The sequence below is a fragment of the Arenibacter arenosicollis genome (assembly GCF_014397245.1).
Taxonomy (GTDB): Bacteria; Bacteroidota; Bacteroidia; order Flavobacteriales; family Flavobacteriaceae; genus Arenibacter; species Arenibacter arenosicollis.
In genome coordinates, this window is record NZ_JACLHY010000005.1 from 115,344 (window position 1) to 173,014 (window position 57,671).

A 57,671-nucleotide genomic window follows, 5' to 3' on the forward strand; every position below is an offset into this window, starting at 1 on the left:
TTTCACTGCTGTCGTCCTCAGAACAGCCGATTATCATTAAGAAGAAGATGGAAAGTAGAATTAGTTTTGTTTTCATTATCCTGATATTGAGTTATTGTTTCAATTTTTTCAGGACAAAGGAAGTCAGGAACTTTAGTACCTACAATCGCATAAGTATGTGAATTTGAGGGCTAATTTGTGGGTTTGAATCAAGAATATGTTATAATAGCCTATCCTTAAAAGCCTTGGCCACTGCTTCACTTTTGCTGTTTACATGAAGTTTTTCATAGATTTTTTTAATGTGGGACCGTACGGTATCTATGGCGATGAAGAGCTCCGAAGAAATCATTTTATAGCTGTATCCATCTACCAAAAGTTGTAGTACCTGGGTCTCCCTTTCACTAAGGCAATAGTCCTGGTTCTTGGTTTGAGGAATTACCTGGAACATCTTTAGAACTTGTGTGGCAATGGAGGAGGTCATGGGAGCACCTCCCAAGGTGGCATCTTGTATATATTCCAACAGTTTGGCCGGTGGGGTCTTCTTCAACAAATAACCATTGGCCCCGTTTCTCAGGGCCTCAAAAACATTTTTATTGTCGTCAAAGACGGTTAGCATCAATACTTTAACTTCTGCATCTACTTCCCTTATTTTCTTAAGGCCTTCCAGTCCATCTGTCCCTGGCATATTGATATCCATCAAGACTACATCGGGTGACCATTTTTCTACTTCTTCGGCAACATTGTTGCAATTTTTGTACGATGCCAAAACGGAAAATCCATCACTACCATTGATCAACATGGTAAGTCCCTCACGAAATTGGGGATTATCCTCATATATTACTACACTTATCATAACTGTCGCTTTTTGTAAAGTTAGGCCCGAATTCCATAAGATAAAATCACATAAATATGTTAAAATGACCTTTACCGTACAGGAATTCCCAAACAGATTTCTGTTCCAAGATCTGTCTTACTGTCTATTTTCAATTTTCCTTTAAGATTTGATGCCCTTTTAACCATATTGTCCAGACCATTGCCACTATCTACCTTTTCTACTTCGAAGCCTATTCCGTTGTCCATGATTTGCAATTTTAACCACCTATCCTTGTAGGTAAAGAGCACCTTTGCCCGTTTGGCTTGGGAATATTTAGCTATGTTGTTGATGGCCTCCTTGAATGTAAGAAAGAGGTCGCGCCGGGCTTCCATATCCAGTTTTAAATCATTTATTTTATCATCTACCTCAAAGTTGAACTCAATGTTCCGGGCCTCCAAAATTCCAGTCGCATATTCCCTCATCCTTGCAATTACCCTGTGCATGTTGTCGTTGTCCGGTTTAATGCTCCAAACAATATCATCCATGGCCTCCATCATTCTTTGGCTGTTATCGGTAATCTTGGAAAGGTAGTTGCTGCTGGTTACGGTGTCATTGTTCATTTTGCTCTTGGCCATAGAACTGAGGATGTTTATAGTGCTCAGGGTAGAACCCATGTCATCATGTAGGTCCCTAGCCACCTTGTTCCTTAAATTTTCAACTGCCAATATTCGGTTTACCTTAAGGCGATAAATAAAATAGGTGATACCCAATACCGTTAATAGGATTAAGGAAATAAACCACCAAGTACGATAGAAGGGCGGAAGTATTCGGAAATCGATATTGGTAATTTCATCGGGTTCCAGGCCCTGTAGGTTCATACATTTTACTTGGAAGGTATATTTTCCTGAGGGCATTGTGGTGTAGGTTGCGGCCAAATCCTTTTCGGCCTTTACCCAATCTTTGTTAATTCCCGGAATACGATAGAAGTATTGTATTTTTTTTTGCTGCGAAAAGCTCAGTGCGGAAAAATAGAAAGTAAACGAATTTTGATAATGATTAAAAATAATTTCTTTTTGGGTCATTATCGAATCCACGGACAAGTATGTATTGAATAGCTTAAAATCGGTGATGCTTACTTTGGGAGGCTTTTGTTTAAAATTCAGTTTTTCGGGCGAAAACCCAAACACTACATCCTCACCACCAAACCATATCTCCCCATTTTGCATCATCCATTTGGCACTGTTGGTCTTTTCCGCATAGATTACCCCATGGAGGTTGTTATAGGAACTAATGATGTTCTTGTCATAGTTATAACTGCTTAGGCCATTGCTGGTAATCATCCAGGCGATACCTTCGCGGTCCATCATCAGCTGCAACACCTTTGATCCAAATAAGCCTTCATAGGAAGTAATTTTTCTAACCTTGGAAGTATTAATGTTGAGGATGTTCAATGCCTCGGTCCCCAATAAAAAAATACTGTCATTATATTGCTGGATGTCGAAAATAGTATTGTCCACAATCCCATAACTGTCGCTGAACTCCTTGTTAAAATGAAACAAGATTTCATTGGTGTTTACATCAATAACATATACACCTTGCTTGTGCGTTCCCACCCATAACCTACCTTGATCATCTACATAGAGTCGGTAAATAATGGTATTGAAATGATGCACTTCCTCAAAGTTTTCATCGGCAATGGGATCCGTCTTGTTCCATTTTACCAAACGCCCGCTTTGGGTGCCAAACCAAAGGTTTCCATTGCGGTCTTCTTTTAACTGACGAATGGTAGAATTACTAAAAACAGGTGGATGCAACCAATGAAGTCCCTTTTTCTTTTGAGGGTCAAATACGGCCAATCCGCCTCCTTGACAGCCAGACCAAACATAGCCGGATTCACTATGCTGTTGAAGATCCCAGATGGAAGAGTATTTAGCAATGGATTCCGTCCCCAGACCAACATAGGGATTGGCGTCCAATTTTATGAATTTATCATTATAAAATAGAATACCTTTGCCCCAAGTTCCAATCCAGTTTTCCTTGTCCTGGGTTTCCAGTATTGCATTTACAGGTGAGTCCAGCCCTAGGCCATCAATGACTACCAGACTGTAAACATCCTTCTGGTTGGGATTCATAACATAAAGTCCATTCTCTGTACTCAACCAGATATTGCCTTCCCTGTCCTCAAAGATATGTCTTGTCTGATTACATTTAATGTCGAACTCCAAAGGGTTTGACTTAAGATGTTGGTAAAAACCTTGAAGGTCATTGTCATAGCTCAACAATGAATTTTCGCCTCCTATCCATATCTGTCCTGAACTGGTCTCCAGAATTTGCCTTAGAACCGTATATTTTTTTGTAGGCCATTTGCTTCCCAATGTATCAGGTAGAATTTTGTTGGTATTTGGGTCGAAATGAAGAAGAACAGGGTGTTCCCTGTGTGGACTGTAGTCCCAATACGTAACCCACCAAGTACCATTTTTGTCTTTAATGAAATCCCCGGAGTTTGTAATTGCCTTGTCGTTCAACAGGGGTATGCCCTCCGGATTATTGTGCCTGTAAAATACTTCGCCGCTGGTACTACGGTATACGGCAAGACCCTGTTCACTACAGATCCAATATTCCCCAGTTTCCTTGTCCTCAAAAAGGGATCCAACACCCCATCCTCTGGGAATTTTTATAGGTAAATTGGATTCAACAAAAGACTTGGAATTATCATCGTACCATAAAAGACCATATTTGGAAGCGCATAAGAATACCTGATTCTTACTGTCGACATAGAGTGTGAATTCCGATCTAGGGGGGATGCTGCCAAAACTTCGTATTGGAACAGAGGTATAGTGAAAATCTACAGTATTGAATTTCCCGATCTGGCCTCCTTGTAAGAGCCATAAATCGCCATTGCCAGCATCTAAAATTTGATCTACACCGATGCTTGGTGGTAGCTGGTAATTTTCGGGACCAACATAGGATAAAAATTTTCTGCCATCAAAACGCTGTATGCCCACCTCGGTGCCTATCCAGAGAAAACCTTTTGGGTCTTGCCAAACACATTTCACCTTGTTGGTGGCTAAACCATCGGCGGTAGAAAATCTATTGAAAACATAAGAGTTCTGTCCAAAAATATAGGTTTGGAAACATAACAAGCAAAAAAGAATTCTTATGCTCATGCAACCACATGGTTTATATTAAAATTACGCAAAGATTTGACATCCAATCTATAAAAAATCTTAAATGATTTTTTATCTTGGAAGTCCTGTCATGTGGTGATAGATTCAAGTTTTGTTTAGAATAATATTGTAATCCACAGGTCCATTAATAATTTTATTAGAAGAAGAAAAAGTGCTAACATGATGGTCTTTTTTTTTTTTGATTGATGAATAAACCCTTTTCATTTAAATGAGCTTAAGTGTAAGGAATTTTTTCAATTTCCATAAACAACCAAGCTATCGAATTGGACAAATGTAGACCAAGTTGGCAATTCAGGAAATAGCATAAATATGTGAAAATAGACTTCCTCAATTCTGGAAATAGATTATGAAAAAAAATTATTCAGCGATTTTTCTCCCGGTCTTTTATGCTCCCTAATTAAATATCACATTCATATGTGATTGTGCGGTATCACCTATCTCTAGACCTTTGTATACTGAAATTGTAGTTTCCTCTACACTTGGGATGTCCAACAGATGGGCTTATGTGAAGGGGATATTTTTGAGCGTAATCTATATGAATATTAAAATTTATGAAAACAAAAGTAATATTACAGTGCGGTTTTATAATGGCCCACCTCTTTTGTGGCCTTAAGGTATCAGGACAAAGTGTATTGACGCTTCCCCAGCTAAAGGAAGATTTTCAATTCTTCAGGACAGCTATGGAGGAAGCACACCCCGGAATCTATAGATATGAAACCAAATCTGTTTTGGAAGACAGCTTTGATGTGGTTTCCAAAGCGTTGGTTGGACCAATGACCCAGCAGGAGTTTTACAAGAAATTGAATCCTATAGTGGCAAGAATTGGATGTGGACACACCAAGCTAATGCCTTCAGAGGATAAAGGGTTTATGTATTATTACAATACTGAAAACCTATTTCCCTTAAAATTATTTTTGGAAGGACACAAGGCGTATGTACTCTCCAGCTATGATAGTTCCATTAAAATTAAACCAGGAACGGAAATTATAGGTATCAATGGTATGGCGATAAAGGATATTATTAACGGGTTGTTGAACAATCTGTTTTCTGATGGGCATAACCAGACCTTCAAGTATTATGAGCTGAATAGGTACTTCAGCGCATTATTTTCTAATTTTTATTTGGAGGAAGGAATGGGTAACGACAAAATTAGCATTACATATAAGGACCACGGGCGGAAGGGTAGAATGGATCTACCGGTGGTTTCTTACCAATGGATAAAGGAAATTGATGAAGAAGAAGGGAATAAAATACCTTATCAATTGGAATTCAAGGAAGGCAATACCGCTCTCATGACCATCCGTACCTTTTGGCCAGACCAGGAGAAATATAATTTTGAAGAATTTTTAAAGCAATCTTTTGCCTCTATCAACGATAAAAACATTCAGAATTTAATATTGGATTTAAGAGGTAATGAAGGAGGGAAGGATGGCTTTGGAGCCTTGTTATTGTCCTATTTAATGGATGCCGAATTTAGGTATTACGATAAACTTTTGCTGGCAACCAACGAAAAATTTTCATTTGTGGAGCATGCCCAATTACCAGAGGGTTATGACCAGTTAAGGGCATTGATAACCCAGACTGAGGATGGGGAGTTCCGATGGGAACACAATGAAAACCTCAATATTCAAACCCCACAAGAGAATCGGTTTACCGGTGAGGTATTTGTACTTATAGATGGGGCTTGTTTCTCGGTAACCTCCGAGTTCAGTGCTGTAGCACATTCCTTGGGTAGAGCCACATTTGTAGGGGATGAAACCGGAGGTGGGTATTATGGGAATAATAGTGGAGCCTTTGCAATAGTCACTCTGCCAAATTCCAAAATAGAGCTTGGTATTCCCTTGATGGCCTATTATACAGCGGTGCAGGATTATGAATTTACAGATCGTGGAATTATGCCCCATTACCAGGTGCAACCTACGATTACAGGTGTTTTATCGGGTAGGGATGAGGTTATGGAACGGACAATGAAAATCATAAAAAAAAGATAGATGAAGTTCCTGCCCTGGAAATAATGTAAAAATCTAATGAAGAATGGCAGTTCAAATGGCAATCGAAACAGAGAATCTATGGTTGGTTCCATGTAATGCAGAAATGCTTAAAATAGCCATTAAGGGCAATAAGCAACTTTCTAAATTACTTGGAGCGGCTCTTGTGGACCAGTGGACCACATTTGGAGTTGATGCTTTACGGTATGCTATGGACCAACTTTCAGCTAGCTCATTAGAATTTGGGTGGTGGACCTATTTTCCAATTCATAAACTGGATAATATGCTGATTGGCTGTGGGGGATACAAGGGAAGTCCAACTAAAGAAGGTACAGTAGAATTGGGTTATGAAATTGCTTCAAGATATTGTAATAGAGGGCTTGCTACTGAAATGGCAAGAGGATTAATTTTGAATGCATTTGCGGATAGTCGGATAAAATCCATTTTGGCGCATACCTTGGGAGAATCAAATGCCTCCACAAGAGTTTTAGCAAAATGCGGCTTCGTAAAAAAGGAAGAAATTTATGACATGGAAGATGGTCTCATTTGGAAATGGGAGTTAATCAGGCCTTAACTAGGAAGAGGGTCCATTGTTTTTGCTAAGAGCCAATTTTCCAATGAAAAATATCTCCTTTATTTTTAAATTTACCTTATGGAAAAAAGAAATCTGGTCTTTATAGCAACAAGTTTGGATGGATATATCGCCGATAGGAATGGTGGATTGGATTGGCTTACCTCTGTTCCTAATCCCGAGCTATCGGATATGGGTTATAAAAATTTTGTGGCACAGGTGGATGCTTTGGTAATGGGGCGTAATACCTTTGAAACCGTTTGTGGCTTCGATGGTGATTGGCCTTACAACCAACCTGTATTTGTATTGAGTAGCACTTTGAAAACTATCCCTGAGAAATATAGAGACAAAGCAGAATTGGTTAAAGGAAGCTTAAATGAAATCCTGAAGCAAATACATGATAAGGGATACCATAATCTTTATATCGATGGAGGTGTAACCATACAGAATTTTTTAAAGGAAGATCTAATTGATGAAATGACAATTACAACCATCCCCATAGTTTTGGGAGGAGGGACTGCGTTGTTCTTGCAACTTTCCAAGGAATTGGAATTTAGTCTAGTGGAATCTAAAGTGCTTTTAAATCAGATAGTCCAGAATCATTACCTCAGGAAGGTATAAAAACCTTACTACCTACATGTGGGGAAAAAGACTAAATGTTAGTTAAGGGGTTGTTATTTGTTTATATTTTGAGTGACTTTAACAAGCCAATTCTATAAAAATTACTTCATATGAGAAACTTTTTGTTAGTTCTACTGATTGGGTACGCTGCCATGGCTAAAGCTCAGACCTTGGGCGACTGTAAAGATCTATTGCTGGAATACGCGGATTTTATGGAGACTGATAGCACACAATGGCATTTAAATTTAAAGGATAATACTAACAGTACTGCACTGTTGTACTTTGGGGCCATTCATTCCAAAGATGCCTCCCATCCACAATTTCAGGAAATATTGGTTGCATGGAATTCGGGAGAATATGATATTGCTCTTTTTGAAGGACCCAATAGAGGTATACTTTCGACCATGGAAGAGACTATTGTTAAATTGGGGGAATCTGGCTATGTTCGGTATTTGGCCAACGAAAAAGACATTTTGGTAGCTTCCCTTGAGCCTAGCCCGATAGCTGAAATTGAATATCTGTCCAAAGTATTTCCAATTGATCGGATTAAACTTTTCTTTTTATTGAGGGAAGCTCAACGGGTACGGGAAGCATTTGGAATGGATAAAGAGCAAGTGGTAGGACATATTGATAAATTATTATTAAAAGCCAATGCCATTTCCCTATTGGAGGATACCATAACTACCGTTCCCGAGTTGGAGAAAGCATATATACATTATTGGGGGAATGACCGGGAATGGTGGCAAGCTCCCAAAGAATGGTTTACACCTTCGGGTAATTCTTCCGAAACAGGCGGAATTTTTACCAATGAAATAAATAAATATTCAAGTAGTTTCCGTGACCTTCATATGATTGAACTAATCACTGGATTATTAAAAGAGGGGAAGAAAATATTCGCCGTGGTCGGGAGAAATCATATCCCCATTCAAGCAGATGTTTTGGAATGTGAATGGGAAAAATTGAAAAGTACATCACAAGGGCGTAATTGAACTCCTAATTTAAAGTGAAATGAACCTCATTTGCAAGTGAGTTTGGCTGAGTTGTTACTAAAATCTTTACATTAATTCCAATCTTCAATTGGACGATTACAAACTACATCATTTTTATTTATATGGTTTACAACGCATTTCCTATCTTAGAAGCTTAAATAAAGTTCATTCCAACTAGCCCTTTCTAAAAAACTGTAAATGCGTTTAAAATTATTTATTGCCCTGATGATTGGTACTTTATTCAGTGCCCAAATATGTAATTCTCAAGAGGAGATTCTTTATAAGAAAGTGGATACGACCCAATTGTTTTTGGAAGTACATTATCCCCCCAATATGGAATCTTCCAAAACTTATCCGGGCATGGTTTTCTTTTTTGGCGGCGGTTGGGTAGGGGGCAAAAGGTCCCAATTCCTGCATCAGGCACAATATTTTGCCAAAAGAGGGATAGTTTGTTTTTTGGCGGATTATCGTACTTCAAAAATAAATGGAACAACTCCATTCGAATCTCTAAAAGATGCTAAGTCGGCCATAAGGTTTATAAGAAATAATGCGGCCAAGTTTAACATAGACGGTAACAAGCTAATTGCTTCTGGTGGCTCTGCAGGCGGACACCTAGCGGCTGCAACGGCTTTAATTGAAGGGTACAATGACCCGGCAGATGATCTAACCATTGATTGTATCCCTAATGCCTTGGTCCTTTTTAACCCTGTGGTAGATAATGGTCCCGGAGGTTATGGTTATGAGAGGATAGGGGAGGCTTACAAGGACTTTTCCCCTCTCCACAATATTAAAAAAGCGGCTCCCCCAACCATCGTCTTCCAGGGAACCAAGGACCACTTGATTCCAGTGGTGACTGCCGAGTATTTTAAAATGGTAATGGAAAAAGTGGGAAGTAGGTGCGACCTTAAATTGTATGAAGGGGAGGGGCATGGATTTTTTAATTACGCCAATCTTAAAGCTTACAAAAGCACTGTTGCCGAGGCCGATCAATTTTTGGTGTCACTGGGGTATTTAAATGTGGAACCCAAAGTGGCCATAGAGTAATTAAGCTTGGGGTTAAGTAATGAACCGATAAACATTACCATAACAAACATCGAAGATTGAAAATATATGAATTGGTTTTTTTTAATCATAGCAGGCCTGTTTGAGGTGGCTTTTGCGGCCTGTCTTGGCAAGGCAAAAGAGGCTACTGGAGTGGAGGCAACCTATTGGTATATTGGGTTTTTGTTGTGCCTGGCCATAAGTATGTTCCTACTGGTTAAGGTCACACAAGAATTGCCCATAGGGACCGCTTATGCCGTTTGGACAGGAATTGGGGCTGTTGGGACCGTATTGGTGGGGATACTTGTATTTAAAGAGCCTGCCACCTTTTGGAGAATGTTCTTTATTACCACTTTAATTGGTTCCATTATTGGGCTGAAATTTGTGTCGAATTAAAGTAAGGTCAATTATTAACTTAATAGTTATGGTTGCATCTAATAATAGGTAGATATTAACTTCTTGTTTACGTGTAAAATGAATCCAGCGAATAGGCTTCTCATAATAAAATGGATACACTCCTTGATCTGGCTATTTTTTGTAGGCGTGATTTTCTATATTTTGTATTCCGGTATATCCAATAATATCAATTCCTATACTTGGATTGGCATTGGGTTGATCATAATGGAAGGCATTGTTCTTTTGATTTTCAAAATGTTTTGCCCTCTAACTATTTTGTCGCGGAAATATTCAGATTCTACCAAAGAAAATTTTGATATTTTTCTTCCCAACTGGTTGGCTAAATATAATAAGTTGATTTTTACAACCCTTTATATTATAGGATTGATAATAGTATTAATAAGGACTATATTTTGAGACCATTTTATTTGTAGCGCTAATAGTTAACTTGGCTAACTTAGGATTAAGACTTTGAATGAAAATAGGCCATTTTATAATAATACAGCCCAAAGTTAGGATTGATAAAAATAAAGAACCAATACTTAAACATACAAATCGAACACAAATGAGGAATACCAAAGTTTTAGGAATACTTCTCTTCTTCTTAATCGGGTCGCAGTTCCATGTCAAGGCCCAAAATACCTATCAAATACCACAGGATGTTAAGCGAATACTTTTTCTAGGGAACAGTATTACCTATTCTGGGCAGTATGTGTCTTATATAGACGCCTATTTTACCTTACAATATCCAGATCGGGAATTTGAAATTATCAATGTGGGTTTACCTAGCGAAACGGTATCCGGGCTTTCGGAACCTGGACATGCAGATGGTAAATTTCCACGTCCCGACCTTCATGAACGCTTGGACCGAATTCTTACAAAGGTAAAACCGGATTTGGTATTTGCCTGTTACGGTATGAACGATGGAATATATTTACCTTTTGATGAAAGCCGTTTTCAAAAATATAGGGACGGCATCCTTTGGTTAAATAACGAAGTTGAGGAATCCGGGGCTTCCATTGTACATATTACCCCTCCCATTTACGATGAACGCATGGGGGAAGCCTACGCCAATGTCTTGGATATATATGCAGATTGGCTTATCAGTAAACGGTATTCCGATCAATGGAAGGTAATAGACCTCCATTGGCCAATGAGAAAATATCTGGAGGATATGCGCCTTACCAATGATAATTATGTTTTGGCCAAAGACGGCGTTCATCCCAATGATACGGGGCATTGGATTATGGCCAAACAGCTGCTTTTGTATTTAGGGGAAGAGCAAGTATCCAAAGCAAATGGTATGGAAGAGGTGGTATCCCAATTTAGGAATGGTAAGGAAATATTAAAGTTGGTAGAGGAGGGGCAAAGGATAATGAAGGACGCTTGGCTTACTTCAATTGGCCATAATAGACCTGGAATGAATGTGGGACTGCCATTAAAGGAGGCGAAGGGTAAATCTGAAATGTTGGAAAAGGAGATACGTAATTTGTTGGAGTAGTACGAAAATTATATAAACATCTTAAATGAATATTCTATATATACATGGCCTCAATGGAAGTTTAAGTGAAGAAAAAAGGGCGATTCTTCAAACTTATGGTACTGTGGAATCTCCATCGATAAACTACGAATTGGACGATGATAGTATTGAGAATTTAAGAAATCAATTTCAGGATAATGATGTAGATGTGATTATAGGTAGCAGTATGGGTGGTTTTGTCGGATATTATCTGTCCATTGCTTTTGGAAGACCGGCCCTTTTGTTCAACCCTGCATTGGTTTCTCGTTCCGTATTTCAGTGTGTACCGGATTATAGCAATCCCAATCGATCCTTCAAACGATTGGTCTTGGGAGCGCAAGATGAAGTAGTGGACCCAAGCGGAACCCTTCACTTTGTAGCCAAAATAGTAAAGGATAATACGGATTATCACATTAGCCTTCGGCAAGATTTAGCGCATCGTATTCCTTTAGAAATATTTGAGGAAGAAGTACGGGCTTTTTTCAAAAGTTTGTGAAAGAATAAATGCTCATATGGTTTTTATCATTTTATTCAATAGAGGGGAAGGTAGTCCCGCCGATTTTAAGGGTAGTAGTACCTAAAAAGTTAAATCTGCCAAAAGCCATTTCATTGCCCTGATTATTCGTTAATTTTCTCTCCCAAAATAAATATGCTTAGTGTACGCCATAGTTGAAACAGAAACCACAGGATTGAGGGGAGAGGATAATAAGATTACTGAAATCTGTATCCTTATCCACGATGGCGAAAAGGTAGTAAAGGAATTTTCCTCACAAGTAAACCCCGAAATGTCCATAAAATATAGGGTATCGCGTCAAAGCGGAATTAATGACGGGATGGTGTATAATGCACCAAAATTCTATGAAATAGCCAAGGAGGTTGTAGAGTTGACCAATGACTGTATTTTTGTTTCTCACCATGTGAATTTTAATTTCAACGGGATAAAAAATGAACTGGCATCCCTTGGTGGTGTTTTTAAACGAAAGAAAATTTCAACCTTAAGATTATCCCGAAAAGTTATTCCCGGCCAACAAAGTTATAGTCTTGGCGCCATGTGCAACTATTTGGGCATCAATATAAGCCAAGGACAAAATGCCAAGGATAAGGCGGAGGCTACGGTTGGCTTATTGGAGAAACTTTGGGCAATGGACACGGACGGTATTTTCAATTTCATGTTGGGACCTAAACCGGGGCAATCAGCTATACCTCCTCTATGGCCTACGTTAACGGTGGCCACCCTTCCCAACGTTACTGGAGTGTATTATTTTAAAAATGCCAAAGGAAAGATAATCTATGTGGGTAAGGCCAAGGACATTAAACAACGTGTTTTGAGCCATGTCTACAGTAAATCGCATAAGGAAATGCGACTTTGTTTTGAAACGGCCCATATTGAATATACACACACTGGTAGCGAGCTTGTGGCGTTGCTGTTGGAATCCGACGAAATAAAAAAACACCTCCCAAAATTCAATCGAGCGCAAAAACGAATCGGATATCGCTATGGGGTAGGTGCACATATGGACAAAAACGGTATTGCCAACTTATTCTATGATCGCTTGAGCAAGATAAGATCTCCATTGGCTTGTTTCTATAACCAAGGGGAATGCAGGTCATTCCTGGAGGAATTATGCAGGACCTATGACCTTTGTCCACGGTTTTGCAATCTGCAGCAGATTTCCGGAGCTTGTTTTCATTTTCATATTAAAAAGTGCCGCGGTGTCTGTAGGGAACTGGAAACCGTGGAATCCTATAACAAACGAGTTGATCAAGCTTTAATGCCAATTGAAGATGATAAAAATACCTTCATCATAAAAGCCGAGGGAAGAAACAAGAATGAAAAGTCGGTCATTGTGGTTGAAAATGGGGTATATAAGGGATTTGGTTATATGTCCAAAAGAAAAAGAATAAAGGCCTTTATAGATTATGGTAAACTGATTACTCCTTTGGCGGATAACAATGACGTCCAAAAAATCCTAAGACGATATTTAAGGAGAAGTGATGGGGAAGATATATTTATAGAATATGGGCAGGAAGTACCTTACTCTCGATGAATGCGCAAAATTTATAGATCGTCTGAAAGAAATGTAACTTATAGGAGTCCTTTTCATCAAATTATAATAACAATTATAATTAAGAAGATGGGCTTTACATTTCCTTATCGGGTGAAAATTTTAGAAAAAAATTATCTCAATCACAATGTAATCCAGTTTTTGATTCAGAAACCCTACGGATATAGTCATAGAGCGGGACAGGCAATTGAATTGAGTATTGATAAACCTGGATTTGAACTTGCCATTGCACCCTTTACTATAACCAATTTAAATAATGATCCCTATCTGGAATTAATAGTTAAGATCAATGTAGAAAAAGGCAGTCTCACTCACGGTTTGTCTACTATGGCAATAGGAGAAACATTACAGATTACGGAAGCCTGGAATTCCTATCAATACAAGGGTCGAGGAATTTTCATAGCTGCGGGCACGGGGATAACACCTTTTTTACCGATCCTAAAGGAATTGAAGGCAGAAGGGGAAGATATTCCTAAGGAACATACCTTGCTTTATGCGAATAAGACATCAGCGGATATTTTATTCAATGCCCATTTAAAAAAAGTTTTTGGCAATAATTGTATTTACATACTTAGTAGGTCAAAATCACGAAATTCTATTTTTGGTAGAATAAATATTGATATTTTAAAACGGTATGTCCATGATTTTAACCAGTTTTTTTATATCTGTGGTCCTAGGCACTTCGAAACCGATATAACCAAGCAGTTGGTAAGCATGGGCGTTCAGAGGGCGCGGATCCAGACTGGATATAAATTTTAAATTCCCTTGTGTTATTAGGATACCCGGTTTATTAAATGGTCCAATCCAAAGGGCTATTCAAAATGTAACAATGAGGCACGTATAAGGGAATAGTTGGCAATGACGAATGCCTTTTAGGTAAAATCATTAGCACTCCTGGACATCCTCGCCCAAAAAAAATCCCATCAAACCCTTAGTCCATAAAAATACCATAGGTACTTCTCCTGGCACTTTTGTTGGAATGGGGAATCCGTTCAATCCGGTTTGAGTATGTTAAAACAAAAAAAATACCCAATAACATATAGGTTTTAGCCTAATGCCATGGGTATTTTCAACATGAACCAATAAGTAAAAAAGAACAACTGAAATTATATTGATTTTAAATATTCCTCAATATCTGTTTTATCTTGAGCTGATAATTCCAACTTAAAATGGGTGTCATAATGGTTAATAACATCGGTGAGGGTGGCAAATCGACCGTCGTGATAGAATCCTCCTTTCATTCTGGCAAATAGGCCTCTTAAAGGGGTTGTTCTATACATTCCCGTAGGAGATCTTTTTGCCTCAAAGTCGTCTATGCCAATTTCTTCGGCACTATGTAGGTTGTACCCTGCATCAGTAAATATGGGTGCAATATGGCAGCTGGCACATTGTGCCTCTCCATTGAACAATACCTTGCCCCGTGCAGCCGCTGTGGCATCGTAGCTTCCTTCGGGAGGAGTGGGGGCAGTTAGGGAGAGCTGATAGGCTTGCAAGCCTGGAAGCTTGGAAGTGATTAAATCTGGGTCATTCACAATATTCCCAAAATTGTTTTCCGCAGCTATAGGGAATTGGCTGGCATTATCAAGTCTAGCATCGGTAAAACTACCTTGGCCGTGCATTTCCAAATTGGCTACAAAGGCATTCCAATAGACCATATCTCCCCATCCTGTATAGGTCGCTAGATTTACCCCTTGTAGTCCGTAGGCGGCAGGTAGTAGATTGGCGGCAATACTCCCATCCGGACGTAGTGCCTTGCCGTCCACAAAGAGACCGGCATTAAATTTTCCAGGTCCCCACCCTGTAAGTACGGTTTCCACCGCAGGCTCGTCTACGTGAAGAAGATCCGCCAAGAAATTCTTGTTGTTGGTCAAATTAACAATTGCTCCCACGTTGAGGTCCCTATTGGGATATCCGTCCAGCCTTCTACCTATTCCATTGGCAAAAGAGTTGTCTACCGTAGAGTGGCATAGCGCACAATTTATCCCCACAGCGGTCATGGCACCATCTTCATCGAAGGTTCCTTTAACTCCCACAACAGCGTTCAATTGTAATAGTGCAATTGTGGTTGCCGGATCATTTAAGTCCACTTGGCCTGCCTGAATCGCGGCGACCACCTCTGCAGGCAAGGCCTCTGAATCTACCTTTAATCCTACACCCAAAGCGGTAGCCGGACTAACCCCAACCCCGTAACCGCCATTGGCTTCTCCCAATATGGCCTCGTCTATATGCAAAATATCGCTCCAAAAGGCTTCGTCACCGAAGGTGTCATACCTAAATATCTGTTTTCCTTCCGCAACAAGGGCAGGGTCTAGATGCAAGGTCAAAGTGTCCGTCCTCGTTTCAATAATGGTGTCATTCACTATTTCCGTTATTGTTTCGGTAATGGTTTCTGTCTTGGTACAGCTGATAGTCATGTTTAAAATCAGTAGTAGGCTAAGTAGTTTGAATAAATTAGGTGCTTTCATTTGTCGTTATTTAATTGTTTTAACCTTTGGATGTAGAAAGCGTAACTAGGTTACAAAAAAATCAAACTTTAGGAGGTGATGGAATTAAGAAATTGACGTTGGACCTTGCTTTTACGAAATTTTCCTGAAAAATAGCTGGTCTCGGTAACACTATTGGTATCGCTTATGCCCCTAGATGCAACACATAAATGATGCGCTTCTACGGCTATTGCAATGTCATCTATATCCAATAAATTTTTTAATACCGTGCCCAGTTCCACTGTTAGTTTTTCCTGTACTTGTGGTTTACTGGCAATAAAGTGCACGATCCTATTAAATTTGGAAAGACCAATTACACGATTCTGTGGAAAATAGGCAATGCTAACTTTGCCAAAGAATGGCACAAAATGATGCTCGCAATAAGAGAAAAGGGTAATGTCCCTTATTAAGATCATTTCATCATATTTGTAATGGTTTCCAAAATAGGATATTTTAGGGAAATTGGATTTATCTAGTCCCATAAAGGTTTCATTAACATACATTTTAGCAACTCGTTCCGGAGTATCCCGCAAACTGGGGTCTTCTAGATTGAGTTCCAATGTTTCCATTATTTTTTTGAAATGAAAGGCTATGGCCTGTATTTTTTTTAATTTACCGGCCGCTGTAGTTATAGGCTCCTGATTTTTGATTTTTTCGGTCTTAATTTGTGTTCCGTTCGCTTTCATAGTTAGTAGCCAGTTTGAATGTTATCTTCCTTTGCCCCACCTCTAATCAGATCTTTTTTTACGCTTTCCATAAACGCATCCGGGCCACAGACATAGAAATATTGATCGAATACTCTAATTTTCGATACTAGGTAGTCATAATCAATTCTGCCGTAATCGTAGGTAGCGGATTGTTCCTCACTTAAAATATTGTAATAATGTTCCTTGAATAGGAGGTTGAGTTCGTCTTTTAAAATAATATCCTTGACCATTCTGTTGGCGTAAATCAACTGATGATTTTCTATAACATTCTTATTCTTTAAATCCCAAAACATGGGTAGAAACGGTGTAATGCCAGAACCGGCAGCGATAAAAGTACCCTTCCCTTTATAGACATATGAATCCCAAGCCTCTGTGATGAGCAGGGAATCGTTAATCTTTGCTTTTGACAATGCTTCAGTTAGACCTTCATGTTTGGGATAGACTTTTATGATAAGCCGTTAGTGTTTTAATTCCGGCGAACCAACCAGGGTGAAAGGTGCAAACTGGTTCCTGAATTGACGGCTATTGAGAGTAAGTTCTATAGCTTGTCCAATGTTGTGGGTAAATCCCTGGGGTTTTTCAAAAACCAATAGCATGACATTATGGGTTAGCCAGGATTTGTCGATAATATTTACGGTGTAGTTCAAAATTCAAATGATTTAAAGGATTTGTATATTTTATAATAGCACTATTTTGTATCTTGTAACAGTCTGATAATGTGTTCTTTGTGTTGTATAATTTTTGTTTTTCAAAACAATTGCTATTAGTTTTGATGAAAATAATGCATTCGGGTTACAAGATTTTGTAACCTTTGTTATCACTTGGCATCCAATACTAAAACAAGAACAATGAATAACTGTAAACCCATAAGTAAAATAGACATGTCTGCTCTGGGAACCATACCGGATTGCATTGTGGTTCAGAAGGTGCTGGAGGGAGACACGGAATTATTTGAAATTCTGTTAAGACGCTATAATGAGCTGTTATTTAGAACTATAAGGAGCTATATGGACAGGCCATCGGATATTGATGATGTAATGCAGGATACTTACATTAAGGCATTCCAAAAATTATATCAATTTAAAAATGAATCCTTGTTTTCCACATGGTTAATGCGGATAGGAATAAATGAGGCATTGCAACGGAAAAGAAAGTCCAAGAGGTATCAGACGGTAGATATAAGTAACGAAAAAGATATCATTCAAATAGCGGATATGTCTATTATGAATCCAGAAAGAAAAACAATGCATGCGGAATCGGTTCAAATGGTGGAAAAAGCAATAGACCTTTTGCCGGAGAAATATAAGATTGTATATATGCTGAAGGAAGTCCAGGATCTGGAAATTTCAGAAATTTCGAATAGCCTGGGCTTGAGCAACAGTAATGTGAAAGTGAGGCTTCATAGGGCAAGGAACATGATGAAGGATGCTATTATGAAGTTTTCCGACGCTAAAAATGCGTTTGAGTTTGGCAATTCAAAATGCGACCGCTTGGTTGACCAAGTGATGGCGAAGATCCAGAAGCTTACTGGAAATTAGTCAATATATTTTATTACTTGGATAAGAGCATTTTTTTACGTAATCCATAAGGAGTATTCAGCTATTATAGGTCCAAGTGCTGCCTTACAATTTCAATATCAATTTCGAATTAATTCCCATCAATTTACGGTTAGCAATTAAGCTATGTAATGGCAAGTCGCCAGTATGGAGCAATCTACTTTGTACCCTAAATGATAAGGAATAATTATTATCAGTTTTGTAACCGATACCGTATTATTTCATCAAAAGGTCATAATATTTAAACAATATAATTATGAATGCAAATGCAAAGTTTGTTAGTACCGTGCTCAAGTATACGTTTGGATTGGTACCTATTGTTGCCGGTCTGGATAAGTTTACAAATATTCTCGTGGATTGGACCACATATTCTTCCCCTGGGTTATTGGATTTATTACCTTTTTCCGCCACTGTCTTTATGGGCATTGTTGGGGTTATTGAAATAGGAGCGGGAATTTTGGTTTTGGTAAAACCGTCTGTAGGTGCGCTGGTCGTTTCGGCTTGGTTGGTACTTATAGCCTTAACGTTGATAGTTAGTGGCCATTATTTGGATGTGGCCGTAAGGGATATTGTTATGGCAATTGGCGCATTCTCCCTTGCAAAATTAACCAACGTTCACAAAAGTAGTCTAGGATAAAAGTTCAGATTCCGATATAAAAATGATTCTTTGGCTGTTTAAATCAAGGGATCATTTTTTTTGTAACAAACTATTTAATTGTTCTCCAAAAACTTTTATAATACTTACTAAATGTCCATCGGGTGAGGTTTTATTCAATTAATTATAGACTTTAAATAAATTGGAAAGCAAGCAATTAATTATTTCCAAACTATTGTTCCTAAGGACTAATTCCATTATTTAATTGACTACCTTACTAGAACTAACCATGCAATTGGGCAATGAAAGCGGTTTATTTAGTTAAATATAGCAAGGCTGATACTGCATTTGAAATTAGGGAAATCGAAATCCCGGAAATATCAAATGATCAAGTGCTGATAAAGGTAGAAGCTTTCGGAATTAATTTTGCCGATGTTATGGCCAGATTGGGATTGTATAAAGGGGCACCCCCTTTACCAGCCCTGCTGGGATATGAAGTTGTAGGGCATATTGAAAAGTGTGGGAACAATGTTCAAAATGTAAAGGTCGGAGATCGTGTTAGTGCCATAACCCATTTTGGGGGCTATGCGGAATTTGCAGTTGCGCAAAAGGAAGTAGTTTATGGAATACCGGAAACTATGTCCGCCGGAGCAGCAGTTGCTCTTGCCACACAATATACCACTGCTTATTTTTTATCCAATGAAATGGCCAATATTCAAGAGGGGGATAAGGTGCTTATTCATGCCGCTGCCGGTGGTGTCGGTACGGCTTTAGTGCAATTGGCGCTACACAAAAAGTGTCTAGTTTTTGGGACCTGCAGTTCCTCGGATAAAATGGAATACCTCAGGAGCTGCGGGGTACATCATCCTATTAATTATATAAAAGAGGATTTTACATCCCAGGTTCGAAGCATTCTTGAAAAGGGAGGATTGGATGTTATTTTTGATCCCGTTGGTGGTCTTTCTGTTAGAAAAGGATATAAACTTCTTGCAGCTGGTGGAAGATTGTTGACCTACGGTGTTTCCTCTATGAATAATACAAAGTCAATTTTTGGAAAAATAAGGGTGTTGGCCCAATTTGGAATCTATCACCCACTCCAGTTTTTAAGTAACTCTAAAGGTATTATAGGGGTAAACATGCTTAAAATGGGGGAAGAGAACCCAGTGAAAGTGGGCAGGACCATGAAGGCCGTTATCAAGTTGGCTGAAGAAGGTATTATTCAACCCTTTATAGGGGGGGAATTTGGGGTGGCACAATTGGCTGAGGCACATGAGTTTTTGGAATCGCGAAAATCCATAGGTAAAATAGTGGTAAAATGGTAAAGCGCAAAGACATAAAGACATGAAGAACCACTCATTAAATGATAAGGTGGCCGTGGTGAGCGGATCTAGCATGGGCATAGGAAAAGCCATTGCCATAGAATTGGTACAAAGGGGCGCAAAAGTAGTATTAAATGGACGGGAGGAGGACAAGCTGGGAACGGCCCAGGAGGAACTTGCCAAAATGGGTTATGAGGTCAAGGCTTTTGTTGCAGATGTTCGTCTTCCGGATCAATGTGCCTACCTTATTCAAGAGACTATTAGGAGTTTCGGTCAACTAGATATTCTAGTCAACAATGCGGGTATTAGTAGTAGGGGTTCCTTAGAGGATATGGCCACTTCCAATTTTATTATGCTTATGGAAACCAATTTTAATGGTTCTGCATATCTAAGCAAATATGCCCTTGACCATTTAAAGAAGACTCGCGGACACGTAGTTTTTATTAATAGTGCCGGTGGTTTCCGTGGTATGCCCTATAATTCCGCCTATACAGCATCAAAATTGGCCCAGGCGGCCCTGGTGGATGCTTTGCGGATAGAGTGGTATGATTACGGTATCCATGTGGGTATAGCGCATGTTGGCTTTACGGTAAACGATCCAGATAAAAAAATACTGGACGTAGATGGATCATGGATCTATCTGCCCCAAAGAACAAATGTAAACTTGGCCTCCCCGAAATCCGTGGCGAAAAGCGTTTGTGATATGATCGTCAAAAGAAAAAAGAGAATTACCTTAACGCGTTTAGGGGTTCTGGCCAATATAATAATTCGCTATCTTCCTATACTTACGGAATGGATTGTTTGGACAAATAGAGAAAGAATCAAGGAAGAATTTACATTAATAGGAGGCGAAAAAGCATATGAAAAGACATCTTCCTCCATCTTGCCCAAAAAAGATTAGAATTTAATTTTATAATCTTTAAGAACATCCCTAACCTATTAACCTTAACTACAGTCAATATAACATCCGCTCTCAGAGTTATTGGGAATGGATGTGATGATTAAACCCTATTTAAAATTATTAAAAACGTCTATTTAAGTTCTATTTAGCTCCCAATAACTGGGGTGAAGGTGGAATTGGAGCAGGTACTACATTATCTATTGGTTTAACGGTTTTTAAATAAGCAAAAATAGCCTTAAGATCTTCATCGGGAAAATGGCGGTATTCTGTCCATGGCATAGGGGGTAATAAGGGCCTTGTCCCATCCATACCTTTATACTTCCCTTCTTTTATAGCCTTTAGGAACTGTTGTTCGGTCCAATTGCCAATACCCGTTTCATCTGGGGTGAGATTGGCCGCAAAAGAGGTACCCCAGGGGCCAATGGCCGCAGTGAAGCCCATGCTAAATAGGACATAGGCTTTGGCTGTTTCCTTGTCATATGGAAGTAAGGTTTCTTGGGCTGGATGACCGGACAATTTTCTTTGGGGATCCACTTCAGGACCTTTGTCGGTCATAATCTTTGGGGAATGACAATCGTTGCAACCAACCGAGGCTACTAGGTTCTCACCTCTTTTTACCATATCGACTGTAGAATTGGTTTCGGCTTTTGCCATTTCTTTTTTTGCAATTTCTTTCTCCTTTGGTGAATTGCAAGCAATAAACATAAGTCCAACTATGCTTAATGCCAAATAACATTTTGTCATAATTTTTAGATTAAATTCGTGTGCAGAGTTGATTATTCAACTAATTTTCTGATATAATTCTAGATAATCAAACGCCTCTGAATCGAGGGCGTAAGTTGGAGCCATTTTCTGTTCTGCGGGCAGTTGTTGAATGTTAAGACCCATTATATAGGTCCAAAATAATTAGTGTAATCAACCGGTTCTTTAATATGCCGACAAACAAAATCTATAACTGATAGGGGGGGATTTAGTGCAACAGCCTAGCTTACAAAAAAAAGAGGAGGTAAACAGTAGTTAAGTTTACCCATCCGTGCTAGGTCAATAGATTAAATTTAGTAAATTTTCCAATATGAAATGGAAATATTTTTTGATGTGCTATAAGTATTTTGAATAAAAAAAGCCAATAGAATTAAATCTATTGGCTTTTTGGTAGTTTGGTTGGTTAATTGGTACTATTTAAAATCGGATACTTTTAATTGTTTTTGATCCCAGTATTCGTCCTTTCTAAATTCATAGGTGGTGGGATTATAGGCGCCAACCAATTCTACATTGGTTTTGGGCGGTACCGGAAGATCTAGTGTCCAATAAACGGCATTTACAACCAATCGTCGCGTTCCCTCAATAGTGAAATCTACTGCTGAAAATGCAGTAGATGTAAAGGCTTTTCCTTTTTTACCCCCTGGGATCTGATAGGTTTTGGTCCATGCTACTGGCATTAAGGGCGCACTAACATCTTTACCACTGTTGTTGGTTTTTGCGGCTTCATCATCCGTGGGTCGCATACCGTAGAACATGTCATTTTCGTCGTATTCGCCTTTTCTGTTCATCACTTTTCCATAAATTATGGGTTGGGCATCCTCAACCATGGGAAGCCTAACTTCATAGACATCAGCTGAAGCCCATACATCCCCATCAGCGATACTATTGGTTATTCCTGAAGCTTTACCGGCCTCGGCTACAAAACCTTTGGTGCTTTGATGTTTATGGTGTCCATGATGGCTTACCCAATTTTCACCTAGAACGAGTCGGCCGAAACCACCGTTCCAATCCTCTTTATCTCCTTTATAACCGTTTCCGTAATGTTTGTAACTAGAGACATCCTCCTCCTTAAAGTTGAAGGCATGTGTTGCCGTTCTAAGTCCAATAACAGGTTTACCGGCCATTAGATAATCATCAATGTGTTTCATTTGATCATCTGGCAAAGCCCTGAACCTTGTGGCAATAATCATTAGGTCGGCGCTGTCCAAAGCTTCCAATCCTGGTATATTTTTCACATAATTTGCATCTATTACACCAGGATGGGCAGGATCTTGTGCGAATAGCACCGTACAGTTAAAACCATGGTGCTTGGACAAGATTTTTGCCAATTGAGGCATTGATTCCTCAGAGCGATATTCTTCGTCTCCCGAAATCAGAACTATATGCTTTGCATTCTTATCACTACCTTCAAAAGTTAGCCATTGCTGTGGTGTATCCGTTGCTTCCACGGACACTGCCTCACTGGACTTGGCCTCTTTTTGCTCTTTGCAGGCAAACATAAATAGGCAAACAAGAATAGGTAATAGATTTTTCATTAGATGATTTTTCATTATTTCATTTTAGTTGTAAAGAATTGGATTAATTATTTAATGCCCATTCCTTCTTTGATCAATTTTAAGCCCTTGGTATAAATTTCTTCCGATGGAGAGTAATCCCGCCACACATTAATGGCATTGGCAAATTCAGGAATAATGGTGCTGAATGCCTCTATAGTCAACCAACCGTCATACTTCACTTCCTTTAAAGCCTTAAATACTTCGTCCCAATGAACTTGTCCGCTGCCAGGCGTTCCCCTGTCGTTCTCACTAATATGCACGTGTTTTAGCACGGGGGCAATGGTTTTAATGGCTTCGGACTGACTTTTTTCCTCAATATTCGCATGGTGTGTATCGAACATTGCTCCTAAATTTGGATGATTCACTTCCTTAGCCATAGCACCTAAGTCTGCCATGGTATTGTATAGATAACATTCAAATCTGTTAACCGCTTCGGGAGCAAGCATTATATTTGCCTTCTGGGCATAATCAGCAGCTTTCCGCAACATTTCATTGCTCCATTGTTTTTCCTGCAAAGTGGGAGGTTGTCGTGTAAAGTAAGCAAATGTGGAATGAAAAGGCCCACAAATTACTTCTACATTGGCCGCAGCACCCATATCAATGGACCATTTTAGTTTATCTAGTCCGGCCTCTCTTGTTTTTTGATCTGGACTCGCTATATTCTCTTCTGGAGCCAAAGCTGCCACTGCTGTAACACCCATATCAATATTGGAGAAATGATTGCCCAATTTGGTGTAGTGCTTTTCATCTCCCTCACCTAAAAATAATTCAACTCCATCATACCCAGTTTTTTTTAGGGTATCAACAATATCAAAGTGTTGCTCTGTGACATGGTTAGTCCAGAGCAACATATTCATTCCAATTTTCATACTTAAATTTTATGTAATTTCTAATAGTCAGTAACGGGTTGGCCACTAGTAGCTTCAGCGGCATCGGTGCTTTTTCGTTTTTTAACCCAAAACCAAAGTATGGTAAATAGGACGATCAAGATAGCCGGAAAAGCAACCATGGTCCCTAATGTGGCTTGTCCTGCTACCAATTCGAGCTCATCACCGGTTAGTCCAGCTGCAGCAGCTTCAGCCTTATCAGCATCGATCCATCCACCTATGATTGGTTGGAATATGGAAGAAGAGAACATTCCTACCGCACCAATAATGGACATTCCCAAGGCACCACTTTTTGGTATTTTGTCAGCGACAAAACCAATCATGTTTGGCCAGAAATAGGCTATTCCCAATGCAAAGAAGATTGCAGCGACATAGGCCATGGTTCCAGTTTGAGTGCTAAAAAGATAGATACCTATTGTAGCTAGAACAGCCGAACCTAAAAGGACTCCTGTTTGATCGAATTTATGAACGACTTCTCCCCCAAAATAGCGGGCTACTGCCATTAATCCTGTAACCAGGGCTAAAATAATCATAGGTTCTGCACCACTCTTGGCCAAAATAAGACCTACCCATTGTTGTGGCCCGAATTCTGATATAGCGGTAAGGGACATACAAATAATCATAAATATAAATAATGGGGATACCATGGCTTTTAGATTACCACCAAGAGTTGCAGCTGCTTCAATTTTGGCTTTTGGCCATGATTGGCCGAAGTATAAATACGCATAGATCAAGGTCGGAATCATTATCACCCAGATTTGAGTCTCCCAACTTAAGCCTGCATCGGTCATAAATTTGGAAACAAGACTACCTATAACAATACCTCCTGGGAACCACATATGGAAACGGTTCATCATTCTGCTCATCCTTGTGCCCGAATAGGCGTCTGCTATCATAGGGTTACAGGCTGCTTCTGTACAACCATTACCTAGACCTATTAATAGGGTAGAAATGAGCAAGCCTATGTAGCTGCCAGAATATATGGTTAATATAATTCCTAGAGCGTGCGCAAAAAATGCAAATTGCATAATCGCTTTACCACCAACTTTGTGGTAGATCAATCCCCCGATAACCATAGATATTGGAAAACCAAAAAACCACATAGAATTTATGAAGCCTAATTGTTCCCCGGATAAGCTTAGTTCTTCACCCAGCTGCGGAAGAATCCCCGCCCTTATACTAAAAGAAAATGCTGTGGTAATTAATGCAAAACAACTACCATAAAATAGTCTATTGGCATTAGTTTTTTGTTGATCATTTGAATGTTCCATTGGTTTGATTAGATTTTTAATTAAAAGATGATTGTTAATTATATTTAAATTTCAGCGTATAAGTTTAATCTCTTTTTTACAATAATCATAATTTATTTTTAATTGTTTTGTCAAATGAAAAATTTAAGACCACTTATATTGCACTATTAGCACCTGTGTCTTGATCCATTTGTTCCTAACAATTTTATGATTTGATATATCTGAATTAATAAAGCTGATAAATTTAAACCTAAATGAATTTTAAAAGTTCCTATATCCTACTAAATAATGATACTTTTTTGTCATAGGGTGAATTTAGTGTCATTCGATCGAAAAAGTGTGTCCCATATAGCTATAAATAGGTATACTGAAAGGGACAGTCTAATCTGTGATTTAAAAGCTATTGATTGAGGGTTTTATCTATAGGATAAAATTTGCTTATTATTGGGAATTTACTTCAAGTATAATGAAATAGAAAACAGATCCAATTAAAGATTGATTCCTTTGGTTTTTGGACAAATGCGAAGGTTTAGTGGATATGATTGTAGGATTTCCGTTGTTTCTAAGAAATGCTGGTCTTGATATTAAGGAACAACTTACGATACTCATGGGGGCTCATATGAACAATGGCTTTAAATTGTCTATTAAAATTGGATAGTGCATTAAAACCGCATTCGTAACTAATTTGGGAGATATTGAAATTGTCCTCCAGCAATAATTTGCGGGAATGACCAATGCGAATTTCATTTACAAAGCGAGTGAATGTTTTATTGGCCCTAGGTTTAAAATACCTGCAGAAGGAGGTTGTGGTCATATTCAGCATTTCGGCAATTTCTTCCAAGGATATTTTGGTTTTAAAATTGGTCATGACATATTCGTAGACGATTCGCATTTTATCAGCATCGTCGCCTTTAAAGACGTTGGTGTATCCTGGGCTGGAAAGTAGGTGGTACTCCTCACTATTGGCGAGGATATCTATTATTTCCAATAACTTTATAATTCTTTTAAACCCCTGTTCGTTATTTATTTTGAGTAGAAGTTTATTAATTCTATTTTGGGTTTCCCCATAAAATTCCATTCCCCTTACAGAATTTTCAACGAATTTATTTATGTTATAGAATTCCTCCTTACCTAACAAAGCTTCGCTAAAAAGTTCGTGGTCAAAATAAATGACCAAACCTCTGGTGGTGAGTTTACTATTTTTTTCAAAATAAATTTCATCGCTCCGCCATAAATGGGGCAGGTTGGGACCTGTGACCACAAGGTCTCCTTTTTCAAAAGACTGCACATGATCTCCAACAAATCTAGTTCCCTTCCCTTCTGCAATCAAAGATATTTGGTAATCTGGGTGAAAGTGCCAATTGGGATTAAAGTAGGGGCCTTCCATATCTTTAAAGATAAAAGTTTCCTTGGTGGTGAGCGTTTTTTCAATGTTGGGGGTACTCATAAATTTCCGTTTTGGATTTCAATTTGGCTAAATTAAGACAAAAAAGTGTCATCATTTAGTAAAATATAGGGAATATCAATCCCGATAGTATTTTAGATTTGTAGAGCTAAGTTTTAATAGTCAGATTTTATAGCAATAAATTTTATGGATAGTGCATAAAATATGATAAAAAATTTGGATATTGATAAACTTTAGAGCTTGGAAAAGCTGAATGTTTTTTAGTGCATTATTCAAACTTTGATTTCATATAATAACAGCAAGTTTAGGAGGGAAAAAAATGATAATTGAGTGTTTTAGGTTTGTATTATTATGTTAGAATCATTAATTTTTACGTCTTCTTTATTTTCGATTATCCGGCGAAGAACAATATGGTATTTCGCAATGGTTTTTTTTCTTTGTTCATGTGCAGATCATGACAAGAAAAATTCCTTGGGTTTTAATTCGAAGTTCGTCGCTCAGGTAAGTGGAGAGGAGATAGGGCAGTCGTTGACAGTAATGGACAATGAAGATGAGTTTCGTGTAACATATAAAGGAGAAGATGGTCCTGGGAAAGGTAAACATATTGTGTTTATTGCCACCGATCACGAATACAGGGGAGAGGAGACATTGCCTGCCTTGGCTAGGATTTTAGCTAAAAGATATGGTTTCACCTGTACAGTGGTATGGGCTTTGGACGATAATGGCAATATTTTTCCAGGTGGCTCAAACTTGAAAGGTTTGGACGTCCTTAAAGTTGCAGATCTAATGGTAATATTTACCAGGTTTGCAAATTTTGAAGATAAGCAAATGCAATATATAGATGACTATCTGCATAATGGAGGACCGGTAGTAGGCCTAAGGACATCTACACATGCCTTTAAAAATGCAGATAACCCCAATTGGGGACATTATGATTATAAATACGAAGGTGAAAAAAAGGCTTGGCATGGTGGATTTGGAGAAGTAGTTTTAGGAGAGACCTGGGTGGGGCATTACGGAAAGAACCATCAACAGGCATCCAAACTGATTTTGGAGGAAACGAATAAAGAACATCCAATACTACTGGGAGTAAATAGTGCATGGGCACAGTGTGGAGGCTATAATGCATATCCTCAAGGAAAGGATTTAAAATTCCTAGCTCGCGGAAGGGTTTTGAACGGAATGACACCCGATGCTGCACCGGACACTACCAAAGAAGAACTTCCGGTAGCTTGGGCACGCACTTACCAATTGGAATCAGGTAGGCCGGGACGTGCCTTTACTACTACCCATGGGGCTTCAGAAGATATATTGAGTGAAGGTTTTAGAAGAATGCTCATTAATGCCTGCTTATGGGGACTGGAAATGGAAAAAGATATTAAAGCGGATAATCCGATCGATTTTGTAGGAGGATTTGAGCCAACTACGTTTAACTTTGAGGGTTATCAGAAAAATGTAAAGCCTTCCGACCTTGAAGGTTGGGAATCTGTAATAATGCCAAGAAAATAATAAGAACAATTAAAATTAATATTATGCCAGAAAATAACTATCCTAAACTCCACAACGCTTCGTGGCCAGGTGTGGTAGGAAAAGGACCTGATTCAGAGCCACCAATTTCTATAGATACCATGATCGAGCTAACGGCCAATGCCGAGGTAGACGGGGTTAAATTTGATGGATTTGATCTATTTGCCGCCGATCCCCATTTGGATATCGATTCCAATGATGACGGTATTAAAAAATTGGCAGATAAGGCCAGCGCTAAAAATCTGGAGATTGGAAGTTTGGTAGCTCCGGTATGGGCAGGAACTGGAGGAGGTTCTGCTATGGGATCTCGGGAAGAACGCAATCAATTTGTAACTCAGGTACGCAAAGCCTGTGAAATAGGAAAAAAATTACGAGATCTAGGAATACGTCCCAACGGTGTTATTCGAATAGATTCGTCCGTTGATCCACATAGTTGGGCAGCGGATCCTGTGGCCAACACAAAATTAATTGCTCAAACTTTCCGCGAGGCTTGCGATGTTGCTGCCGATTACGGAGAATCACTTGCAGCTGAAGGTGAAATTTGTTGGGGTGGAATGCACGGTTGGAAAACCATGGTAAATACCCTTGAGGCGGTAGATCGTCCCAATATAGGATTTCAGGCAGATATGGCGCATACTTTATTGTATCTGTTGGGTTATAATAAAGAGGATGAGAGAATATTGCCCAAAGATTTTGATTGGAGCGATAGGGCAACTTTAACAGAAGGTCTTAAAACCATAACCGCGGCCCTTCGCCCATGGACCATTGATTTTCACGTAGCCCAGAATGATGGCACGGTTTTCGGATCTGGATCTCATGATAAAACGGGTAGACATTGTCAGGCCTCGGACCCGAACGGAAAATTGGATATCGCTGTGGATGCCGGCCATTGGTTGCGTGACGAAAACGGTATTCTGACCAAAAAAATAAGACATATCTGTTGGGATGGATGTATGTTCCCCAACGATGTAATGATGCAGCCTAAAACTTGGAACGATATTTTAGGGGCTATGATCAAAGTGCGTCAACAACATGGTTGGTACGAAGCAACTTAGGATTAATAGTTAATGCTCGATTGTTCAATATAAATTCAATTTAAAATAAAAAATAGAGTACACATGTCAAGTAAGAAAGAATTACGAATAGGAATGGTAGGATATGGATTTATGGGAAGAACCCATTCCAATGCCTACAGGAGGGTTGGCAATTTTTTTCCAGAACTGAAATATCAACCTATATTAAAAGCTATTTGTGGGCGTAATCTAGAACGGACGCAGGCATTTGCCGATCAATGGGGCTATGAATCAGTAGAAACCGATTGGAAAAAGCTGATTGCCCGTGATGATATTGATGCCATTGATATCTGTACTCCCAACAATATGCATGCAGAAATTGCCATTGCAGCCGCGGAAGCGGGAAAAATGGTTTTATGTGAAAAACCTTTGGCACGTACCGTTGCAGAAGCGCAACCTATGGTAGATGCTATTGAAAAGGCAGGAGTGCCCAATACGGTTTATTTCAATTACCGAAGATTGCCATCTGTAAGCCTTGCAAAACGACTAATTGATGCAGGTAAATTGGGCAAAATATTTCATTATCGAGCCAATTTTTTACAGGATTGGACCATAAGTCCAGAACTTCCACAAGGTGGGGAAGGATTATGGCGATTGGATAATGACGCGGCCGGATCTGGAGTAACAGGTGATCTATTGGCGCACTGTATAGATACTGCAATGTGGTTGAACGGTGGAATAAAGGATGTTTCTGCCATGACCGAAACCTTTATTAAGGAAAGGGTGCATACGGGTACTGGCGAAAAACAAGAGGTAACTATTGATGATGCCTGTATGTTTCATTGCCATTTCGATAATGGTTCTTTGGGTCTTTTTGAATCTACAAGGTACGCTAGGGGTCATAAGGCCCTATATACTTTTGAAATAAATGGGGAACATGCCTCCATAAAATGGAACCTGCACGACCTTCAGCGTTTGGAGTATTTTGACCATAGGGACGAGTCTCAGGAAAGGGGATGGCGTTCAATCCATGTTACGGATGGTGATCATCCTTATATGGATAAATGGTGGGTGCCAGGATTATCAATTGGTTACGAGCATAGCTTTGTACATCAAATAGCAGATTTTCTTAAAGCCTTGGAAGAAGGTAAACCATGTTCGCCTACCTTTAAGGAGGCTCAAGAAACACAGAAAGTTTGTGAAGCAGTTTTAGACTCTGCCAAAACTAAAAGTTGGAAAGATACAGGTGTTGAATGGTAGCTTAAGATTTCCCTAATGGGAAGGCTTTAGTGTAAAGTTGAATAGTTATTTTTTCAACTTGAAATTAAACTTGAATTAAATCAATAAATTATCCCGATGAGTAATTCTATAAAAGGCTTTTGCCTTCAGAGCAACGAAAAAATATATCCAAACTCTGGCCAATCTGTACTGAGTAATTCTGCTGTAGTAGACATGGAAATCCCTCCATTAAAGGAAGGGGAAATATTGGCAAAAACACTGTACACAGGTATTTGTGGTTCAGACAATAGCGCAACTATTGGCAAGGCCAATTTTGACTGGGTGCAACGTCCCCGAGTTATTGGTCACGAATTTAGTGCCGAAGTATTGGAATTGGGACCAGGGGACCATGGAGACCTTAAAGTAGGCGATATTTTTACTCCTTTGGCCATGTTGGGTTGCCGGGAAGAAGATTGTCCTGCCTGCAGTGTATCCAAATGGAATTTGTGTTCCAAAAAGGAAATAATAGGTTTTCATAGAAACGGAGGATTTGGACAACAAGTGGTGTTGGAATCAGATAGGGTTGTCCCTTTAATGAAGGGTCTAACGCCGGCCCAAGGTGCCTTGGTAGAACCTTTGTCCATTATTACCAATGCACTTTATAATAAATGCGATATTAAACCTGGTCAGGATGTGGTGGTAACAGGTTGTGGCATTATAGGGATGATGTCTGCCGAAGTTGCTAGGGCCGCTGGGGCAAGGGTTGCCGTTACAGGTATTGCACACGATCGCGATATCCGTTTAAAAAGAGCAAAAGAAAGAGGTTTCATTACCATAGAGGTTTCGCCGGAAAACTCCTTGACCACACAATTGCAAAATGGTATTACCGATGATAATGGTGTTCCGTTTGGCTCTAACGGGAAAATAGATTTGCTTATAGAATGTTCTGGTGTTCCACCAGTCCTTACAGAAGCAATTGGTGTTGTAAAACCGGAAGGGGACATATGTGTTATTGCTACCTATGGAACCGATGTGCAGATCAATGCCACACACCTCACCCGTACATCCTTGAATATGAGGGGGTCTATGGGGTCTTGTAGAGCAGATTATATGGCTGCACAAAAATTGATGGTTACCGGAATTTTCCCTTCTGAACATTATACGGATTACTATGATTTTAAAGACATTAATCAAGCTTTTGAGGATTCTATAAAAGCTAATAATATGAAGGCGGTTGTAAAAATGAACTAACAATTCATGTGGTCTTCTTAAGACCTACAACATAATATCTAAAAAAATAAGCATTAAAGATTATGCACAAAATATTTATTACCGGGGGTACAGGCTGCATAGGGTCGGTTACTATTTATAAACTTTTACAGTCAAAGGAGGTTGGAAAAATTGTTATTGCAACACGCTCCAATAATACAGATCCATTGAAATTGTGGATGGGGGAAGATTTGGATTCCCGTTTAGAGTTCGTTACTCTTGATGTCTCAAATTACAAAGAGATTGAAAGGGTATTGTTCGAAGTTGACCCAACGCACATTATACATTTAGGGGCGTACCAAAGTCCAGATTGTTCCCGCGATCACATAGGTGGAATGGAAATAAATACTGGAGGTACAATGGCACTTTTTGATGCTGCTGAAAAATTATCCAACCTAAAGCGCTTTGTATTTGCAAGTTCTGCCGCAGTTTATGGAATGCGGTCCATGTATTCGGTATCCATCATCCCTGAAAATGTTCCTTTAGCTCCGCCCAATCATTATGGGATATGGAAATTAGCGGGTGAGCATCTTGCTCGCTTATTTCATGACAATACCAAAGTACCAACGGTTTGTTTACGGTTAAATACTACTTACGGGAAAGGTAGGGATAAAGGGAAAACTTCTGCTCCGACCAATGCCTTAAAGGCAATAGTCCTAGGACAGGTGGCAGGAAAGGTAATACCTTTTGAAATGCCTTATCAAGGCCGGGAAAACTATCATTTTGTTGAAGATGTGGGAGCACAATTTGCTGCCTGTGCATTACAGCCCTATGAGGGCTTTGGGGCGTTTAATATTCAAGGTGAAACAATTCCGATTACCTCATTTTTAGAAATTATAAAAGAACAGGCTACATCTTTGGGCATGGGAGACTATGTTTCATTATCCGTTACCGAAGGTGCTCCACCTAACCTTTTCGTATGCGATTTAGATCATGCAAAAATAGCAAACACTTTTAAAGATTTGCCATTGACCGAAATAGTCGAGGGAATAAAAAATTCATTATTGGAGTTTAAGGCGATGGCAGAAAAGGGTACTTTAAAATATTCTACTGCTGCCTCATGAAAAATATAGGAATAGGATTTATAGGAGCAGGGGATATTGCCGATTTACACGCCGAGGCCATTAATAGTTTGCCAGGAGCACAACTTGTTGGACTTTGGAATAGAACATTTGAAAAGGGCGCAAAGAAAGCCGAAAAGTTCGGGTGTAAGACTTACAAATCCGTTGATGATTTGTTAGGGGATGCTGAAATAGATGCTGTTTTTATATTGACCAATATGGAAACCCATTGCGATTATACCCTAAGAGCAGCAAAGGCTGGAAAGCATATATTGGTAGAAAAACCTGCGGCCTCCAGTATTTCTGAGCTTGAACTCATGCAGGAGGCTGTCGATAAAGCCGGGGTGAAATGTATGCCCGTGCATAATTATATCTATGAGGCTGGTATAAAAAGGGCTAAATCCATGATTGAAAGTGGTAAACTGGGCGACATTTCCCAGTTCTATATGATGTACAATATTCATCATGCCGAAGAAATCAGGGCGCGCTACCCAGGGGTCATTCGTCAGATATTGACCCATCATAGTTATACCATGTTATATTTGGCCGGACAACCTAAAACCGTATCCTGTCTAAAACATACCGTTGATACCACTATAGCCCCACAAGAAAATGTGGCAATGGCCAATATACAAATGCAAAACGGTACCCTAAGTCATTTATCGGCGAGCTTCGCAAATGATGACCATGCAGGGGACCCATGGACTTGTATCATAAAAGTAATTGGAACCAAAGGTAGTACCCGTTATAGTTATCGTGATTGGGTAATAAATGACCGCAATGGTGCCCACTCACAAACATACCAAGCCTATCCGGAATCCATTAAAAATACAGCAACACATTTTATCAACAATGTATTGCGGAATAATGAGGCACCACTTTCGAGTCTTGAGGATGCCATTACCTGTCAACGAATTATAGAAGCTTGTGAAAAGTCTGTAAAAGAAGGAATTCACGTGAATATCAATTAATTATATATCTAAAATGATGAAAATCAGTAAAAAAGTTGCTTGGGGAAAGATTTTCCTGATGCTCTTCCTAGTCCTTGCCGTTTATAGCTGTAGTAAGGAGGAAGACAATACCTTAAAAATCGAACCTAATTCCCATATAGTATTGGTGGGTAATAATTTGGGATCGCGTATGATGAATTTTGGGCATTTCGAAACTGAAATGCAACTTCGTTATCCCAATGATTCGCTTTATATCCGTAACATGTGTGATGGTGGTAATACACCTGGTTTTAGACCACATTCCTCAAGAAATTCACCTTGGGCGTTTCCAGGAGCTGATAAATTTCAGCATGAGTCGGGGCAAGCCATACATTTTGTTGACGGTGAAGATGGACGCCGGTCTGGTCCTATTGGCCATTTTCCTTCGCCGGATGAATGGATTACTAGCTTAAAGGCAGATATTATTATCGGTTTTTTTGGGTATTCCGAGTCTTTTGAAGGTCAAGAAGGCCTGGACAATTATAAGGCGGAATTACGGGCATTTATTAAACATACCCTAAGTCAAAAATATAATGGTGACACACCTCCGCAATTAGCACTTGTATCACCCATTGCGTTTGAAGATCTATCCGATAAGATGGACTTGCCCAATGGACAAAAAGAAAATGGGAACCTTGAGCTGTACACTGAGGCAATGAAAGAAGTAGCCGCGGAAGAAGGGGTTCTTTTTGTGAACGCTTTTGATCCCACTAGGGAATGGTATCAATCCGAAAGTACAGATTTAACCCAGGATGGTTTTCAGCTAAACGATTTGGGCTACCAGAAGTTTGCCAAGTTGTTGGCGGATAAAGTTTTCGGTACCAAAGAAAGTAAGGTCGAAGAAAACCGTGAATTGGTGCTGGATGCCGTAAATGAAAAAAACTGGTTCTGGCATAACGATTTTAAAATCCCCAATGGTGTTCATGCCTATGGAAGACGTTACGATCCATACGGTCCGGATAACTATCCTTTTGAGATCGAGAAAATACGTCAGATGACCGCTATTCGAGATACGGCCATTTGGGAAGCACTGCAGGGCAAAAAAATGGATTTGGCCAAAAGTGATGCTAAAACCAAAGAATTACCTGAAGTAAAAACGAATTATAAGCCCAGTGATAAAAATGGAACACCGGAGTATTTATATGGGAAAGATGCCCTGGATAAAATTAAGACGGCACCCGGTTATAAGATAGAACTTTTTGCCTCTGAGGTAGAGTTTCCTGACCTAGCCAATCCCGTACAGATTTCCTTCGATAATAAAGGAAGGCTATGGGTAGGGGTAATGCCCAGTTACCCTCATTATAAGCCCGGCGATAGTAAACCCAATGATAAGTTGTTAATATTGGAGGATACGGACAATGATGGCAAGGCTGATAAGCAAACTGTCTTTGCGGACGGACTTCATCTAACCATAGGATTTGAATTTGCGCCAGAAGGTGTATATGTTTCTCAAGGTACCAACTTGATATTGTTAAAGGATACAGATGGCGATGACAAGGCCGATGCCAAGGATATCATTTTAAGTGGATTCGATGATCACGATACGCACCATGCAATTAGTGCGTTTACAACCGATCCTTCAGGAGCGATCTATATGGGCGAAGGGGTGTTTTTACATACCAATGTGGAAACTGCGTATGGTACTGTTAGAGGAACCAACGGTGGGTTCTATAGGTATAGCCCACAAAGGCATCATTTGGAACGGACTGCACAATTGCCCATTCCAAACCCATGGGGTATAGCTTTCGATGATTGGGGGCAACCATTTTTTGAACATACTTCCGGTCCCTCTGCTACTTGGATGATGCCAGGAACAATTGTACCAAGGTACGGGGTAAGTTCTCCATTACCTGAAAACCTTATTGAAAAGAAACATTTGGTAAGACCAACCTCTGGATTGGAATTTGTATCCAGTAGACACTTCCCCGATGCTGCACAAGGCAATATGTTGATTGCGAATACTATTGGTTTCTTGGGTATTAAGGAACATTCAATGGTAGATGATCCAAAAACTGCTGGTTATGTAAGCAAGCATCAAGAGGATTTGATTTCTGCAACCGATAAAAATTTCCGACCAGTAGATTTGGAGTTTGCTCCTGATGGTTCTTTGTACGTTATAGATTGGCACAATGTTCTTATTGGACATATGCAGCACAATGCACGTGATCCACTGAGGGATCATGCACACGGGAGAGTATATCGTATTACCTACCCATCAAGACCTTTGGTGGAACCTGCCAAGATTGTTGATGCTAGTATAGATGAATTATTGGATAACCTTAAACTTCCCGAATACCGTACCCGATACAGGACAAAAAGGGAATTGCGAGCTAGGGATGCCTCCGAAGTTTTGTCAAAATTAAAAACTTGGGTAGCAAGTTTGGATAAAAGTGAGCCTAGATATGAACACAATCTATTGGAAGCTTTATGGGTTACCTGGGGCTTGGATCAAGTTGATGGACAATTACTTGAACAAGTACTCAATGCAAAAGATTTCAAGGCCCGTGCCGCTGCTGTAGGTGTTCTTCGCTATGCAGGACATCAGATTCCAGATCAGGCAGACCTTCTAATGGAAGCTGCAAAGGATGATAATCCACGGGTAAGATTGGAGGCCTTGGTTGCTGCTTCTTGGTTGGGTAGGGATGTTGGAATTCCTATCATAACCGAAGCTGGAAAAAAGGGATTGGACAAATGGATGGAAAAGCCTTATGAATCGGCCCTGGCCCATTTAAATGGCCATAAAGCAGGGGAAGAGCCCAAAGAGGTAATTAAGACCGATCTAAAAGGAAAAGACTTAGAGCTTTTGGTTGCAGGACGGGAAATATATATGAGGGATGGTTATTGTGCCACGTGCCACCAACCGGATGGCCAAGGTCTGGAAGCTTCTGGTTTTCCTCCACTAGCTGGATCTGAATGGGTAACTGGTAATGTTGATAGACTTATAAAATTAACAACGAATGGACTAATGGGGCCTATAGAAGTTAATGGCAAGGCCTATCCAGGACAAGTTCCTATGACACCATTTGGAAATTTACTTACTGCAGATGAAACTGCGGCCGTATTAACCTATGTTAGAAATACTTTTGGAAATAAAGCCTCGGTAATTTCTGCAGATAAAGTGAAGGAAGTCCGTGAGCAAATCAAGGATAAACAAGGCTTTTATTCCCCAGAGGAATTATTAAAAGAGCATCCGCACGGAAAGTAAAAGGAAATTAATTTTAAAATTTTGGTTCAAAGGCTGTTTAAAGAGTTTTTCTTTAAACAGCCTTTTTTCCGTTTTAAGGTTTTTTTTAAAACTGCACTTTCAAATTTTAAATCGTGTGTTTCTGCCAAGATTTTGTTAAAAACCTCTGTTTTTTAGGATTATACATTAATAAGCCATATTATTCGAGATTATTGTGTTAAGTTTTCATACGTTTATACGACTAATGGATTTTTAGTACAGGAATAATTAATATTTGAACAGTAAAAATAGTTATTAAATATGGGAAGGCCGGCGACAAAACCAACGGAACTGAAGGACGGATATTATATTGAAGTTCGAAATAAAAATCAAAAAACTGGAGGTATAAAAATCAGAAGGGATACGGAGGAGCAGATGTTATATGCTTTGGAAGAATATAAGAAAAGCAAGGACGTTACTGTACTTGGTAAATTAAAAAATGGTAAAATGATGGATTTGGCAGGCTAGCCTGTGGAAAATTCAAAATTTAGTTTAAACCCTGCCTTCTACGGGCAGGGTTAATTTGTTGGACAAGAACTTATCTTCTTTTTTTGTTCAAAGAATCATATAGAGTTTTGGGAATAAATAAAGGTTAGATAAATAATTTCTTTCCGAATCAGTGACTACAACAATAGTTGTGGCAGGGAAATCTTATGCTCCAATCGATTCTAATTTCTTCAATATTCGGATTTAGTACCTGCTTACGTTTAATTCCTATATTAATCTTCAATTTATTAATATGAAGACCAGGATACCTGAGAAATACCCAATAAGTGCTAACCAGGCTATACGTCGCAGGTACCATAAAAAGTCTATCTTCAAAATTCCCATTGCGGCTACTCCAGCAGCAGACCCTATGATTAGTACACTTCCACCTGTCCCAGCGCAATAGGCCAAAAATGTCCAGAATTCATGATTCTGGGGAAAGGTTTCTATAGAATACATTCCCATTGCTCCAGCCACTAAGGGTACGTTATCTATTAATGAGGATAAAAGTCCCAATAAGGTATTAGTAATATGAAAATCGTTAAAATTGTTTTCCAGGGCACTTCCCATATAGGCAAGGGATCCATTGGTTTCAATGGCTGCTACGGCCAAAAGGATTCCCAGAAAGAAAAGGATACTAGGGCTGTCAATTTTCTGAACTGTAGCGGCAACAGATAAATGGTGCTTTAATTCAATGGGCTTATTTTTATGAAGAATTTCTGTTATTAACCAGAAAAGACACAAGCTAAATAGCATCCCCAAAAAGGGAGGTAAATGAGTAATGGCTTTAAATATGGGTACCATTAATAGAAGGCCGATCCCCAAGAGCAAAATAAAGTTACTTTCCCTAGGGCTTATTTGTTGAACCTTATGGGTAAAAGGCACAATAGCTTCTATAGTTTTCCCTTTGAAATTATAAGAAACGATTAGTAAAGGAACTAATAAACAAGCTAAACTAGGTAAAAATACCTCACCAATGATAGTGTTGGTAGAAACTTGGCCACCATTCCAGAGCATGATAGTGGTAACATCACCTATGGGCGACCAAGCACCGCCAGCATTGGCTGCGATTACGATAAACCCTGCGAAATACCAAAGGTCCGCTTTGTTGTTCAGAAATTTTCTTAAAATAGCAACCATTACAATGGTTGTGGTTAGGTTATCCAAAACAGCTGAAAGAAAAAAGGTTAGTATACATAGCACCCAAAGTAAGACCAACATGCTTCTTGTCTTGAGTATCCTAAGGATAATTTCAAAACCGTTATGGGTGTCAATTAATTCAACTATGGTCATGGCTCCCAGTAGAAAGAATAAGATTTCAGAAATTTCCTCAAAATGTTCCTTGAGCTTCAACAGGGTTTCTGAAAAATCTACTCCCGTATGGGCGACAATCACCCAAAGTAGTACTCCAATAAACAATGCCGTTGCCGCCTTGTCTATTTTCACCACATGCTCCAAAGCAATAATCATATAGCCGACCACAAAGAGAAGGGTGGTAATCAACATGATAATTTATTTGGATTTTTTAAATTGATTCTCATATAAGGCTATATTTAGGATTAGTGTTTTTACGAGAAAACCCTAGTACAATTTTTATTTCCTTAGATTTTATTCCTCGGGACTTTTGAACTTGGGAGGGATTATTGTTACCAATGAACTTATTACCAATATTTTATTTAAGGACCGGTAGCGCTTAAAAAGTGAAAAAAAAAGGAAAAGAGGAGCTTGTCACCAACGAATAGAATTACACCAAGATAAATCGGTAAAAAAGGAATAGACTTTAACGCATTCATTATTTAATCCAAATTATTAACTCTAAGGTATAAACAATAATCGTTAACAGATTGTTAAAAATAAAAGCCTGAAGAATCAATTAAAGTTAAGCGTTACGAACTAAAATTTTTGGTTTGGTTAAAATTTATGAATGCTCATATATATCCTGAAAGACTTGATTTTAAGTGGGATGAGGTCTGTGTACTCTAGATTGGGACTTTATATTTCATTAAAGGACCAGTGAGTATAACGATAGAATCCACTGGGTTGGGTCAACGAAAGCGATGAGTATTAGTTTTTGCCATTTTTATTTTAACAATAATTTTGAACTAGTCCTTCATGGCTAGAATATATACTGCTACGGCCATTTTGGCCTCGTCCGATAAATAATCTTGTGGTGGCATTTCGGGGTAATCTTTTCTAAGGTTTTTTGGTGCGGTTATATAGTCTACGATTCCCTGTGGATTGTCCTTGTGAATGGCCTGTATAATTTCTGTTGGAGGGCCAATTAAACGATTTCCAAAGGCATGGCAACCGGCGCACACACCGTAATAGGTCAGTTCACCCAATTCCTCTTTTGAAACCGACCTGGGGGGTACTGGGTTGGGCATTAGAAAGGTTCTCAAATCTTTGGTGTCTGTAATTTGGGAAGGACCATAGTTATCCAAACCAAAGGTGCGGTACCTATTCTTATCCCTAATGGTACTGCCAGAGCCTCCGCCGTAGGCGAAAATATCCGGTCCCTTCGTATCCATCTGGGTCAACATTATGGCTTTTATTTCACCAGTTGGGGCATTCCCATTGTTGAACATAATATTATCAAGAATTACCACTCTGTCAGGATTTCCTTCAGAATTGGGATCATTGGCCTTGGGAGCTCCGGTAGCAAGATCTACTATGGTAATCCCAGTATTATTATTCCCTGTAATGATATTGTTTTCCACAACGACATCATCGGCTGCCATAATTAGGATTCCTGTTCCGGCGGGAATTCCTGCAACGGTAGACCCTGGAGCACCAAAGTTTTCATGATTGTTGTTAACCACAAAATTGTTGCGAAGTATAACATCAAAAGTGGTTTTTATGGGTAAACCAGGTGTTACGAAGGCCAGAAGGCCTCCGGTATTGTTGTGCGCATAATTATTCTCGACCAAACAGTGCCTGGAATTTTCTATTTCTTTGCCCGCAACATTATCAAATACTTCATTATGTAGCACATCAACATTGTCGCACATACCTACGTAAATGGCCGCATCCGCTATTTTGCTTAGGACATTGTGTTCAATAAGTCCGTTTTTGCCATACTGTGGAAAAATGCCGTAAACACCGGTATCAATAATCCAGTTGTTGCGAATTATAAAGTTGTTGCCCGCTTGGCCCATGACACCATTGCCTTTATAATTAATGATTTTAAAATTCTCTATTAGAATGCCATTGCCCGAATAAAGGAAAGCATCATTTATTTTTTTTTTACCATCCAAGGTGGGCCATTCACCATTGATTACCACACCTTGCAGGCTAATATTGTCCTTGTCAATGTAAACGTTCTCCGAATATGTTCCGGGATATACACGTATAAGATCGCCTGGATTGGCCTCTTTTACGGCATTCTGTATAGAGGAGCCTTTTTTTACTTCAATAATTTTTCCTGTAAATTCCTGATTGGAAGCTACTTGTGTAGTATCATTGGTAAGTCCAATGTTTCTATACTTCATAGTAGAAGGTATTGGAACTGTCTCCACATTTTTTTGACCAAAGAACGATTTTCCCAAGAACACTCCAATACCCAATAGCACTATAGATCCTACGATTTTTAATAAAGGCGATTTTTTCTTCATTTTGTTTTATTGATGGTTAATTAAGTTGATGATTTTGATGTTAGGAGTCCGGAAGGGAGTATATCAGGGACAATAGGTCTAAAGGATTCATCTGTCAAGGTTTTAAGAAAATCCACCAGGCGGTCCAATTCATAATCGGTTAAATTTGGTTCCCAAATGTGCCAATGAATCAATAAATTCTCTCCTTCGGGTACCGCGTGCCCACGACCGTCGGTATAAAATTGAACCGTTTCACGAAGGGTTTTGAATCTCCCCGAGTGCATATATGGAGCTGTTTTGGCTATATTCCTAAGACTCGGAACTTTAAAAGCTCCTCTTAGACTATTATCTTTAAAAGGAATTTCGGCGCCCGGATCCAAAGGTAGGCCATCGGGTTCAGGCGTGCCTATAACGGCGAATTGTTGATTTGTAAATAGGGGAGGGGTGTGGCACTCTGCGCAACGGGCCACAAAAGACCTAAATACGTTAAGTCCTTCTATTTCGTGCTTATTTAGTGCTTTATCATATCCATGGGCATATTGGTCATATTTACTATTAAAGGAAAGCAAAGAGGATTGGAAAGCTGCTATGGCCCTTGTAATTTCGTTGAGATCTATCAGTTCGTCCCTTTGCCTTTTCGGAAATGCTTCTGCAAATAATTTCTGGTAATTTTCAATTGCATTAATGGTCTTAAGTAAATTTTCCGGCGTATTTCCCATTTCTTCTTTGGAAAACAAGGGTTCCAACATTTGTTCCTCCAAGGTTGAAGCACGCCCGTCCCAAAAGAGTCTTTTTAAATAGCCTACATTATATAGGGAAGGGGCTCCTCTTTTAAGATTATGACCGTCAACACCTTTGCTAACTGGTAAACCATCACCAAGTCCTTTATTGGGGTCATGGCATGTTGCACAGGAAATGGTTTGGTCCGCAGAAAGAGCGGGGTCAAAAAACAAATATCTTCCCAGGTCAATTTCCTGTGGAGAAAAACCATCGCGAACTTCAGGCAATGCGGATTTTAAACCTCCAACACCTGCCTTGTTGGTTATGTCATATTGATTATAAAGATTTCGGGCAATACACTCATTATTCGCATTCAACTTAAATCCGGGAGGGCAGGTACTTGATAAAAGCGGAACTGGGTAATAGGCCGTGGATTTTTGCCATGAAAAAAATACCAGTGCCAAGACTCCTAGAATTGTCAATGACATAATTACTTTTAAGATGACCCTACCTTTTTTCAATCGATCTTGTATTATCCTTTGGTTATTCCATAACATTTAGAACCGTAAATGCTAACCTGTATTTCAGCGAGTTCACGATTGGATATATTATCGTGTTTTGGACCAAAAAGCCTAACATTTATTAAATTGGATGTGAACTATCCTGCTCAACAGCCTAGACAAATCCTCTTTATTGGCACAAATTAACGATGGAGTTTCGACTAATCGTTATGTCTTTGGTACTTTGTGATGAAATATCCCTATTTGGGATTAATGGGGTGTTTTTTTTAGTTGGAGTGCTTTTTCGAAATCGGTCTTATAACCGAACGAAACGGGAATTTTTTCCTCTGGGAAATATTGGATATTAAGGACGTACCCTTTTTTTGTTTTCTTTGCAGAGTTGATGTATACCGTATTCACCATATAGGACCTATGGACCCGGATTACCTTAGGGTCCGAGATAATTTCATCCAATTCCTTGAAACTCATTCTAATAAGGTCCTTGTTGATTTTTTCTCCTGTAAAGTAAAAGAGTTCCAAATAATTTCCTGCAGATTTGATATATACTAATTGGTTGTATTTTATGGCCAATACCACCTTATTGTTTTCTCCATTTAAAATCAATAATTCACTGTTTCCATCAGTGCTTGTATTTTTTATGTTGTATTGAATTTCCTCTTTGAAGGAGGGCAATTTTTGTTTGATCTGTGCATACCACAAAAACAGTGTATAGGGCACCGCCACTACTAAGCCTATTTGCCAAAAGGTAAGTAGGAATTCCGAAATTTGTTCTTGAAGCGTTCGCATTGGTGGACTATAGGCAAACTCAAATATAAGTGCCATTAGTCCCATTTCCATTAGTCCCCAAGGGAGTAAACTATAGATTTTAAATCTTTTGGGCCCAAATATTGTACGCAGTATAAACTGGGTGAAAATAAGTACACTAAAGCCTATTAGGACAAACTCCCAATAGTAATTTTCGCCCCATTTATTGATGTTGTAAGGGGCGTATATATTGATGAAAATGAAGGAATACAGACTAATAAAGCCAATCAATAAGAGTTTGCTTTTGGCAGAATCCAAATAGGGGATTTCCTGTTTTAATATTGCTTCTATACGCTTCCTCATATGTTGGACAGGTTACAAAAACAAAACATGGTAATTTTTGGTTTTACTGGTTGGGTTAATTTGTTACATCGAATCTAATGAAAATAGTTTTTATAGGAATACCCTCTTGGAATAATCTTTAAAGTGCTTTGCAGTGGTATTGTCTGATTTCGTTATAACCTGGAAGAATCCGGGTAGGAATATTAAACAAATCTAAAAAGTAAATGTTAGTGGAGTGGGATTAAGGTTTTTACTGAACTTTCCATAAAGGCCGGATTGTGAGAATTTTATTTTTTATCTGAATTTAATTTTAATACACTGGTTTTCATGTCGGCATATCTGGGATCAGAAATATAATCCTGTTTTTGCATTTTTATGACCTCTATACTTAGGAATCCAAATTCGCTCACTACTTTTCCATAAAATCGATAAATGCCCTTTCCCCTGAAGAAGTATTTTGCGGCTACTGGCGGAAATAGTACGGTATCAAAAACCTCCCCATGTTGATCTACCAATGTGGCAAAATTCATACGGGTACCTTTGTGGGTACGGGTATTTTTCACAGTCACCAGATATCCGTAAATATCAATATTTTTTCCCAAATAGGCTTCCAGGTCTCTCTTACCTAGTACGTTCGTTGTGGGGTTGGCCAAAATATCAAATGGACTGCAAAGGGTAAACCCCATAAGTTCCAATTGGGTAAAGGCCATTTCCAGATCCGTTGAGTATAATTTAGGTATTTCAAAATGTTGATGTTTGGCAGTAAACAATTTGGGGTGCTCCAATTTGGTATTTTTGGATATGGACAGATGTGCTTGCCACAAAAGTTCGTGTTTGTTTATCCCTGTAAACCTGAAGGCATCAATACGGATAAGGATGCTTAATTGCTCAATGGATATGGATATCCTATCCAAAAAATTGGTCAAGGATAAATAGGGTCCATTTGTGTTTCTTTCGGTTGTAATGTTCGCTGCCACCTGTCCTTCAAGTTCCCTTAAGTACATAAACCCGAGGTACAGTTCTTTTTTATAAATGCAGTTAAGCATAAAGCTTTTGTTTATACAAGGGGAATGTATCTTGGCTCCCAACATCCTGGCTTCGTGTATATAGAATTCGGCGCTATAGAATCCACCTCCATTGTTAAGCACGGCCACCATATATTCCAATGGGTAATATGCCTTTAAGAATAGGGTCTGATAACTTTCGACGGCATAGGACGCGGAATGGCCCTTAGCAAAGGCATAACCGGCAAAGCTGGCTACCTGGTCCCATATTACAAAGATGAGCTTATCGTCATAGCCTTTTTTCTGGCAATTGTCCACAAACTTATCCTTTACTTTTTGGAATTCTTCCCTGGAGCGGAACTTACCACTCATTCCTCTTCTTAGGACATCTGCTTCACCCAAAGTAAGATCAGCGAAATAGTGGGCTACTTTAATTACATCTTCCTGATATACCATTACGCCGTAGGTTTCGGGCATAATGGATAGCATTACGGGATGTGCCCTTTCCTTAGCTCGTTTTGGATCCCGATGGCGCAGTATGTATTCACGCATCATACCACTTTTGGCCACTCCTGGTCTGATAATGGAACTTGCAGCAACCAATCCCAAATAATTATCGACTTCCAATTTCTTTAACAACATCCGCATCGCTGGTGATTCAACATAAAAACAGCCCATACATTGGGCGCTCTTCACCAAATTGTTGACGTTAGGGTCATTTTTAAATCGGGCAATATCATGAATATCAAAGGCGTCTCTTTCCTCTGGTTGGTTATAGCTTATGATTTCCAAGGTCTCCTCAATTTTCGCCAAACCGCGCTGGGAAAGGATATCAAATTTAAATAGACCAACATCTTCGGCGATTACCATGTCAAACTGTGTCGTGGGATATCCTTTTGGAGGGAGGTGGGTGGCGGAAAAATAGTGAATGGGTTTTTCGGTAATAAGTATACCCCCGGCATGGATACTAAGATAATTGGGCATTCCTTTGATCAATTGTCCGTATTTAAGTACCAATAATGCTACTTTATCCAATTGGGAAATATTATATTTTCTATCGCACAAAATATCTATTTCCTCTTTAGGCAGTCCAAACACCTTTCCCAATTCGCGTATGACCCCTTTTTCTTGGAAAGTAACATATGTGCCAAGTAGGGAAACATTGGGGAAGCGTTCAAAAATATATTGTGTCATTGCTTCACGGTCCTTCCATGAAAAATCTATATCAAAATCAGGTGGGTTAACACGGTATAGATTAATGAAACGTTCAAAATAAAGGTCCAGCTCTATAGGGTCTACATCGGTAATATGAAGTAGGTAGGCCACAATACTGTTGGCGCCACTACCACGACCTACATAAAAGAAACCTTGTTTTCTGGCATGTGAAACAATATCCCAATTAATGAGAAAGTAGGACACAAATCCCATTTTTTTAATTAAGTCCAATTCCTTTTGGAGGCGCTCCAGAATTACTGAGCCTATTGAGGTATGTTTGTATCTTTCCGGTAAGCCCTCCTGACATAATTCTTCCAAAAGCGCCTCATCCTTAGTGGTATCGCCTAGGTAAGTAACTAGGTTTTGAGGTTTTCTTTCTTCTGAAAAATCGAAAAAGATGTTACAGGATTGCAATAACCGCTCTGTGTTTTCCAATATAAAACTGTATTCGGAAAAAGCTGATTTCAAATCATTTAAAGGAAGCATTTTTTCTTCCGGATCTGCTTCTTCTGCCGGGGTCAGTTTACTTAGTAATATGTTATTGTCAATGGCACGTAACAAACGGTGAGCATTAAAATCCCGTTTATTGCGAAAAGTAACCGGTTGTTGTACCACCAATTTATCCCTGTACTCCAAAATTTCGGAAAAAGGAAGTCGTCTTAGGTCTCTGATGGAAATCCCGATATACTCGTGTTCCAAAAAGTTTTTTTGTCCGTTCAACAGTACTTTTTGAAAAGGATATATTATATACACATCTTTAAAAGCAGGTGCTTGGGATTTAATTTCTTTTTCTAGATGCAGGTGGTCAGATAAGAAATTGTTCAGTTCTTGATATCCATTATTATTTTTTGCTATACCTACAAAGCATTGATCTACCCCATTTCTAAAGTCGATTCCTAAAATAGGTTTAACACCAAATTCCGGTGCTTTTCGCACAAAATTTAATCCTGCCGATGTATTATTGATGTCCGTAAGTACCAAATGATTCACATGGTTTTCTTGGGCCAATTTCAAGAGTTCCACCTCGGAAAGGGTGCCAAATCGCAGGCTGTAATATGTGTGGCAGTTTAAGTACATTTTATAATATGCATCATGAACATATGAAAATAGCTTTTTCGGAACTTTGTTTTGCCGGTGTGCGATACTCTGGGAGCAGCCATGAAACTCAATTTATGATTCCCAAATTCGAATGATTCTCGCTGCAGGAATTGTCTAAATTGCACTTATAAGCTTTTGCCATTTTTATCTTTGCAGCGTTACATCATCAGCAGTTTATACGTCAAAACCCCAATAGAACTATATTGATAAAGGTAAGGATTTATTAACCCACCTTCCTGAGCGTTAACTGATTTTAATTGCTATCCACAGTCGACGGGAATGGCCACAAAAAGAAGTTAAAAATTAAAGGATTAAGGTCGTGGTCCATGGATAGGCAACCTTAATGGGTATTTCTTATAAATTTTATCGCCACTAGTTGGATTTACTTCTGTTTTCCCATTTCAAATCTTTTAAAATGGAACTCTTAATACCTATAAAGAAGTACCAACGTTTATAGGTGCCAAATGGGGTCCAATTGAAATTCATCTTAAAACTCTTCAGATCTCGTTCAAAACGTAACTGGGTTAGGGTGAATCCTTTGTTCTGGAAATCGTAACCAGAGGATCCCCCAATTTTCCATCTTGGGGAAAGTTGGATGTTTCCGGAAAACATCAGGGAATGACTGCCTATAGTGTTTTGGCGGTTGGAATTGCTGTAATTCACTGCGTATGCCAATCGTAGGTCCCAGGGTAATTTAGTTCCATAAATTGGATTTTCTACATCTTCAGAGTCTTTGTCCCTTTCATCATCAGGCTTATTTTCGTTAAAGTCATTGGCCCTACCAAAAAGATCATCATCCCTACCGCCACTAGATGCAACATAGTCGTATTCATCTTTGTCATCCTCCTTTTTTTCATTTTTCTTTTTTCCAAAAGTCTCACTGCTCAAGGAGTAGCTAAGATTGGCCCGAGCAGAAGTAAGTCGAAACAAACTACCTCCATTATCCACATTAAAGGTATTTATACGTGTTCCATTATTGTCTATGGCATAGGGGTCCAAACTGGCACCAAAGTTAATGGCCATTTTGTTGTTGAGTATATTGGTTCCACCGGTCAAGTTCAATGGACTTAGTTTTAGGGAATCCGCTTCAAAATTGTATCCCGTGGAGAGGTTAAGGTTGCTCAACAGCGATATTTTTTTCGGTTTTGTGGCAGTGGAATCTTTGTCACGGACTTTAGCTTCAAATTGGTTGCCCAAGGAAAAGCTCATAGAACTGGATTTAGTTAGGCCCGGCGCACCGTTCAAAGTACCTTCGAACCTACTGTACAATTCCAATTCATCGTCGGCACCAATATAAGTGTCATAATATTGTTCAAAGGATGGTGCATATCCATAACTAACGGACGGACGCATAACGTGCCGTATAGCCTGAATTTTTTTGTCCTCGCCAAAATTGACCAGTCCATATAAAGTGGTCCCAATACTGGCACTGAAATTATATTTATTGTAGCGGTCAAATCCATTAAGGGTATCTGTTACGACTTCCCGCTTGGTATCTGGGTCATAACCTCTTTCATAGGTCTCTATGGCCCACACGTCCTCATAGGAACCTCCAACACTTACACTAAAATGCTTGGCCACTTTAAAGTTGGTGCTAAGGGGAATGGTATGCCTTGCACCAAAAAGTGAATTTTCGAACATTCTACTGGTCAAAAAATCTTCTTCAGTGGTCTTGATACTATTTCTGGCATTCAGGTTGTACTGAAAGTTTACATTTTGAATGATACCCTTTTTTATGCCTTCACGTGGTGCAAACGGAAATATACGCTCCATACTGGCCTGTAAGGTGGGTAAGGTTACATCAACTGCACCGGTATTGGTGTTTTGATTATGCGTGGCCGTTAAACTCATGTTTACGGACGGATATTCCGGGAATGTTTTAGAATAGGATATGGACGATGATAAATTGTTTACTTGGGTATTTGGCAAGTTCTGCTGTAGCAGGGAGTTCCTGTAATAAGAACTACTACCGAGGTTTACCGATGCCTGAAATCTGGAATTGGGATTGCTTTTTTGGTCTTGGGAATGTGAAACTTGAATATTATATATAGTAGTTCTGCTATAATCACTAAACCCTTTTTGACTCGTGACCAGATTTTCATATCTAAAGTTCACATTCCCCCTATATTTATATCTTTTGGTATAGACGGATTGTGTTCTAAGACCATAACTACCGTTGGTATATAAATCTCCCGTAAGGGTAAGGTCTACATAGTCACTTATGGGTACGTAATATCCTCCGTTTTGTAAAAAATACCCCCTGTCAGGGTCACTACCAAAAGTAGGCATCATTAATCCCGCCGATCTGCCAACGGTCAGGGGGAAATAAGCAAAGGGTAGTGCTACCGGGGTAGGTACATCGGCAATATAAAGGTTGCTGAATCCAGCGATCACTTTCTTTCCAGGTACAAATTTGGCTTTTTTTACACGAATATAATAATCTGGGTTAACGGTGTCTTTGGAGGTGGTAAGCTTACCTTCACTTAGGAAATACACGGAATCGTTTTCCTTCTTGGTAATCTCTGCGTAGACCTTCATGGCATCGCTGCCCAACTGTCCCAAACCAGCCTGCTGCTCTGTTCTGGAGTTCCAAATAATTGCTTTTTGAGTGTCAAAGTTGAACCTGATGGAATCCGGTATTACTTCATTTGTTCCTTGTTTAAAAAACGGTAGTTGGGTGTAATTTCCAAGCGAATCCTTTATTCGCCCGGCATAGACTTCATTTTTTATATAGTCCATTATAATTATCCCGGCCTTTAATTCGGTATCCTGATAATAGAGTTCGGCTTCGTTATACAGATATATTTTTTGATCTTTTTGGCTCATCTTCACATAATCCTTGGCCTTATATTTTATTTTGTCCAGGAGAAGAGGTTGTTTGCCGTTTAAAGAGTCTATTTTCGTAGTGTCGTTTAAAATGGTGTCCTTTAATTTTGGATCGGGCAAAAGTGGCGCAATTATTGTATCTCTATGAGCTACAATAGGCAGTTGCTTAATTTGGTCTTCTTGGGCAGATGCAGTAATGGCACCAAATAATAGGAGCAATAGGAAAAGTACATGATGTTTATTTGATTGCAAAGCTATATATCCTATTTTTGTAACGGTTTAGCTACATTTTGGGTTCAAACTTACATATATTTTTTGTTCTGCCTGTAGGGTATTGCGATAAATTTAACCTAATTAAAAGATCAAATTATCTCTAGTGATATGAATATGAAACCGTTTTATATTATTCCATTTATAATTTTAACATTTTTTCTGACTTCTTTTGGCAAAAATATCAAAGCCGATGACAATGACGGAAAATTTGTCGTTGTATTGGATGCCGGACACGGTGGCCATGACCCTGGCAACCTGGGCAACGGATATTTGGAAAAAAATATAGCATTAAGGATTGTGCTAAAAGTGGGCGAGATTTTGGAGAAGAATCCCAATATTAAGGTTATTTATACCAGAAAGGACGATACGTTTGTTGATCTATACCTCAGGGGGGAAATTGCCAATAAGGCCAATGCTGATTTATTTGTTTCGGTACATTGTGATTCACATAGTTCCGATGCCCATGGAGCAGGTACTTTTGTTTTGGGACTTCACGCCAATAAACAGAACTTTGAAATAGCAAAGAAGGAAAACTCGGTAATTTATCTGGAAGATAATTATGAGAGTAGATATGCGGCATACGACATAAACTCTCCGGAATCTATAATCGGTCTTACTATAATGCAGGAAGAGTTTTTGGATCAAAGTATTAATCTTGCAAAATTGATGCAGGACAATTTTTCAAACAAGTTAAAGAGAACCGACAGAAAGGTTAAGCAAGCTGGTTTTATTGTGCTTCACCAGACTTTTATGCCCAGTGTTTTGGTGGAAACAGGATTTTTGACCAATAAGGACGAAGGTGCCTATTTAAATTCGCAAAAAGGGCATAATGAAATGGGTAAGGCCATAGCCGATGCTATTTTAGCCTATAAGGGCGATATGATATCAAGCACCGATCAGCTGGCCCTAAACGATTCCCCAGCTAATTCGGAACCAAAGCGGGAAGAAGCTAAAGAAAAAACAATTGCGAAGGAGGCAGGGGCAAAGGACAAGAAATCTGAACAACTTGTTTTGGAACAGAAACCGGTCAAGAATATTCCAAAAACCGTACTTGTGGTGAAGAATGAAACAGATAATTCTACCAAGGAGTTGGTTAAGGAGCCCATTAAGAAAGAGCAGCCCCCAGTTGTGGAAAAATCGACCAAAAAATCTGAAAATATTATTTTTAAGGTGCAAATTTTTGCTAGCTCTAAAAATATTCCATTGCATTCTGAGAACTTTAAAGGACTTAATACCCTTTCCAAAGAACCTTATAACAATTTATATCGTTATATGTATGGTAATACGGAATCCCATTTTCAGGCAACACTTCTCAAGAGCAATGCCGATGCCAAAGGATATACCACCTCTTATATAGTAGCCTATAAAGATGGGGTACGCATCTCGGAAACGGAGGCTCTTAAATACGTATCGGAATAATAGTCACTCTTCTAAAAATTATTTCTAATTTTGTTAGCAACTGAAAATAAAATCTTTTGAAAATATCTAGGGAAATAAAAACTGGTATTGTAGTCTTAGGGGGTATCCTTTTGTTTATACTTGGTTTTAGTTATTTAAAATCTACACCACTATTCGATAATAGCAAAACCTTCTATGCGGTATACAGTAATGTTGGAGGATTACAGTCCGGTACACAGGTTACTATAAACGGATTCTCCGTTGGGAAAGTAAATGATATTAGGTTTAATGATGCCTCAGGAAATCTATTGGTAACCTTTACTGTTGATAATAGTTTCTCTTTTTCCAAAAATAGTAATGCGGAATTATATGACACAGGAATTATAGGTGGCAAAGGAATCCAGATCAAACCCGTATTTGATGGGGCCGTAATGGCCAAATCCGGGGACACATTACCATCAAGTTCGAGACCGGGACTTACAGAATTGGTCCAACAACGTTTAACCCCTTTGCAGGCTAAAGTAGAAGGAGCAGTTACCAATGCCGATTCCTTATTAATGAATGTAAATGATATTTTGGATCCTAAAACAAAAAAGGACCTGAGGGAAAGTATAGCGGGTCTAAACATATTGGTGAAAAGTTTTCAGGGCAGTGCCAATTCTCTAAATAGTCTTTTGGCGGACAATCAAGATAACCTGAACAAATCCCTTACCAACTTAAGTGTTATTACAGAGAATTTTAACAAGTTATCCGATACACTTGTCAATGCCGGTTTGGGTGGGACTATAAAAAATTTACAATCCACTATGGGCAACATTAATGATATGATGGCCAAAATTGAAGGGGGCGAAGGCTCTTTGGGGAAATTGGTAAATGACAAAGCGTTTTACAACAATCTCACCAATGCCTCCAGGGAATTGGATTTACTATTACAAGATTTTCGTCTAAATCCAAAACGTTATGTAAATGTTTCAGTTTTTGGTAAAAAGCAAATAGATTACGCCCTTCCTGAAGAAGACCCGGCCGAAAAATAGAGAATTACATTATGGATTATATTCCTAATATTATTTTTGCAATTATACTTTTTGCTGGAATAGGTTTTTTTGCAAGAAACGTAAAAAAACTATCCAGAAACATTAAACTGGGCAAAGAGGTTGACACCAGCGATAATAAATCGCAACGGTGGAATAATATGTTTAGGATAGCCCTAGGACAGACAAAAATGGTAGTACGTCCTATTCCTGGAATTCTTCATATCATAGTTTATCTTGGCTTTATCATTATTAATATTGAGGTATTGGAGATTATTATCGATGGTCTGTTTGGTACCCATAGGATTTTCTCATTTTTCGGGGGATTCTACAGTTTTTTAATAGGTTCTTTTGAAATTCTTGCCTTATTGGTTATTATAGCGGTAGTTATTTTTTGGATTCGCAGGAACGTAATAAAATTGAGGAGATTCTTGAATCCTGAGATGAGCGGTTGGCCAAAAAAGGATGGAAATCTAATTCTTTATATAGAATTGGTCCTAATGGTGCTTTTTTTGACAATGAATGCCGCGGATTATCAATTGCAGCAAATGGATGCGGCACATTATACCAAGGCAGGAGCGTTTCCTGTAAGCCAGTTTATTGCCCCCCTGTTCCAAGAGATGTCCATGTCGGTCATAATAATGATTGAACGATCGGCATGGTGGTTGCACATTGTGGGTATTCTATTGTTTTTGAATTATCTATATTATTCCAAACATTTACATATTCTGTTGGCTTTTCCGAATACTTATTTTGGGAAGTTGAAGCCAAAAGGACAGTTCGAGAATTTGGAAGCGGTGACCAAGGAAGTGAGGTTAATGATGGATCCAAGTGCGGATCCCTTTGCTGCACCGGATGAGAATGCACCTATACCTGAAAAATTTGGAGCGTCGGATGTTATGGACCTTAAATGGGTGCAATTGTTGAACGCCTATACCTGTACGGAATGTGGGCGGTGTACCAGTGAATGCCCGGCTAACCTGACCGGTAAAAAATTATCCCCTCGGAAAATTATGATGGATACCAGGGATAGGTTGGAAGAGGTTGGCAAGAATATTGATACCAATAAAGGAGAGTTTGTGCCAGACGGCAAACAGCTGTTGGGAGATTATATTTCCCATGAGGAGCTTTGGGCATGTACCTCATGTAATGCTTGTGTTGAGGCTTGTCCCGTGAGTATAGACCCTTTGTCGATCATTATGGACATGCGTCAATATTTGGTAATGGAACAATCTGCAGCACCATCGGATTTGAATAATATGATGGGAAATATAGAAAATAATGGGGCACCTTGGCCATTCAACCAAATGGATAGGCTTAACTGGTCCAAGGAATCATAAAGTAATTACCGCTAAAATGGAAAATGAATTGAAAGTGCCCACAATGGCAGAACTTTTTGCAGCAGGCCAACAACCAGAAGTTTTATTTTGGGTGGGGTGTGCTGGAAGTTTTGATGATAGGGCCAAAAAAATAACGAAAGCCTTTGTAAAGATTTTGAATAAGGCGAATGTGAGTTTTGCTGTTTTGGGAACCGAAGAGAGCTGTACAGGCGATCCGGCTAAAAGGGCAGGTAATGAATTTTTGTTTCAGATGCAGGCAGTTACCAACATAGAGGTTTTAAATGCCTATGAGGTAAAGAAAGTTGTAACGGCTTGTCCCCATTGTTTCAATACCCTAAAAAATGAATATCCAGGCCTTGGAGGAAATTATGAAGTGGTACATCATACCCAATTCCTTAAACAACTATTGGAAGAAGGGCGAATCAGTGTGGAAGGCGGACAATTTAAAGGCAAGAAAATTACTTTTCATGACCCGTGTTATTTGGGAAGGGCCAACAATGTGTATGAAGCGCCACGTGATTTGATTCGAAAGTTGGATGCCGAGTTGGTAGAAATGAAGAATTGTAAAAAACGCGGTCTGTGTTGTGGTGCCGGAGGTGCACAAATGTTCAAGGAACCGGAAAAAGGAAAGAAGGATATCAATGTGGAACGAACGGAACAGGCCTTGGAAACACAACCGGATATTATAGCTGCAGGCTGTCCTTTTTGTAATACAATGTTGACTGATGGGGTGAAGAATAAAGAAAAAGAATCGTCTGTAGCGGTGATGGATATTGCCGAGTTGATCGCTATGGCCGAGGATTTATAAATTTTTCACAACCAAGATAATTATAGGATACAAGATAATTAAAGGATTAGTGTCAAAATGAAGATTTTGACCTTATCAGAATAAAAATAAATAACCAGACTTTAGAAAAACCAAGATTAAAACCAGGTGGAATAGAATCAAACGATGAATTAAACCAATTTAGAAAATCAACGTTTGGGTGAACATTAAAAATTTAATAAATGCTCGTAGAATTTAACACATTGCCGGATGAATCTAGAGTTTGGATCTTTCAAGCCAGTAGAAGTTTTTCTGAGGAAGAGTTGCAACAACTAAGGAAGGAATTGGATGCCTTTATAGCGGATTGGACCGCCCATGGAAGCGATTTACGCGCTGGTTATGAAATAAGGTATAACAGGTTTATTGTTCTTGCACTGGACCAATCTCTTAATGCGGCTTCCGGTTGCTCCATTGATGCCTCGGTACATTTCATACAGGGGTTGGAGAAGAAATACAATATGGAGCTTTTGGACAAAATGAACGTTTCTTATAAACAGGGCGAATTTGTTGCTTACAAATCTTTGGTCGACTTCAAAAAAATGGCCAAACAAAAAGCGGTTTCCAAAAATACTATTGTCTTTAACAACTTGGTAACCAACAAGCACGAATACCTAAATCATTGGGAAGTGCCGGCAGAGGAAAGTTGGCATGCCCGTTTTATGTAAGACACGCCGGCCGAGAATGCAGCTTAACCCAGGGTATAGGTTGCCTTTGAACAAGTACAATAATTCAATTAATTGTAAGTTACCATCAAGGATGGATTTTTTTATGCGCATAAATCTCGTAGTCTTAATATTATTTATTTCAATTTATACAGTTCAAGGTCAAATAAATCCTTTGGTTACCAAGGATGCTTTGTCACAACAGAGCTGGGTAGATGCTACTTATAATCAAATGTCCTTGGATGAAAGATTGGGACAGTTGTTTATGATTATGGTTACCTCTGATCAGGATAAAGCGAGTACGGAAAAAACTAAAAAACTAATTAAGGAACATCATATTGGCGGGGTTATTTTCTCCACAGGTGGACCTGTACGACAGGCACAACTGACAAATGATTTTCAAAGAAATTCCAAGGTTCCCCTGATGATCGGCATGGACGCCGAGTGGGGTCTGGCTATGAGATTGGATTCTACCTATGCATTCCCTTGGAATATGACCTTAGGGGCTATAAAGGATAATGCCATAGTAGAAAAAGTAGGAAATCAAATAGGCAAGCATGCCAATAGATTAGGTGTGCACATTAACTTTGCGCCCGATATAGACATCAATATCAATCCGCAGAATCCAATAATCGGTAATCGTTCTTTTGGCGAGGACCGTGAAAATGTGGCCCAAAAGGGGATTGCTTTTATGAAGGGAATGGAGAGTGCTGGAGTTTTATCCAGTGGAAAACATTTTCCAGGGCATGGCGATACTGCTGTAGATTCCCATAAAGCGCTGCCGGTAATCGATTTTACCAGGGAACGTTTGGATAGTATTGAACTATATCCCTATAAACAATTGATTAAAGAGGGCTTAAGCAGTGTTATGGTGGCACATTTAAGTGTGCCAAGCCTAGAAATAAAAGAGGGTTATCCATCATCCTTGTCCGAACAGATTATTGGAGATGTATTGCAAGAGCAATTAAATTTCAAGGGATTGGTGTTCACAGATGCACTTAATATGAAGGGGGTGTCCAATTTTGCCAAGGAAGGAGAAGTAGAGCTTTCCGCATTTTTGGCCGGGAATGATATTCTCTTAATGCCCTTGGATGTTGTAAAGGCCAAAGCCAAACTTTTGGAGGCTTATAATAAAGGTAGAATTTCTGAAAGTAGGCTATCAACTTCCGTTAAGAAGATATTGATGGCAAAATATAAGGTGGGTCTAAATAACTATAAACCTATAGACACTAAAAATCTCTATAAGGATTTAAATTCTTTGGAGGATGATGTTATTTACGAGGAGGCTATTGAGAGTGCTATAACAGTCGTAAAGAATGATTTTTCCTTGATGGCGATCAAGAAGTTGGAAAACAAGAAAATTGCCTATGTCAAGTTCGGGGATGCTGACAGTGACCCATTTTTAAATGAATTGAACAAATATGCTACCGTAACACAAATTAACGGGAAAGACATAAGCACGCTTAAGCAAAAATTAAGCGATTATAATTTGGTGATCATAGGGTTGCACAAGAGCAATGAAAGTCCTTGGAAACCCTATAAATTTACAAAAAATGAACTTTCCTGGTTAGGGGAAATCGCCAAGGAGCGTACTTCCAACTTAATCCTTGCCGTATTTGCAAAACCTTATGCCCTGTTGGAGGTGCCGTCTTTTGACAGTATCGACGCAGTGGTTATAGGATACCAAAATAGTAAAATAGCCCAGGAAAAAACGGCCCAGGTGATTTTTGGGGCCATTCCGGCCAAAGGTATTTTACCAGTCACCTCCCATCAAGAATTTCCTGTAAATACCTCTATTCCCGTGGAGTCCTTATTGCGTTTGGGATATAGTCTACCCGAAAGGGTGGGTATGAGTTCGGCCAAATTGGCTAGAGTGGATGAAATGGTAAAGAATGGTTTGGACTCTTTAATGTTCCCTGGAGCCCAAATTGTTGTAGCCCGAAAAGGAAAGGTGGTGTATAACAAAGGTTTTGGAAAGCCAACTTATCAATCAGAGGAAAAAATAACGCCCGATCATATTTATGATTTGGCATCCATCACCAAGATCTTGGCAACCTTGCCCATGGTAATGAAGATGGAAGAGGAGGGTAAAATTGCGCTGGATAATACCTTTGAGGAACTAATACCTGACTACTCCAAATCCGAACTTAAAAATGTCACTGTCTTAAAGGCTCTTTCACATTATGGCAGATTACCGGCCTGGATTGCCTTTTATATAAACACTTTGGATGATAAAAGAAAGCCATCCCCTGAGTTTTATAGAAATCAATTATCCAATGGGTTTTCACTCAAGGTGGCCGATCAATTGTACATATCGGATGTTTATAAGGATTCCATCTATAATAGGATTGGTAGACAGCACCTTAAATCCAATAGATATCGTTATAGCGATATCGCGTATTATGTAATGAAAAAGTACATAGAGGATACCTACAAAGAGCGCTTGGACAGCCTGGCTGAGGAGTTTCTATACAAACCCATTGGAGCTACACATACCGGATTTAATCCATTGGATAAGTTTTTAAAGGGCGATATAGTGCCCTCGGAGGAAGATAATTATTATCGGTACCAGACCGTACAAGGGTATGTGCATGACATGGGTGCGGCTATGCAGGGTGGAGTAGGTGGTCATGCCGGACTTTTTAGTAATGCGAATGATGTAGCTAAAATTATGCAGATGTATCTGCAAAATGGATTCTATG

45 protein-coding genes (2 of these 45 cut by a window edge) are annotated in these 57,671 nt (G+C 39.1%); 28 read left to right on the forward strand and 17 right to left on the reverse strand.

The window, feature by feature from the left end; all coding sequences use genetic code 11:
* The 3 genes from H4O18_RS07345 to H4O18_RS07355 form a co-directional block, all read right to left on the reverse strand.
* Window positions 1-76 carry the beginning of a hypothetical protein gene (locus tag H4O18_RS07345; protein WP_187582948.1) on the reverse strand. It extends 2,018 nt beyond the left edge of the window, so the window shows 76 of its 2,094 coding nt (coding positions 1-76); the start codon lies at window positions 74-76; its stop codon lies off the left edge, out of view.
* 123 nt (window positions 77-199) lie between these two features.
* Window positions 200-832, reverse strand: a complete 633-nt coding sequence (locus H4O18_RS07350; RefSeq protein WP_187582950.1) for a response regulator — start codon at window positions 830-832, stop codon at window positions 200-202.
* Window positions 833-903: 71 nt separating this feature from the next.
* Window positions 904-3,960, reverse strand: coding sequence for a ligand-binding sensor domain-containing protein (locus H4O18_RS07355; protein ID WP_187582952.1), 3,057 nt, complete (start codon window positions 3,958-3,960; stop codon window positions 904-906).
* Window positions 3,961-4,532: 572 nt separating this feature from the next.
* On the opposite strand from H4O18_RS07355, the gene H4O18_RS07360 reads away from it, so the two are divergent.
* The 10 genes from H4O18_RS07360 to H4O18_RS07405 all read left to right on the forward strand — a co-directional run bounded on the left by H4O18_RS07360 (window position 4,533) and on the right by H4O18_RS07405 (window position 13,931).
* Entirely contained in the window at window positions 4,533-5,972 is a 1,440-nt protein-coding gene (locus tag H4O18_RS07360) for a S41 family peptidase (RefSeq protein WP_187582954.1), read from the forward strand.
* Between the two features lie 43 nt (window positions 5,973-6,015).
* Window positions 6,016-6,543 (forward strand): GNAT family N-acetyltransferase, encoded by a 528-nt coding sequence (locus H4O18_RS07365; protein ID WP_187582956.1) that lies wholly within the window; start codon window positions 6,016-6,018, stop codon window positions 6,541-6,543.
* A 78-nt stretch (window positions 6,544-6,621) separates the two neighbouring features.
* Window positions 6,622-7,161: a dihydrofolate reductase family protein gene (locus H4O18_RS07370; RefSeq protein WP_187582958.1), complete on the forward strand. Its 540-nt coding sequence runs from the start codon at window positions 6,622-6,624 to the stop codon at window positions 7,159-7,161.
* Between the two features lie 110 nt (window positions 7,162-7,271).
* On the forward strand, window positions 7,272-8,150 hold the full coding sequence (locus H4O18_RS07375; RefSeq protein WP_187582960.1) for a hypothetical protein: 879 nt from the start codon (window positions 7,272-7,274) through the stop codon (window positions 8,148-8,150).
* A 198-nt stretch (window positions 8,151-8,348) separates the two neighbouring features.
* Window positions 8,349-9,194, forward strand: a complete 846-nt coding sequence (locus tag H4O18_RS07380; protein ID WP_187582962.1) for an alpha/beta hydrolase — start codon at window positions 8,349-8,351, stop codon at window positions 9,192-9,194.
* A 66-nt stretch (window positions 9,195-9,260) separates the two neighbouring features.
* Complete coding sequence (locus H4O18_RS07385) at window positions 9,261-9,587, forward strand: DMT family transporter (RefSeq protein ID WP_187582964.1); 327 nt, start codon at window positions 9,261-9,263, stop codon at window positions 9,585-9,587.
* A gap of 565 nt (window positions 9,588-10,152) precedes the next feature.
* Complete coding sequence (locus H4O18_RS07390; protein WP_187582966.1) at window positions 10,153-11,088, forward strand: SGNH/GDSL hydrolase family protein; 936 nt, start codon at window positions 10,153-10,155, stop codon at window positions 11,086-11,088.
* Window positions 11,089-11,113: 25 nt separating this feature from the next.
* Window positions 11,114-11,602 (forward strand): YqiA/YcfP family alpha/beta fold hydrolase, encoded by a 489-nt coding sequence (locus tag H4O18_RS07395; protein WP_187582968.1) that lies wholly within the window; start codon window positions 11,114-11,116, stop codon window positions 11,600-11,602.
* Between the two features lie 160 nt (window positions 11,603-11,762).
* Window positions 11,763-13,154 carry an exonuclease domain-containing protein gene (locus tag H4O18_RS22455; protein ID WP_187582970.1) on the forward strand — a complete coding sequence of 464 codons (1,392 nt, stop codon included), beginning with the start codon at window positions 11,763-11,765 and terminating at the stop codon, window positions 13,152-13,154.
* Window positions 13,155-13,265: 111 nt separating this feature from the next.
* Window positions 13,266-13,931: a ferredoxin reductase domain-containing protein gene (locus H4O18_RS07405; protein ID WP_187582972.1), complete on the forward strand. Its 666-nt coding sequence runs from the start codon at window positions 13,266-13,268 to the stop codon at window positions 13,929-13,931.
* Between the two features lie 347 nt (window positions 13,932-14,278).
* On the opposite strand, the gene H4O18_RS07410 is transcribed toward H4O18_RS07405, so the two are convergent.
* The 3 genes from H4O18_RS07410 to H4O18_RS07420 all read right to left on the reverse strand — a co-directional run bounded on the left by H4O18_RS07410 (window position 14,279) and on the right by H4O18_RS07420 (window position 16,772).
* Window positions 14,279-15,637 carry a hypothetical protein gene (locus H4O18_RS07410; RefSeq protein WP_187582973.1) on the reverse strand — a complete coding sequence of 453 codons (1,359 nt, stop codon included), beginning with the start codon at window positions 15,635-15,637 and terminating at the stop codon, window positions 14,279-14,281.
* A gap of 68 nt (window positions 15,638-15,705) precedes the next feature.
* Window positions 15,706-16,341 carry a GTP cyclohydrolase I FolE gene (gene folE / locus H4O18_RS07415; protein WP_187582975.1) on the reverse strand — a complete coding sequence of 212 codons (636 nt, stop codon included), beginning with the start codon at window positions 16,339-16,341 and terminating at the stop codon, window positions 15,706-15,708.
* A gap of 2 nt (window positions 16,342-16,343) precedes the next feature.
* Window positions 16,344-16,772 (reverse strand): ferredoxin reductase domain-containing protein, encoded by a 429-nt coding sequence (locus H4O18_RS07420; protein WP_187582977.1) that lies wholly within the window; start codon window positions 16,770-16,772, stop codon window positions 16,344-16,346.
* Between the two features lie 438 nt (window positions 16,773-17,210).
* Between H4O18_RS07420 and H4O18_RS07425 the strand changes: the two genes are divergently transcribed.
* The 4 genes from H4O18_RS07425 to H4O18_RS07440 all read left to right on the forward strand — a co-directional run bounded on the left by H4O18_RS07425 (window position 17,211) and on the right by H4O18_RS07440 (window position 20,733).
* Window positions 17,211-17,900, forward strand: a complete 690-nt coding sequence (locus tag H4O18_RS07425) for an RNA polymerase sigma factor (protein WP_187582979.1) — start codon at window positions 17,211-17,213, stop codon at window positions 17,898-17,900.
* 274 nt (window positions 17,901-18,174) lie between these two features.
* A complete protein-coding gene (locus tag H4O18_RS07430) occupies window positions 18,175-18,555 on the forward strand; it encodes a hypothetical protein (protein WP_187582981.1) in 381 nt (126 codons plus the stop codon).
* 260 nt (window positions 18,556-18,815) lie between these two features.
* On the forward strand, window positions 18,816-19,835 hold the full coding sequence (locus H4O18_RS07435; protein WP_187582983.1) for a zinc-binding dehydrogenase: 1,020 nt from the start codon (window positions 18,816-18,818) through the stop codon (window positions 19,833-19,835).
* 19 nt (window positions 19,836-19,854) lie between these two features.
* On the forward strand, window positions 19,855-20,733 hold the full coding sequence (locus tag H4O18_RS07440; RefSeq protein WP_187582985.1) for an SDR family NAD(P)-dependent oxidoreductase: 879 nt from the start codon (window positions 19,855-19,857) through the stop codon (window positions 20,731-20,733).
* A 141-nt stretch (window positions 20,734-20,874) separates the two neighbouring features.
* On the opposite strand, the gene H4O18_RS07445 is transcribed toward H4O18_RS07440, so the two are convergent.
* From H4O18_RS07445 to H4O18_RS07465, 5 genes are all read right to left on the reverse strand, one after another.
* On the reverse strand, window positions 20,875-21,477 hold the full coding sequence (locus H4O18_RS07445) for a c-type cytochrome (RefSeq protein ID WP_222942366.1): 603 nt from the start codon (window positions 21,475-21,477) through the stop codon (window positions 20,875-20,877).
* Between the two features lie 431 nt (window positions 21,478-21,908).
* The gene (locus H4O18_RS07450) at window positions 21,909-23,045 is read right to left on the reverse strand and encodes a ThuA domain-containing protein (RefSeq protein WP_246474089.1); all 1,137 of its coding nucleotides are present in this window, start codon (window positions 23,043-23,045) and stop codon (window positions 21,909-21,911) included.
* Window positions 23,046-23,077: 32 nt separating this feature from the next.
* The gene (locus H4O18_RS07455; protein WP_187582987.1) at window positions 23,078-23,920 is read right to left on the reverse strand and encodes a sugar phosphate isomerase/epimerase family protein; all 843 of its coding nucleotides are present in this window, start codon (window positions 23,918-23,920) and stop codon (window positions 23,078-23,080) included.
* Between the two features lie 20 nt (window positions 23,921-23,940).
* On the reverse strand, window positions 23,941-25,209 hold the full coding sequence (locus tag H4O18_RS07460; protein WP_187582989.1) for an MFS transporter: 1,269 nt from the start codon (window positions 25,207-25,209) through the stop codon (window positions 23,941-23,943).
* Window positions 25,210-25,750: 541 nt separating this feature from the next.
* Window positions 25,751-26,635: an AraC family transcriptional regulator gene (locus tag H4O18_RS07465; protein WP_187582990.1), complete on the reverse strand. Its 885-nt coding sequence runs from the start codon at window positions 26,633-26,635 to the stop codon at window positions 25,751-25,753.
* Between the two features lie 381 nt (window positions 26,636-27,016).
* Between H4O18_RS07465 and H4O18_RS07470 the strand changes: the two genes are divergently transcribed.
* The 8 genes from H4O18_RS07470 to H4O18_RS07505 all read left to right on the forward strand — a co-directional run bounded on the left by H4O18_RS07470 (window position 27,017) and on the right by H4O18_RS07505 (window position 37,361).
* Complete coding sequence (locus tag H4O18_RS07470) at window positions 27,017-28,102, forward strand: ThuA domain-containing protein (protein ID WP_222942367.1); 1,086 nt, start codon at window positions 27,017-27,019, stop codon at window positions 28,100-28,102.
* A gap of 23 nt (window positions 28,103-28,125) precedes the next feature.
* The gene (locus H4O18_RS07475; protein WP_187582992.1) at window positions 28,126-29,175 is read left to right on the forward strand and encodes a sugar phosphate isomerase/epimerase family protein; all 1,050 of its coding nucleotides are present in this window, start codon (window positions 28,126-28,128) and stop codon (window positions 29,173-29,175) included.
* A gap of 63 nt (window positions 29,176-29,238) precedes the next feature.
* A complete protein-coding gene (locus tag H4O18_RS07480; RefSeq protein WP_187582994.1) occupies window positions 29,239-30,393 on the forward strand; it encodes a Gfo/Idh/MocA family protein in 1,155 nt (384 codons plus the stop codon).
* A gap of 96 nt (window positions 30,394-30,489) precedes the next feature.
* The gene (locus tag H4O18_RS07485; RefSeq protein WP_187582996.1) at window positions 30,490-31,602 is read left to right on the forward strand and encodes a zinc-dependent alcohol dehydrogenase; all 1,113 of its coding nucleotides are present in this window, start codon (window positions 30,490-30,492) and stop codon (window positions 31,600-31,602) included.
* A gap of 62 nt (window positions 31,603-31,664) precedes the next feature.
* The gene (locus H4O18_RS07490) at window positions 31,665-32,684 is read left to right on the forward strand and encodes an NAD-dependent epimerase/dehydratase family protein (RefSeq protein ID WP_187582998.1); all 1,020 of its coding nucleotides are present in this window, start codon (window positions 31,665-31,667) and stop codon (window positions 32,682-32,684) included.
* Entirely contained in the window at window positions 32,681-33,652 is a 972-nt protein-coding gene (locus H4O18_RS07495; protein ID WP_187583000.1) for a Gfo/Idh/MocA family protein, read from the forward strand. The genes H4O18_RS07490 and H4O18_RS07495 overlap by 4 nt, the downstream gene beginning before the upstream one ends.
* 13 nt (window positions 33,653-33,665) lie before the next feature.
* Window positions 33,666-36,875 (forward strand): PVC-type heme-binding CxxCH protein, encoded by a 3,210-nt coding sequence (locus H4O18_RS07500; RefSeq protein WP_246474091.1) that lies wholly within the window; start codon window positions 33,666-33,668, stop codon window positions 36,873-36,875.
* A gap of 279 nt (window positions 36,876-37,154) precedes the next feature.
* Window positions 37,155-37,361 carry a hypothetical protein gene (locus H4O18_RS07505; protein WP_187583002.1) on the forward strand — a complete coding sequence of 69 codons (207 nt, stop codon included), beginning with the start codon at window positions 37,155-37,157 and terminating at the stop codon, window positions 37,359-37,361.
* Between the two features lie 258 nt (window positions 37,362-37,619).
* Here H4O18_RS07505 and nhaD read toward each other — a convergent pair whose 3' ends face one another.
* The 6 genes from nhaD to H4O18_RS07535 form a co-directional block, all read right to left on the reverse strand.
* Window positions 37,620-38,885, reverse strand: a complete 1,266-nt coding sequence (nhaD, locus tag H4O18_RS07510; protein ID WP_222942368.1) for a sodium:proton antiporter NhaD — start codon at window positions 38,883-38,885, stop codon at window positions 37,620-37,622.
* A gap of 596 nt (window positions 38,886-39,481) precedes the next feature.
* Window positions 39,482-40,990, reverse strand: coding sequence for a parallel beta-helix domain-containing protein (locus H4O18_RS07515; RefSeq protein ID WP_187583004.1), 1,509 nt, complete (start codon window positions 40,988-40,990; stop codon window positions 39,482-39,484).
* 20 nt (window positions 40,991-41,010) lie between these two features.
* A complete protein-coding gene (locus H4O18_RS07520; RefSeq protein ID WP_187583006.1) occupies window positions 41,011-42,177 on the reverse strand; it encodes a cytochrome-c peroxidase in 1,167 nt (388 codons plus the stop codon).
* A 282-nt stretch (window positions 42,178-42,459) separates the two neighbouring features.
* The gene (locus H4O18_RS07525) at window positions 42,460-43,317 is read right to left on the reverse strand and encodes a LytTR family DNA-binding domain-containing protein (RefSeq protein ID WP_187583008.1); all 858 of its coding nucleotides are present in this window, start codon (window positions 43,315-43,317) and stop codon (window positions 42,460-42,462) included.
* Between the two features lie 266 nt (window positions 43,318-43,583).
* The gene (locus H4O18_RS07530; RefSeq protein WP_187583010.1) at window positions 43,584-46,592 is read right to left on the reverse strand and encodes a DNA polymerase III subunit alpha; all 3,009 of its coding nucleotides are present in this window, start codon (window positions 46,590-46,592) and stop codon (window positions 43,584-43,586) included.
* Window positions 46,593-46,985: 393 nt separating this feature from the next.
* Complete coding sequence (locus H4O18_RS07535; protein WP_187583012.1) at window positions 46,986-49,691, reverse strand: putative LPS assembly protein LptD; 2,706 nt, start codon at window positions 49,689-49,691, stop codon at window positions 46,986-46,988.
* A gap of 129 nt (window positions 49,692-49,820) precedes the next feature.
* Here H4O18_RS07535 and H4O18_RS07540 point away from each other — a divergent pair, with 129 nt between their 5' ends.
* The 6 genes from H4O18_RS07540 to H4O18_RS07565 all read left to right on the forward strand — a co-directional run.
* Window positions 49,821-51,131, forward strand: coding sequence for an N-acetylmuramoyl-L-alanine amidase family protein (locus H4O18_RS07540; protein ID WP_187583014.1), 1,311 nt, complete (start codon window positions 49,821-49,823; stop codon window positions 51,129-51,131).
* Window positions 51,132-51,187: 56 nt separating this feature from the next.
* Window positions 51,188-52,144: an MlaD family protein gene (locus tag H4O18_RS07545; RefSeq protein WP_187583016.1), complete on the forward strand. Its 957-nt coding sequence runs from the start codon at window positions 51,188-51,190 to the stop codon at window positions 52,142-52,144.
* A gap of 11 nt (window positions 52,145-52,155) precedes the next feature.
* Window positions 52,156-53,481, forward strand: coding sequence for a 4Fe-4S dicluster domain-containing protein (locus tag H4O18_RS07550; protein WP_187583018.1), 1,326 nt, complete (start codon window positions 52,156-52,158; stop codon window positions 53,479-53,481).
* Window positions 53,482-53,497: 16 nt separating this feature from the next.
* The gene (locus H4O18_RS07555; RefSeq protein WP_187583020.1) at window positions 53,498-54,289 is read left to right on the forward strand and encodes a (Fe-S)-binding protein; all 792 of its coding nucleotides are present in this window, start codon (window positions 53,498-53,500) and stop codon (window positions 54,287-54,289) included.
* A 200-nt stretch (window positions 54,290-54,489) separates the two neighbouring features.
* The gene (locus tag H4O18_RS07560; protein WP_187583022.1) at window positions 54,490-54,972 is read left to right on the forward strand and encodes an ABC transporter ATPase; all 483 of its coding nucleotides are present in this window, start codon (window positions 54,490-54,492) and stop codon (window positions 54,970-54,972) included.
* Window positions 54,973-55,075: 103 nt separating this feature from the next.
* Window positions 55,076-57,671, forward strand: partial view of a serine hydrolase domain-containing protein gene (locus tag H4O18_RS07565; protein WP_187583024.1) — the 5' portion only. Its footprint extends 317 nt past the window's final position; 2,596 of the gene's 2,913 nt are visible here — the first part of the coding sequence; it begins with the start codon at window positions 55,076-55,078; its stop codon lies beyond the right edge, outside the window.

What these genes read in the sequence shown, in the direction of transcription:
- H4O18_RS07350 (WP_187582950.1), bottom strand. Translation starts at nt 832, where the DNA reads ATGATAAGTGTAGTAATATATGAGGATAATCCCCAATTTCGTGAGGGA.
- H4O18_RS07355 (WP_187582952.1), bottom strand. Translation starts at nt 3,960, where the DNA reads ATGAGCATAAGAATTCTTTTTTGCTTGTTATGTTTCCAAACCTATATT.
- H4O18_RS07360 (WP_187582954.1), top strand. Translation starts at nt 4,533, where the DNA reads ATGAAAACAAAAGTAATATTACAGTGCGGTTTTATAATGGCCCACCTC.
- H4O18_RS07365 (WP_187582956.1), top strand. Translation starts at nt 6,016, where the DNA reads ATGGCAGTTCAAATGGCAATCGAAACAGAGAATCTATGGTTGGTTCCA.
- H4O18_RS07370 (WP_187582958.1), top strand. Translation starts at nt 6,622, where the DNA reads ATGGAAAAAAGAAATCTGGTCTTTATAGCAACAAGTTTGGATGGATAT.
- H4O18_RS07375 (WP_187582960.1), top strand. Translation starts at nt 7,272, where the DNA reads ATGAGAAACTTTTTGTTAGTTCTACTGATTGGGTACGCTGCCATGGCT.
- H4O18_RS07380 (WP_187582962.1), top strand. Translation starts at nt 8,349, where the DNA reads ATGCGTTTAAAATTATTTATTGCCCTGATGATTGGTACTTTATTCAGT.
- H4O18_RS07385 (WP_187582964.1), top strand. Translation starts at nt 9,261, where the DNA reads ATGAATTGGTTTTTTTTAATCATAGCAGGCCTGTTTGAGGTGGCTTTT.
- H4O18_RS07390 (WP_187582966.1), top strand. Translation starts at nt 10,153, where the DNA reads ATGAGGAATACCAAAGTTTTAGGAATACTTCTCTTCTTCTTAATCGGG.
- H4O18_RS07395 (WP_187582968.1), top strand. Translation starts at nt 11,114, where the DNA reads ATGAATATTCTATATATACATGGCCTCAATGGAAGTTTAAGTGAAGAA.
- H4O18_RS07410 (WP_187582973.1), bottom strand. Translation starts at nt 15,637, where the DNA reads ATGAAAGCACCTAATTTATTCAAACTACTTAGCCTACTACTGATTTTA.
- folE (WP_187582975.1), bottom strand. Translation starts at nt 16,341, where the DNA reads ATGAAAGCGAACGGAACACAAATTAAGACCGAAAAAATCAAAAATCAG.
- H4O18_RS07425 (WP_187582979.1), top strand. Translation starts at nt 17,211, where the DNA reads ATGAATAACTGTAAACCCATAAGTAAAATAGACATGTCTGCTCTGGGA.
- H4O18_RS07430 (WP_187582981.1), top strand. Translation starts at nt 18,175, where the DNA reads ATGAATGCAAATGCAAAGTTTGTTAGTACCGTGCTCAAGTATACGTTT.
- H4O18_RS07435 (WP_187582983.1), top strand. Translation starts at nt 18,816, where the DNA reads ATGAAAGCGGTTTATTTAGTTAAATATAGCAAGGCTGATACTGCATTT.
- H4O18_RS07440 (WP_187582985.1), top strand. Translation starts at nt 19,855, where the DNA reads ATGAAGAACCACTCATTAAATGATAAGGTGGCCGTGGTGAGCGGATCT.
- H4O18_RS07445 (WP_222942366.1), bottom strand. Translation starts at nt 21,477, where the DNA reads ATGACAAAATGTTATTTGGCATTAAGCATAGTTGGACTTATGTTTATT.
- H4O18_RS07450 (WP_246474089.1), bottom strand. Translation starts at nt 23,045, where the DNA reads ATGAAAAATCATCTAATGAAAAATCTATTACCTATTCTTGTTTGCCTA.
- H4O18_RS07455 (WP_187582987.1), bottom strand. Translation starts at nt 23,920, where the DNA reads ATGAAAATTGGAATGAATATGTTGCTCTGGACTAACCATGTCACAGAG.
- H4O18_RS07460 (WP_187582989.1), bottom strand. Translation starts at nt 25,209, where the DNA reads ATGGAACATTCAAATGATCAACAAAAAACTAATGCCAATAGACTATTT.
- H4O18_RS07465 (WP_187582990.1), bottom strand. Translation starts at nt 26,635, where the DNA reads ATGAGTACCCCCAACATTGAAAAAACGCTCACCACCAAGGAAACTTTT.
- H4O18_RS07470 (WP_222942367.1), top strand. Translation starts at nt 27,017, where the DNA reads ATGGTTTTTTTTCTTTGTTCATGTGCAGATCATGACAAGAAAAATTCC.
- H4O18_RS07475 (WP_187582992.1), top strand. Translation starts at nt 28,126, where the DNA reads ATGCCAGAAAATAACTATCCTAAACTCCACAACGCTTCGTGGCCAGGT.
- H4O18_RS07480 (WP_187582994.1), top strand. Translation starts at nt 29,239, where the DNA reads ATGTCAAGTAAGAAAGAATTACGAATAGGAATGGTAGGATATGGATTT.
- H4O18_RS07485 (WP_187582996.1), top strand. Translation starts at nt 30,490, where the DNA reads ATGAGTAATTCTATAAAAGGCTTTTGCCTTCAGAGCAACGAAAAAATA.
- H4O18_RS07490 (WP_187582998.1), top strand. Translation starts at nt 31,665, where the DNA reads ATGCACAAAATATTTATTACCGGGGGTACAGGCTGCATAGGGTCGGTT.
- H4O18_RS07495 (WP_187583000.1), top strand. Translation starts at nt 32,681, where the DNA reads ATGAAAAATATAGGAATAGGATTTATAGGAGCAGGGGATATTGCCGAT.
- H4O18_RS07500 (WP_246474091.1), top strand. Translation starts at nt 33,666, where the DNA reads ATGATGAAAATCAGTAAAAAAGTTGCTTGGGGAAAGATTTTCCTGATG.
- H4O18_RS07505 (WP_187583002.1), top strand. Translation starts at nt 37,155, where the DNA reads ATGGGAAGGCCGGCGACAAAACCAACGGAACTGAAGGACGGATATTAT.
- nhaD (WP_222942368.1), bottom strand. Translation starts at nt 38,885, where the DNA reads ATGTTGATTACCACCCTTCTCTTTGTGGTCGGCTATATGATTATTGCT.
- H4O18_RS07515 (WP_187583004.1), bottom strand. Translation starts at nt 40,990, where the DNA reads ATGAAGAAAAAATCGCCTTTATTAAAAATCGTAGGATCTATAGTGCTA.
- H4O18_RS07520 (WP_187583006.1), bottom strand. Translation starts at nt 42,177, where the DNA reads ATGTCATTGACAATTCTAGGAGTCTTGGCACTGGTATTTTTTTCATGG.
- H4O18_RS07525 (WP_187583008.1), bottom strand. Translation starts at nt 43,317, where the DNA reads ATGAGGAAGCGTATAGAAGCAATATTAAAACAGGAAATCCCCTATTTG.
- H4O18_RS07530 (WP_187583010.1), bottom strand. Translation starts at nt 46,592, where the DNA reads ATGTACTTAAACTGCCACACATATTACAGCCTGCGATTTGGCACCCTT.
- H4O18_RS07540 (WP_187583014.1), top strand. Translation starts at nt 49,821, where the DNA reads ATGAATATGAAACCGTTTTATATTATTCCATTTATAATTTTAACATTT.
- H4O18_RS07550 (WP_187583018.1), top strand. Translation starts at nt 52,156, where the DNA reads ATGGATTATATTCCTAATATTATTTTTGCAATTATACTTTTTGCTGGA.
- H4O18_RS07555 (WP_187583020.1), top strand. Translation starts at nt 53,498, where the DNA reads ATGGAAAATGAATTGAAAGTGCCCACAATGGCAGAACTTTTTGCAGCA.
- H4O18_RS07560 (WP_187583022.1), top strand. Translation starts at nt 54,490, where the DNA reads ATGCTCGTAGAATTTAACACATTGCCGGATGAATCTAGAGTTTGGATC.